Annotated in this window: 49 protein-coding genes (2 of these 49 only partly in view); 28 read left to right on the forward strand and 21 right to left on the reverse strand. The window is 65.8% G+C overall.

From position 1 onward, the window contains the following. Positions 1-1,372, reverse strand: partial view of a flagellar basal-body MS-ring/collar protein FliF gene (fliF, locus tag ASC89_RS16870; protein ID WP_056000043.1) — the 5' portion only. 314 nt of this gene lie to the left of the window's left edge; the window shows 1,372 of its 1,686 coding nt (coding positions 1-1,372); the start codon lies at positions 1,370-1,372; its stop codon lies beyond the left edge, outside the window. Positions 1,373-1,525: 153 nt separating this feature from the next. Here fliF and ASC89_RS16875 point away from each other — a divergent pair, with 153 nt between their 5' ends. Continuing rightward, the gene (locus tag ASC89_RS16875) at positions 1,526-2,152 is read left to right on the forward strand and encodes a glutathione S-transferase family protein (RefSeq protein WP_055999831.1); all 627 of its coding nucleotides are present in this window, start codon (positions 1,526-1,528) and stop codon (positions 2,150-2,152) included. After that, positions 2,152-2,775, forward strand: coding sequence for a glutathione S-transferase family protein (locus tag ASC89_RS16880; RefSeq protein WP_055999834.1), 624 nt, complete (start codon positions 2,152-2,154; stop codon positions 2,773-2,775). The genes ASC89_RS16875 and ASC89_RS16880 overlap by 1 nt, the downstream gene beginning before the upstream one ends. A 263-nt stretch (positions 2,776-3,038) precedes the next feature. Here ASC89_RS16880 and ASC89_RS16885 read toward each other — a convergent pair whose 3' ends face one another. Next, positions 3,039-3,317 (reverse strand): DUF1153 domain-containing protein, encoded by a 279-nt coding sequence (locus tag ASC89_RS16885; protein WP_055877479.1) that lies wholly within the window; start codon positions 3,315-3,317, stop codon positions 3,039-3,041. A gap of 227 nt (positions 3,318-3,544) precedes the next feature. Between ASC89_RS16885 and ASC89_RS16890 the strand changes: the two genes are divergently transcribed. Continuing rightward, positions 3,545-4,096 carry a pyridoxamine 5'-phosphate oxidase family protein gene (locus ASC89_RS16890; protein WP_055999837.1) on the forward strand — a complete coding sequence of 184 codons (552 nt, stop codon included), beginning with the start codon at positions 3,545-3,547 and terminating at the stop codon, positions 4,094-4,096. Positions 4,097-4,306: 210 nt separating this feature from the next. Here ASC89_RS16890 and ASC89_RS16895 read toward each other — a convergent pair whose 3' ends face one another. After that, entirely contained in the window at positions 4,307-4,999 is a 693-nt protein-coding gene (locus tag ASC89_RS16895) for a flagellar hook assembly protein FlgD (RefSeq protein ID WP_055999840.1), read from the reverse strand. 66 nt (positions 5,000-5,065) lie between these two features. After that, positions 5,066-6,847 carry a flagellar hook-length control protein FliK gene (locus ASC89_RS16900; protein ID WP_156384656.1) on the reverse strand — a complete coding sequence of 594 codons (1,782 nt, stop codon included), beginning with the start codon at positions 6,845-6,847 and terminating at the stop codon, positions 5,066-5,068. A 313-nt stretch (positions 6,848-7,160) separates the two neighbouring features. Between ASC89_RS16900 and mnmA the strand changes: the two genes are divergently transcribed. Continuing rightward, the gene (mnmA, locus tag ASC89_RS16905; protein ID WP_055999846.1) at positions 7,161-8,312 is read left to right on the forward strand and encodes a tRNA 2-thiouridine(34) synthase MnmA; all 1,152 of its coding nucleotides are present in this window, start codon (positions 7,161-7,163) and stop codon (positions 8,310-8,312) included. A 102-nt stretch (positions 8,313-8,414) separates the two neighbouring features. On the opposite strand, the gene ASC89_RS16910 is transcribed toward mnmA, so the two are convergent. Continuing rightward, positions 8,415-8,609, reverse strand: coding sequence for a hypothetical protein (locus ASC89_RS16910; protein WP_055999849.1), 195 nt, complete (start codon positions 8,607-8,609; stop codon positions 8,415-8,417). A gap of 330 nt (positions 8,610-8,939) precedes the next feature. Between ASC89_RS16910 and ASC89_RS16915 the strand changes: the two genes are divergently transcribed. Then, complete coding sequence (locus ASC89_RS16915) at positions 8,940-9,497, forward strand: RNA polymerase sigma factor (protein WP_055999852.1); 558 nt, start codon at positions 8,940-8,942, stop codon at positions 9,495-9,497. Next, on the forward strand, positions 9,494-11,719 hold the full coding sequence (locus tag ASC89_RS16920) for a VWA domain-containing protein (RefSeq protein WP_055999855.1): 2,226 nt from the start codon (positions 9,494-9,496) through the stop codon (positions 11,717-11,719). Before ASC89_RS16915 ends, ASC89_RS16920 begins: the two co-directional genes overlap by 4 nt. A gap of 95 nt (positions 11,720-11,814) precedes the next feature. Here the strand turns inward: ASC89_RS16920 and ASC89_RS16925 are convergent, their stop codons facing one another. From ASC89_RS16925 to ASC89_RS16940, 4 genes are all read right to left on the reverse strand, one after another. Further along, a complete protein-coding gene (locus tag ASC89_RS16925) occupies positions 11,815-12,417 on the reverse strand; it encodes a hypothetical protein (protein ID WP_055999858.1) in 603 nt (200 codons plus the stop codon). After that, positions 12,417-13,589 (reverse strand): hypothetical protein, encoded by a 1,173-nt coding sequence (locus tag ASC89_RS16930; RefSeq protein ID WP_055999861.1) that lies wholly within the window; start codon positions 13,587-13,589, stop codon positions 12,417-12,419. Before ASC89_RS16930 ends, ASC89_RS16925 begins: the two co-directional genes overlap by 1 nt. 39 nt (positions 13,590-13,628) lie before the next feature. After that, on the reverse strand, positions 13,629-13,964 hold the full coding sequence (locus ASC89_RS16935; RefSeq protein ID WP_055999864.1) for a hypothetical protein: 336 nt from the start codon (positions 13,962-13,964) through the stop codon (positions 13,629-13,631). A gap of 124 nt (positions 13,965-14,088) precedes the next feature. Next, positions 14,089-15,042, reverse strand: a complete 954-nt coding sequence (locus tag ASC89_RS16940) for a ring-cleaving dioxygenase (RefSeq protein ID WP_055999867.1) — start codon at positions 15,040-15,042, stop codon at positions 14,089-14,091. A gap of 201 nt (positions 15,043-15,243) precedes the next feature. Between ASC89_RS16940 and ASC89_RS16945 the strand changes: the two genes are divergently transcribed. After that, entirely contained in the window at positions 15,244-16,485 is a 1,242-nt protein-coding gene (locus tag ASC89_RS16945) for a putative DNA modification/repair radical SAM protein (RefSeq protein WP_055999870.1), read from the forward strand. After that, positions 16,485-17,924 carry a UdgX family uracil-DNA binding protein gene (locus ASC89_RS16950; protein WP_055999873.1) on the forward strand — a complete coding sequence of 480 codons (1,440 nt, stop codon included), beginning with the start codon at positions 16,485-16,487 and terminating at the stop codon, positions 17,922-17,924. The genes ASC89_RS16945 and ASC89_RS16950 overlap by 1 nt, the downstream gene beginning before the upstream one ends. A gap of 118 nt (positions 17,925-18,042) precedes the next feature. Here the strand turns inward: ASC89_RS16950 and efp are convergent, their stop codons facing one another. After that, the gene (gene efp, locus ASC89_RS16955) at positions 18,043-18,615 is read right to left on the reverse strand and encodes an elongation factor P (RefSeq protein ID WP_055999876.1); all 573 of its coding nucleotides are present in this window, start codon (positions 18,613-18,615) and stop codon (positions 18,043-18,045) included. Between the two features lie 192 nt (positions 18,616-18,807). On the opposite strand from efp, the gene epmA reads away from it, so the two are divergent. After that, the gene (gene epmA, locus ASC89_RS16960; protein ID WP_244488483.1) at positions 18,808-19,827 is read left to right on the forward strand and encodes an EF-P lysine aminoacylase EpmA; all 1,020 of its coding nucleotides are present in this window, start codon (positions 18,808-18,810) and stop codon (positions 19,825-19,827) included. Continuing rightward, a complete protein-coding gene (locus ASC89_RS16965; RefSeq protein ID WP_055999881.1) occupies positions 19,824-20,882 on the forward strand; it encodes a lysine-2,3-aminomutase-like protein in 1,059 nt (352 codons plus the stop codon). Before epmA ends, ASC89_RS16965 begins: the two co-directional genes overlap by 4 nt. Here the strand turns inward: ASC89_RS16965 and ASC89_RS16970 are convergent. Continuing rightward, positions 20,879-21,772: a LysR family transcriptional regulator gene (locus tag ASC89_RS16970; RefSeq protein WP_055999884.1), complete on the reverse strand. Its 894-nt coding sequence runs from the start codon at positions 21,770-21,772 to the stop codon at positions 20,879-20,881. The genes ASC89_RS16965 and ASC89_RS16970 overlap by 4 nt on opposite strands. Before the next feature lie 100 nt (positions 21,773-21,872). On the opposite strand from ASC89_RS16970, the gene ASC89_RS16975 reads away from it, so the two are divergent. Next, entirely contained in the window at positions 21,873-22,757 is an 885-nt protein-coding gene (locus ASC89_RS16975) for an aldo/keto reductase (RefSeq protein WP_055999887.1), read from the forward strand. A gap of 65 nt (positions 22,758-22,822) precedes the next feature. Next, positions 22,823-23,659: a carbohydrate-binding family 9-like protein gene (locus ASC89_RS16980; protein WP_055999889.1), complete on the forward strand. Its 837-nt coding sequence runs from the start codon at positions 22,823-22,825 to the stop codon at positions 23,657-23,659. A gap of 174 nt (positions 23,660-23,833) precedes the next feature. Here the strand turns inward: ASC89_RS16980 and nudC are convergent, their stop codons facing one another. The 5 genes from nudC to ASC89_RS17005 all read right to left on the reverse strand — a co-directional run bounded on the left by nudC (position 23,834) and on the right by ASC89_RS17005 (position 27,245). Continuing rightward, positions 23,834-24,793: an NAD(+) diphosphatase gene (nudC, locus tag ASC89_RS16985; protein ID WP_055999891.1), complete on the reverse strand. Its 960-nt coding sequence runs from the start codon at positions 24,791-24,793 to the stop codon at positions 23,834-23,836. Between the two features lie 205 nt (positions 24,794-24,998). Then, positions 24,999-25,238 carry a YdeI/OmpD-associated family protein gene (locus ASC89_RS16990; RefSeq protein ID WP_055876851.1) on the reverse strand — a complete coding sequence of 80 codons (240 nt, stop codon included), beginning with the start codon at positions 25,236-25,238 and terminating at the stop codon, positions 24,999-25,001. After that, a complete protein-coding gene (locus ASC89_RS16995; RefSeq protein ID WP_055876854.1) occupies positions 25,235-25,633 on the reverse strand; it encodes a RidA family protein in 399 nt (132 codons plus the stop codon). Before ASC89_RS16995 ends, ASC89_RS16990 begins: the two co-directional genes overlap by 4 nt. Before the next feature lie 138 nt (positions 25,634-25,771). Beyond that, positions 25,772-26,509, reverse strand: coding sequence for a sugar isomerase domain-containing protein (locus ASC89_RS17000; protein ID WP_055876856.1), 738 nt, complete (start codon positions 26,507-26,509; stop codon positions 25,772-25,774). 1 nt (position 26,510) lies between these two features. Then, positions 26,511-27,245, reverse strand: a complete 735-nt coding sequence (locus ASC89_RS17005; protein ID WP_156384657.1) for a GntR family transcriptional regulator — start codon at positions 27,243-27,245, stop codon at positions 26,511-26,513. A gap of 213 nt (positions 27,246-27,458) precedes the next feature. On the opposite strand from ASC89_RS17005, the gene ASC89_RS17010 reads away from it, so the two are divergent. The 5 genes from ASC89_RS17010 to ASC89_RS17030 all read left to right on the forward strand — a co-directional run bounded on the left by ASC89_RS17010 (position 27,459) and on the right by ASC89_RS17030 (position 32,587). Next, entirely contained in the window at positions 27,459-28,748 is a 1,290-nt protein-coding gene (locus ASC89_RS17010) for an ABC transporter substrate-binding protein (RefSeq protein WP_055876860.1), read from the forward strand. 76 nt (positions 28,749-28,824) lie between these two features. After that, positions 28,825-29,655 carry a carbohydrate ABC transporter permease gene (locus tag ASC89_RS17015; RefSeq protein WP_156384658.1) on the forward strand — a complete coding sequence of 277 codons (831 nt, stop codon included), beginning with the start codon at positions 28,825-28,827 and terminating at the stop codon, positions 29,653-29,655. Then, positions 29,639-30,478, forward strand: a complete 840-nt coding sequence (locus tag ASC89_RS17020) for a carbohydrate ABC transporter permease (protein WP_055876865.1) — start codon at positions 29,639-29,641, stop codon at positions 30,476-30,478. The genes ASC89_RS17015 and ASC89_RS17020 overlap by 17 nt, the downstream gene beginning before the upstream one ends. Positions 30,479-30,483: 5 nt before the next feature. Further along, entirely contained in the window at positions 30,484-31,965 is a 1,482-nt protein-coding gene (locus tag ASC89_RS17025; protein ID WP_055876868.1) for a beta-N-acetylglucosaminidase domain-containing protein, read from the forward strand. Then, on the forward strand, positions 31,955-32,587 hold the full coding sequence (locus ASC89_RS17030) for an N-acetyltransferase (protein WP_055999894.1): 633 nt from the start codon (positions 31,955-31,957) through the stop codon (positions 32,585-32,587). Before ASC89_RS17025 ends, ASC89_RS17030 begins: the two co-directional genes overlap by 11 nt. 165 nt (positions 32,588-32,752) lie before the next feature. Here the strand turns inward: ASC89_RS17030 and ASC89_RS17035 are convergent, their stop codons facing one another. The 5 genes from ASC89_RS17035 to ASC89_RS17055 all read right to left on the reverse strand — a co-directional run bounded on the left by ASC89_RS17035 (position 32,753) and on the right by ASC89_RS17055 (position 37,725). After that, entirely contained in the window at positions 32,753-33,529 is a 777-nt protein-coding gene (locus ASC89_RS17035) for an SDR family oxidoreductase (RefSeq protein ID WP_055999896.1), read from the reverse strand. After that, positions 33,526-34,521: an ABC transporter permease gene (locus ASC89_RS17040; RefSeq protein WP_055876876.1), complete on the reverse strand. Its 996-nt coding sequence runs from the start codon at positions 34,519-34,521 to the stop codon at positions 33,526-33,528. Before ASC89_RS17040 ends, ASC89_RS17035 begins: the two co-directional genes overlap by 4 nt. Positions 34,522-34,728: 207 nt before the next feature. Further along, a complete protein-coding gene (locus ASC89_RS17045) occupies positions 34,729-35,769 on the reverse strand; it encodes a sugar ABC transporter substrate-binding protein (RefSeq protein WP_055876879.1) in 1,041 nt (346 codons plus the stop codon). Positions 35,770-35,809: 40 nt separating this feature from the next. Then, complete coding sequence (locus ASC89_RS17050; protein WP_055876882.1) at positions 35,810-36,580, reverse strand: ATP-binding cassette domain-containing protein; 771 nt, start codon at positions 36,578-36,580, stop codon at positions 35,810-35,812. Then, positions 36,577-37,725 carry an ROK family transcriptional regulator gene (locus ASC89_RS17055; protein ID WP_055876885.1) on the reverse strand — a complete coding sequence of 383 codons (1,149 nt, stop codon included), beginning with the start codon at positions 37,723-37,725 and terminating at the stop codon, positions 36,577-36,579. The genes ASC89_RS17050 and ASC89_RS17055 overlap by 4 nt, the downstream gene beginning before the upstream one ends. 141 nt (positions 37,726-37,866) lie before the next feature. Here ASC89_RS17055 and ASC89_RS17060 point away from each other — a divergent pair, with 141 nt between their 5' ends. The 11 genes from ASC89_RS17060 to pbpC all read left to right on the forward strand — a co-directional run. Further along, complete coding sequence (locus tag ASC89_RS17060; protein ID WP_055876888.1) at positions 37,867-38,463, forward strand: ANTAR domain-containing response regulator; 597 nt, start codon at positions 37,867-37,869, stop codon at positions 38,461-38,463. 2 nt (positions 38,464-38,465) lie between these two features. Continuing rightward, on the forward strand, positions 38,466-39,677 hold the full coding sequence (locus ASC89_RS17065) for a CmpA/NrtA family ABC transporter substrate-binding protein (RefSeq protein WP_055999899.1): 1,212 nt from the start codon (positions 38,466-38,468) through the stop codon (positions 39,675-39,677). 546 nt (positions 39,678-40,223) lie between these two features. Further along, complete coding sequence (locus ASC89_RS17070; protein WP_055876893.1) at positions 40,224-41,528, forward strand: CmpA/NrtA family ABC transporter substrate-binding protein; 1,305 nt, start codon at positions 40,224-40,226, stop codon at positions 41,526-41,528. A gap of 76 nt (positions 41,529-41,604) precedes the next feature. Continuing rightward, positions 41,605-42,489, forward strand: a complete 885-nt coding sequence (gene ntrB, locus ASC89_RS17075; RefSeq protein ID WP_055876896.1) for a nitrate ABC transporter permease — start codon at positions 41,605-41,607, stop codon at positions 42,487-42,489. A gap of 11 nt (positions 42,490-42,500) precedes the next feature. Continuing rightward, positions 42,501-43,295: an ABC transporter ATP-binding protein gene (locus tag ASC89_RS17080; protein WP_055876899.1), complete on the forward strand. Its 795-nt coding sequence runs from the start codon at positions 42,501-42,503 to the stop codon at positions 43,293-43,295. Between the two features lie 609 nt (positions 43,296-43,904). After that, complete coding sequence (locus ASC89_RS17085; RefSeq protein ID WP_055876902.1) at positions 43,905-45,188, forward strand: nitrate/nitrite transporter; 1,284 nt, start codon at positions 43,905-43,907, stop codon at positions 45,186-45,188. After that, the gene (nirB, locus tag ASC89_RS17090) at positions 45,185-47,635 is read left to right on the forward strand and encodes a nitrite reductase large subunit NirB (RefSeq protein WP_055876905.1); all 2,451 of its coding nucleotides are present in this window, start codon (positions 45,185-45,187) and stop codon (positions 47,633-47,635) included. The genes ASC89_RS17085 and nirB overlap by 4 nt, the downstream gene beginning before the upstream one ends. Then, positions 47,635-47,973, forward strand: a complete 339-nt coding sequence (gene nirD, locus ASC89_RS17095; RefSeq protein WP_055876908.1) for a nitrite reductase small subunit NirD — start codon at positions 47,635-47,637, stop codon at positions 47,971-47,973. The genes nirB and nirD overlap by 1 nt, the downstream gene beginning before the upstream one ends. Before the next feature lie 193 nt (positions 47,974-48,166). Further along, positions 48,167-50,800, forward strand: a complete 2,634-nt coding sequence (locus ASC89_RS17100; protein ID WP_055999902.1) for a nitrate reductase — start codon at positions 48,167-48,169, stop codon at positions 50,798-50,800. Positions 50,801-50,985: 185 nt separating this feature from the next. Further along, a complete protein-coding gene (locus tag ASC89_RS17105) occupies positions 50,986-56,469 on the forward strand; it encodes an alpha-2-macroglobulin family protein (protein ID WP_055999905.1) in 5,484 nt (1,827 codons plus the stop codon). Further along, on the forward strand, positions 56,466-57,671 hold the 5' portion of the coding sequence (gene pbpC, locus ASC89_RS17110) for a penicillin-binding protein 1C (RefSeq protein ID WP_082533423.1). 921 nt of this gene lie beyond the right edge of the window; only the first 1,206 of its 2,127 coding nucleotides appear in the window; it begins with the start codon at positions 56,466-56,468; the stop codon falls past the right edge of the window. The genes ASC89_RS17105 and pbpC overlap by 4 nt, the downstream gene beginning before the upstream one ends.

Genomic DNA, 57,671 nt, shown 5'->3' on the forward strand with positions numbered 1-57,671 from the left:
TCAGCAGCGGGCGGAGCACGAAGAACACCAGCGCCAGGGCGATCAACAGGGTCACCGCCATCTCGGCGCCGTTCATCAGGTCGTCGCGGGTGAAGTCGAGCAAGCCCGGCTCGCTGGTGCCGGCGGCGGCGAGTTCAGGGCGATCGGCAAACTGCAGGTTGGCGACCTGCACCTGATCGCCGCGGGCGTCGGAGAAGCCGATGGCGGATTTCACCAGCGAGGTGATCTGGTCGATCTCGGCCTGGGCGCGCGGGGTATAGACCGAGTTGCCGGTGGCGTCGGCGACATAGGTGCCATCGACCACCACGGCGATCGACAACCGCTTGATGCCGCCGGCTTCGGTGAGCGCCGTCTCGGTGACCTTGGAGATCTCGAAATTGGTGGTCTCTTCGGTGGTCGAGCCCTGCTCCATGGTCGAGCTGCCGCTGCCGGAATTGGCCGACGCGCCGGGCAGTTCGTTGGAGACGCTGACCTGGCCGCTATCGCCGTTCTGGGCGGTGTTGGAGAGATCGCGGGTCTGGGTGGAGCGGATCACCTGGCCGTTCGGGTCGAACGTCTCAGAGGTCTTGCTCAGCCGGTTGAGGTCGAGCTCGGCCGAAACCTGCACCCGGGCGCGGCCGGAGCCGACGATATTGGCGAGCAGGTCTTCGACGCGGCTGCGCAGGCGATTCTCGACATTGAGGGTACGCTCCTCGGTCTCGCCAGCGATGACATCCTCGGGGCCGTTGCCGGCACCGGAGGCGAGCAGGCGCCCGGTATCGTCGACCACCGAGACGCGCGCCGGGGTCAGGCCCTCGATGGCGGAGGCGGCGAGATGCTGGATGGCGCGGATTTCACCGGCCGAGAGTTCGCCGCGCACCGCGAGGACGATCGAGGCGGTGGGGTCCTTCTGCTCGCGGCTGAACAGGGCGCGTTCGGGCAAGACGAGATGGACGCGGGCGCTCTTGATGCGGGCCAGCGACGAGATGGTGCGGGCGAGTTCGCCTTCGAGCGCCCGGACGTTGTTGATGTTCTGGACGAAGCTGGTGGCGCCCAGCGTCGACTGCTGGTCGAAGATCTCGTAGCCGACCTGGCCCTTGTTGGGCAGGCCGTTCTGCGCCAGCGACATGCGAATCTGGGTGATCTGGTCGCGCGGCACCAATATGGTGTCGCCTTCGCCCCGGATTTCGTAGTTGACGTTCTGGGTCTGGAGTTCGGAGACGATGGCCGCCGAATCCTCGAAGGAGAGCCCGGAATAGAGCGGCGCCAGAGGCGGCGTCGAGGCGCGCATGATGAGGAAGGCAAAGAACCCCAGCATCAGCACGGCGATAACGGCCATGGCGGCGACGCGCGCCAAACCGAGGCGGTTGAAGAACTGCAGCAACCCGTCCACGCGGACCGTACCCTTGTTATTCTTGGGTGCGCGCAAACGCACCGAGCCCATAGGCAAAAATTACCCAGTGGATGGTAAACAAGTGATTAACCGGCGGTTGCAGAATGCAAAAAGGCGGCAAGCTTTGCCGGGTGAGGTTAAGGAGACGTGAGTATGGGAACGCTGAGCATCCTGGGTCGGGTGACCTCGATCAATGTGCGCAAGGTCATGTGGACCTGCGACCTGATCGGCATCGGCTACGAGGTCGAGATCTGGGGGATGCCGCATCGCGACCCCAGGGCGCCGGAATTCCTCAAGCTCAACCCCAATGCGCAGGTGCCGGTGATCATCGATGACGGGTTCGTCTTGTGGGAGAGCAACGCCATCATGCGCTACCTGTCGGAATCGCGCCGCAGCGGATTGTGGCCGGTGGCGGTGAAGGAGCGCGGGCTGGTCGACCAGTGGCTGACCTGGCAGGTGGCCGAGCTCAACGCGCAATGGGGTTATGCGGTCTATGCGCTGATGCGCAAGAACCCGGCCTATACCGACGAGACCCGCATCGCCGATTCGATCCGCAACTGGACGGCGAGGATGCAGATCCTCGAGGCGCAGCTTGCGGCGGGCGGAGGCTTTGCCGCCAATGGTCGGCTATCCATCGCCGATATAGGGCTCGCCGTCTCGACCCACCGCTGGTTCTCGACCCCGTTCGACAAGCCTGAGCTGCCGGCCGTGACCGAGCATTACGAGCGGCTGAAGGCGACGGCGGAAGGGCAGAAGTATATGAGCGCCGACACGCCGTGATGCGGCTCAAGGTCCTCGGTCGGGTGAGCTCGAGCAATGTCCGCAAGGTGCTGTGGACGGCCGACCTCTGCGGCATCGACTACGAGCACGAGATCTGGGGTATGCCGCATCGCGACCCCAGGGTGCCGGAGTTCCTTGCGCTCAATCCTAATGCCACGGTGCCGGTGATCATCGACGATGGGTTCGTCATGTGGGAGAGCAGCGCCATCATGCGTTATCTCGCGCAGAAATCCGGCAGCGACCTGTGGCCCGAGGAGGTGCGGCAGCGGGCGCTGGTCGACCAGTGGCTCACCTGGCAGGCGACGGAGCTCCTGCCTTCGTGGCTCTACGCAGTGACGGCGTTCCTCGCCAAAAACCCGGCCTTTGACGATCCGGAGCGGATCGCGCAGTCGGTGGACAAGTGGTCGGCCAACATGCGGATGGCAGAGGCGCGGCTCGCCGAGGGTGGCGGCTATGTCGCCAACGGGCGGCTCAGCCTGGCAGATCTGGCGCTGGCCCTCTCCTCGCACCGCTGGTTCTCGACCCCGTTCGACCGGCCGGAGCTGCCGGCGGTGACGGCGCACTACCAGCGGCTCAAGGCGACCGAGGCCGGGCAGAAGTATCTGGGCGAGGCGACGCCTTGACGAGGCACTCGTAGCGGCGGGGGATCGCCTTCTCCCCTTGTGGGAGAAGGTGGCCGAAGGCCGGATGAGGGGTATCTCTCCGCGCACCGTGTCGCTCGTCGCTTGCGCTCCGATCGCGCTGCACTTCGTTTCGCGAACCCCTCATCCGCCCTTCGGGCACCTTCTCCCACAAGGGGAGAAGGCACCGACTGATAGTGTGAAGCCACAAACGACAAAACCCGCCTCGGCTGCCCGGGCGGGTTGGTCGTCAGCTCCGGAAGGGCTCAGCCTTCGCGGTAGTGCTGGATCCAGGTCGTGCGCAGACCAGCAAGGCCATGCTTGTCGATGGCGGCCTGCCAGTTCAGGAATTCGTCGACGGAAAGCGTGTAACGCTGACAGGCTTCCTCGAGGCTCAACAATCCACCGCGAACGGCGGCGACAACCTCAGCCTTGCGGCGGATAACCCAGCGACGGGTGTCCCTGGGAGGCAGATCCGCAATCGTCAACGGACTTCCATCCGGGCCGATCACGTACTTTACACGCGGACGCATTTGTACGGTCATTGTACTCACTTACTCAACCTGACCACATCCCGAACCGTAGCCCATCGCACTTAAAATTCGGCTAAGGCATTACTTAAAATGCGTTAAAAGCCGGGGCTCTCAGGATGTCTCGGCATTAACAATTGCAGGAGCTAAGCGCGACCGATTCCAGCGACAAGGCTTGGTCGCAAGTTGCATGGAATGCGTCTCTATTTGTCGGTATCGGCTGCCATGAAAGGGGGCTCGCCATGGCCAAGGATTTCCCCGCGCTATCAGCGCATCACCGTGACTTCATCAGCCGGCAGCACTTGTTTTTCACCGCCTCGGCAGCGGTGGGAACACGCATCAACATCTCGCCGCGCTCGACCGACATGTTCCGGGTGATGGGCGACAATGCTGCCTGCTACCTCGACCGCACCGGCAGCGGCAACGAAACCGCCGCGCACCTCAAGGCCGACGGGCGGATGACCATCATGTTCTGCGCCGTCGAAGGGCCGCCGCTGATCCTCAGGCTTTATGGCCGCGGCCGCACAATCGGGCGCGGCGGCGACGAGTACGCCCGGCTGCTGCACGAGCAGTTCGCCGACACCGAGCCGCTCGGCGCCCGGCAGATCACCTGGCTGGATTTCGACCTGGTCAAGACCTCATGCGGCTACGGCGTGCCGCTGATGAGCTATGAAGGCGAGCGCGACACCATGGACCGCTGGGCCGAAGCCAAGGGGCAGGACGGGCTCGAGGCCTACTGGCAGGAAAAGAACATGCTCAGCATGGATGGGTTGCCGACCGGGTTTGGGGAGTAGGGGGAGCGACCCTCACCTGTCTCGGCCCCAGGCTCGCCGGTGGCCCACTGGCAGCACCTCCAACCCGGTGTCATCCCAGCGAAAGCTGGGACCCATCTCGCCCCCGCGCCAGCCGATAGTTGGGTCCCAGCTTTCGCTGGGATGACAGCCGGTGGTTGGGGCAGCTCGGTGCCTAACTCCTGATCCATCTCGTCTTGCAGCCCGATGGCCTTACGCCGCGGTCTCCTCGTCCTTCGGTTCGTCCGCCGCCGTCTTGGCGCGGACCGAGAGGATGGCGGAGAGGTTGACGCGGGCGCCGCCGACAATGAGCACCGGCTCGGAGCCGGAGAAGTCGATGCCGGTGACTTCGCCGGTCATTTCGGTGGCGACGCCGACCAGCTTGCCGGTGGCGGTGTCGCGGGCTTCGATGCTGACCGAGTAGGTACCCTCAGGCTTTTTCTGGCCATCGTTACCGATGCCGTCCCAGGTGAAGACGCTCTCGCCCTTATCGACCGTGCCGGCCTTGGTGTAGACGACGTTGCCCTTCGCATCCTTCACCGTGGCGACGATGTCGGCTTTGCTGTCGACGGCGAAGTGCCACTTGGCCTCGCCCTTCAGCAGTTCCGTCTTGACGCCCGAGGCAGTGACGATCTTGCCGACATAGCTCACCGCCTGGGAATTGTTGGCGGTCTGCGTCGAGGTCATCATCGCCTCGAGGAATTCGTTGGTCTTCAGCTGCTGCTCGACGCCGGTGAACTGCACCAGCTGCTGGGTGAACTGGTTGGTGTCGAGCGGATCGAGCGGGTTCTGGTTCTTCAGCTGCGTGGTCAACAGTTGCAGGAAGGTATCGAAGTTCTGCGCGATGGTCTGGCGGGTGCCGGTCAGGGCACTGTTATTGTTCGAGCTGACACCGGTTACGGCCATCTGTGGCTCCCTAGAGGGGGCAGGCTCTCCTGACCCCAAGACAGAAAAGACTAGAGCGACACCGCCCTAGACGAAGAGATTGAGGCCACTGGCCGAAGCCGTGCCGCGATAGGTGGTGGTGGCGGTTTCCGCGCCAACGTCGTCGCCGCCGGCAAAGCTGTCGCCGCGGCCATTGAAGCTCTGGTGGTCGCCGCGGCCGTCGCCCATGCCGCCCTGCTGGGCGAAGGGGTTCTGGCGCAGCGAGAATTCGAGGTTGGTTTTCGACCCATCGAGCCCGGCCTGCTGCAGCGCCTGCTGCAGCGCGCGCTGATCGCGCTGCATCAGGTCGAGCGTTTCCGGGCGCTCGACGGTGAGCCGGGCATTGACGGCGCCGGACTTGTCCACGTCGAGCTTCACGTCGATACGGCCAAGCTCGGGCGGATCGAGGCGGATCTGGAAGCGGGTGTTGCCGGCCTCGAACTGGCGCACCACCTCGAAGGCCACCTGCGGCAGATTCACCTGCTGCAGCGGCGTCTGGTAGGCGGCGTGCACGGCGCGGGCGACGGGGACCGCGGCGGGCTGGGTGGCCGGTGTATTGGCGGCCGCGGCGTCGACAGGCGTCGATTGCGGCTGCGAGGCCTGCGCCGGGGCGGCCGCCGGCTTGCTGTCGCCCGCTTCCGGCTTTTCGGTTTTCGGGGTGGTCGCGGCGGTGACCGGCCGGGCGATCTCGGGTTCGCTGGCTTCGAGCTTTGGCGTGGGCGCCGGCTCAGGGGCCGCCGCGACGGTGGTCGCGGGTTCGGCCTGCTTGGTTGGCGCGGTGACGGCCTGTGGCAGCTCGAGCGTCGGTGCGGTGAAGGGCTTTGCTGCGACTGGCTTGGCGGCGTCGGGCTTGGGCGTCGCGAGCGCTTCGATGATGCGCTTCAATTCACGCTCGGTGACCGCCTGGTCGAGACCGAGCGCGGCCTTCAGGTCCTCGGGCAGTGTTCCGGATTTCAGCGTGGTGGCGAGGGCGTCGAGCTTCTTTGCCAGATCAGGATCCTGGGCCGCCAGTTTCTCGCTGAGCTTGCCGATATAGAGGCCGAGCTGGCGGAGAGCCGGCGGGGCTTGCTCGAGCGTCGTCGCGCCGCTGGAAGGGGTGGGCTCGGGAGTCGTGGCTTCGGGACCGGCGGTTTCGGGCGCAGCGGCATCCGGGGCGACGTCGGCCACCAGCTTGGCAAAGGTTTCGGGCAGTTCGGGAAGGTTTGCGTCAGGCGCCGGCTGGGTTGTGGGCGACGCCGGCTGGGTCGTGCCCGAAGTCGCGGCAGTCTCGGGGACATCAGTCGCGGGAGCCGCTGCCGCCGGAGGCGTCGCGGGGGCAGGGGCAGGGGCAGGGGCAGGGGCGGTGTCCACCACGCTCGGAATGACGCCGTCGCCGCTGGCAAGCGCAGTGATCCTGGGATCGATCTGCGGGGCGGGCGGCGCGAAGGTGCCGAGATAGGCGGCGACGGCATCGAGGGCGTCGCTGAGCTTGTTGTGGAGCGCCGGATCGATAGGCTTGCCGGCGTCGAGCGCGTCGTTGATGGCGATCAGGGCGTCGCTGAGTGTCTTCAGCAGCGATTTTCCCTGCTCGGTCTGCATCGGAGGCTGGTCGTTGATGGCGATCAGCGGCGTTACCGTGGCCGTCTCGGGCAGCACGGCCGCCTGGCGCGTGACGGCCGTCTCGGCAAGAGCAGTGGCTGGGGTTTCGCTTTCGGGCGTGGGTTGTGGGACGAGCAGCGCCAGTAGCGCCGCGAACAGGCCATCGGGCGCCGCTTCCTCCGGCGCAGCCGTGTCACCCCCGGTGATCAAACCGGGAGTTGCCGCCGCCGCAAATCCAGCCGTAACCGTCACAAACGCCTCGCGGGAAACAATGCTCCACTAAGGGTGATGCAAGGCGCGTGCCGGATGGTGAGGCAAGCAATCTCAATGGGTTGGCGGCGGTCACCACGGACGCATCGCGGCAGTTTGCGCCGCTTGCGGCAGAATTTGCCGGGTAATCGCCCGGCCGATGCGGGCTGACCCCCACCCCTGTCCCCCCTGTTTGAGGGGGAGGGGATAGGGGTGGGGGTCAACGCGCACCGGATCCGAGGCACGTGACACCGCCCGTGAGAACGACTATACCGCGCCCGATCCGTCGGACCTTGAACCCTTCTGGATGAGAGATATGGACCTGAATTCGCTTGATCTGCCCAAGCGTCCCGAGGACACGCGCGTCGTCGTCGCGATGTCGGGGGGCGTCGATAGTTCCGTCGTTGCCGGGCTCTTGGCCCGCCAGGGCTACGATGTGGTGGGGGTGACCCTGCAGCTTTACGACCATGGCGAAGCGACGCACCGCAAGGGCGCCTGCTGCGCCGGCCAGGATATCCACGATGCGCGGCGCGTGGCGCAGGCGCTGGGGATCCCGCATTACGTGCTCGACTATGAAGAGCGCTTCAAGAACTCGGTGATGGAGCCGTTCGCCAATGCCTATCGGCAGGGCGAGACGCCGGTGCCGTGCATCGCGTGCAACCAGAGCGTCAAGTTCGTCGACCTGATGGAAGTGGCCAGGGACCTCGGCGCCGACGTGCTGGCGACCGGGCACTACGTGCAATCGAAGCTCGTTGACGGCAAGCGCCGGCTGTTCCGGCCGGTCGATGACTCGCGCGACCAGAGCTATTTCCTGTTCGCCACTACCGAACAGCAGCTGGATTTCCTGCGCTTCCCGCTCGGCGGCATGACCAAGCCGGCGGTGCGCGAGCTGGCGCGTGAGTTCGGGCTGGAGATCGCCGAAAAGCACGACAGCCAGGACATCTGCTTCGTGCCGCAGGGCAAGTATGCCGACGTGATCCGCAAGATGCACCCGGAAGCGCTGGCCGAGGGGGAGATCGTCCATCTCGACGGGCGCGTGCTGGGCAAGCACGAGGGGATCGTCAACTACACCATCGGCCAGCGCAAGGGCCTCGGCGTCGCGGCAGGCGAGCCGCTCTATGTGGTCAAGCTCGAGCACCGTACCGGCCGGGTCATCGTCGGCCCGCGCGAAGCGCTGATGACCAAGACGGTGCGGCTGCGCGACGTGAACTGGCTGGGCGAGCGCCAACTCGCCTCGCTGGCGGCGGGCAATGGCATGCCGATCGAAGTGAAGGTGCGCTCGACCCGGCCGCCACAGTCGGGCGCCGTGCACATGGCCGATGGCGAGTTGTTCGTCACGCTGTTTGCCGGCGAATACGGCATCTCGCCGGGGCAGGCCTGCGTGTTCTATGCCGATGAGAGCGGGACCAGCGAAGTACTGGGCGGCGGCTTTATCGCCGAAGCGGTGCCGACGGCGCTGGTGGCCTGAACCTCGCGCCGCCGTCATTCCCGCGAAGGCGGGAACCTAGTTGCACTGATGGTGCGTGGGGCGCTGGGTCCCCGCCTTCGCGGGGATGACGCCGGTCGATTGTCAGGGCGACGGCGTGGTGCTGGTGGTTTCGCTAGCCGGCTGCGTCGCCGACTCCTTGAGCATCTGGTAGTTGCCGAGCCCACCGAGCATGGCCGAGATGATGTAGGTCAACAGCAGTGCGCCGAGCAGCAGCAACAGGATGCGGCTGCGGTTAAGGCGGAACGGGCTATCGGGCTTTTTCGGATCTTCGGACATGAGAATGGGTTAGCCCTCCGATGCCCTCGTCGCAAGTGCAGCAGGTGCGGCGTGTGGCTGCGGGTGGTAGCGCGTATGGCCACCCCCACCCTAGCTTCGCTACGGCTTCGCCAAGCTGCGCTACCGTCCCCACAAGGGGGAGGGAGGCGATAGCTGCACAGTCTCGGTTCAAGCTTCTCCCTCCCCCTTGTGGGGAGGGATTAAGGGTGGGGGTGGCCACACGCTCCGAACTTCGCAAGAAAAATCTTCACCACTACCCCAAGGATCAGTCGTCGTTCATCGTCTCAGTCCTAGAACACCGGCTGAAAGCTCACATAGGTGCTACGGTCCTTGACGCCTGAATTCAGCAATAGTGGGGTGCTCGACGCCCCAACGGCCGATGAAACGCTGATCGCGCGGGCGGTCGGTGGCGATCGGCGTGCGTTTGGCGAGCTGGTCGAACGGCACTACGATTTCATCTTCCGCACGGCGTGCAAATGGTGCGGCAAGGTGTCGGATGCCGAGGATGTGGCGCAGGATGTGTGCATCAAGCTCGCCTCGATCCTCAAGAGTTTCGACGGGCGCTCCGCATTCACCAGCTGGCTCTATCGCGTTACCCTCAATGCGGTGCGCGACATGCAGCGGGCGCGCAGCCGGCGCGGGCGCAATGCCGACCGCTATGCCGAGGTGACGCCGGATGAATACCTGCCCGAGCAGGAAGACGCAGCGACCAGTAAGGAGCTGTGGACCGCAGTACGCAGACTTCCCGAACAGCAACGGGATGCAGTGCTGCTGATTTACGCGGAGGGGATGAGCCACGCCGAAGCCGGCGTGATCATGGGGTGCAAGGAGGCAACCGTCTCCTGGCACATCCACGAAGCCAAAAAGACCCTGAGGGGGCTCCTATGAGCAACCACGACGACGACAAGCTCAACGCGCTGCAGCAGGCGCAACCCCCGGCCCCTTCCGAGGCGGCGCGCCGCCGCGCGCTCGATGCCGCCATGCTGGCTTTCGATGCCGAACAGGCGAACGCGAAAAAAGCTACCCAAGGAAATCCGATCACCCAGCGTCTCAGGTCCATCTTCGCCAATGCGAAAGGGACCTGGATCATGGATAACCGTCTCACTTACGGCCTCGGCACCGCAGCTGTCGCACTGCTGCTGCTGCCGCTCGGCTACCAGCTTTACAACAGCACCGCGATCACCCCGATCGGCGTGCCGCCAGTTGCGGTCAGCAGCAAAGATGCAGACCAGCCGATGGCGATGGTCGAACCAGAGCCGGTGGCGCAGCCCGAACCGGCGCCGATGGAACTCGGCCGCGCCGACGAACTGAAGCAGCAAGCGGCCGGCAATGCCGCAGCCACGACCACGGCGCAGGAGGCTCCGGCGACGGTCGGGGCAGATGCCAGCACCTCGAACCTCGCGGCCGCTGCGCCGGACGGCGAGGCCGACGTGATGCGTCAGGATAGCCTGATGCTGGGTGACGAAGTCGCCCCGCAGAACAGCATGGCGGTGGATGCGGTCCCACCGGTGATGCCGGTGGCGCCGACGGTCGAGATGCGGATGGCAGCGCCCAAGCAGATGGCCGCCCCTGGCGTGGCTCAAACGGAAGCTTTTATGGCTGCGCCGGCGCCTGCCGATGCGACGATGGCAAAGCCGACTGAGCCGAGCGGCGACGAGTTCTCTAAGTTCACCGAATCGCCGCTCAAGGTGGTGAAGATCGATCCGGTCTCGACCTTCTCGATCGACGTCGATACGGCTTCCTATGCCTATGTGCGGCGCTCGCTGACCGAGGGCTGGGTGCCGGAGCCCGATGCGGTCAGGCTCGAAGAGCTGATCAACTACTTCAACTACAATTACCCGGCGCCATCAGACGCTTCGACGCCGTTCAAGCCGACGGTCTCGGTCTATCCGACGCCGTGGAACGGCAAGACGCAGATCGTCCAGATCGGTATCAAGGGTTATGTCCCCGCGGTGACCGAAGACAAGGCGTCGAACCTGGTGTTCCTGATCGACACTTCGGGGTCGATGGATGAGCCGGACAAGCTGCCGCTGCTGAAGCGGGCGTTTGCGCTGCTGGTCGATCAGCTCGGGGCCAACGACACCATCTCGATCGTTGCCTATGCCGGTTCGGCCGGCGTGGTACTGGAGCCGACCAAGGCGACCGACAAGGCCAAGATCATCGGCGCCTTGGAGAACCTCTCGGCCGGTGGCTCGACTGCCGGCGCCGAAGGCATCGAACTCGCCTATCGGCTGGCCGAGCAGAACAAGGTTGCCGATGGCGTCAACCGGGTGATCCTCGCCACCGACGGCGATTTCAATGTCGGGATCGACGATCCGGAAGACCTGAAGACCTACATCAAATCCAAGCGCGACGGCGGGGTGTTCCTGTCGGTGCTCGGCTTTGGCCAGGGGAACCTGGGCGACGATACGATGCAGGCGCTGGCGCAGAACGGCAACGGCAATGCCAGCTACATCGACAGCTTCAAGGAAGCCCAGAAGGTGCTGGTCGAGGATGCCGGCGGCACGCTCGAAACCATCGCCAAGGACGTGAAGATCCAGGTCGAGTTCAACCCGGCGGTGGTCAGCGAGTACCGGCTGATCGGCTACGAGACCCGGGCGCTGAACCGCGAGGACTTCAACAACGACAAGGTCGATGCCGGCGAGATCGGGGCGGGCACCACCGTCACCGCGCTCTACGAGATCACCCCGGTCGGTTCGGGCGCCGAACTGAACGACCCCTTGCGCTACAGCACCGACGCCACGGCCGAAACGGCCGGCAATGGCGAGATCGGTTTCCTCAAGATGCGCTACAAGCTGCCCGACGAGGAGACCAGCAAGCTGATCGAGCAGGCGATCGGCAAGGACCAGGCGGTTTCGAGCCTCGCCGAAGCCTCCGAGGACTCTCGCTTCGCCGCGGCGGTCGCCGCGTTCGGGCAGAAGCTGAGGGGTTCGAACTATGGCGAGATGAGCTGGGCCGATATCCGGTCGCTGGCCCAGGGCGCCCGCGGCACGGACGAAAACGGCTACCGCGCCGAGTTCATGCAGCTGATCGATATGGCTAGGTCGTTGGCGCCGGAGACGGAAGAACCGTTCTGCACGGCGCCGGAAGGCAACCGCAACTGCCGCTGAGGCGGTAAGCGATAGCGCCGCTGCCCCCCACGGCGCTTATGAGCGCGGCCCCGCTGCTGTCGGAGCCGCGCTCGACTGTTGGCGCTCTCGGAGCGTCAATCGACCGCCCCCATCAATGCGACGTCGAGGACGAACAGGGCGTAATATCGGGTGCCCGAGCCAGCAGCGGTGAGCGGCCGCGCATCGGGGTAGTTCAAGGTGATGTCGAGCCAGCCGGTGGTTCCGACGATGTCCGAGGGAACGCTGATGCGGTGAATGGCCGGGCTTTTCTCAACCAGCTCGAACGTTTCAAGCGGCGTGCCATTGGCCGTGACCTCGATGCGTTGCCTCGGAGTTTCGGCATCGAGATAGGGTTGGACGCTGAGTTGGAGCACGAGATCGGCGGGCGGCGGCGCGATGGCGAATCGCAGCATCGAGCGGTTGCCATCCGACCAGGAGCCGCGCGCCTCGGGGTCGCGCCAGCCACACCGGGCAAGGTCAACCCGCTTCCCCTCGGATGCTGCGCCAAACGACACCCGGTCACCCAGACGGTAGGCGCCGCTGACCGGCAACGGGTAGCAGTCGGTACTGCGATCGAGGTAGTAGGCACGATATTCGGGCGTGACCGAGGGGAAGAGCGCTGCAGCGAAGATGGCCGCCTCGATTAGCAGTAGCGCCGCGGAAAGTCCGTACATCCAATGGTTGCGCTTGCTCGGCATCACATCACGAACAGGGAGCTGTTGATCCAGCCGATGGTGAGCACGACATCGAGGACTATGGCGACGAGGAAGCCGAGAACCCAGGCGGGAGTCCAGCGTGCGAGCAGCGCCGACAATGCCCAGCCGAGCGGGGCGAGGCCGGCGACGAAGCGCACCAGCGAGGTCTGGCCGGCCGACAGCGACACCAGGATGCAGAGCGCACAAAAGATGGCCGCCGGCACGCGGCGCTGGAACAGCAACACGACACAGAGGACCAGACCGATGACGGCGGCGGCCGCCCAGCTCGCAACGACCATGCCGGCCGGCGTCATCGGCCATTGCAGTTCGGTCAGCAGGGCGAGGGAACTCAGTGGATTGACGAGTTCCCTTCCCCAAGCCCGCTGGATGTGGACGAAGGCCAGTCCGTCGCCGACCTGGAACTGCAGCCAGGCGATATAGGCGAACAGCCCTGCCGGGGCGAGTGCGAGGCCGAGGAGCAGCGGGGGATTGCCGATCAGGGCGAGCGGCAGGTCACGCCAGCGACCGCCCTGGGTAAGGTGATCCTCGACCGCCTTGGCCAGCATGGCGAACACCATCAGCACACCGGTGACCCGTGTGGCCGACAGCAGGGCCGTGGCCAATCCCGCAACCACAAAGCGCGAATTGCTGAGGGCGCGCAATGCCAGCGTCGTCATCAGAATGAACAGCGCTTCGGTATGGAGGCTCGAGAACAGGAAGGAGAAAGGGCCGACGAGGAGGCCGGTAGCGAACAGCCAATAGGCCCGGCCACTGTTGAACAGGGGCCGTGCCGCCAAAGCGGCGAGGATTGCCGCGGTGTTCGAAACGATGAAGCCGGCCCATTCGGCCGACAGCCCGGTAAGGCGACCGAGCAGAGCCGCAAGGGTTGGCGAGAGCGGGAAGAAGGCCCAGTTGGCGGCGCCGGGGCGGAGTCGAACCCCTGGCGCCAGGTCGTAGCCCCCCTCGGCAATGGTTCTGTACCAGCCGCAGTCCCAAACGCAGAGCGCGTGGACATAGCCGCTGACGTCCGTCCCACCATTGATGGCGGCAAAGACGGCGCCTCTCAACGCAATCCCGGCAAGCGCCAGTAGCACGAGCATCGCAAGGCGCCGGTACGGTACCGCCCCGCCATAGTGCGGCGGCGCCGCCGCGATCGGTTGCTCGATGGTCGTCACACGGACCTAGTTGATATCGCCGCCCTGGCCGTTCCCGTCCTAATTCACGGTGCCGGTGAATGTTGTCGTTGTGGTGGTGGTGGTGGTCGTCGTCGTGACGATCACGATGCCGCCACTACCGCTGCCGCTGCCCGATCCCAGCCACTCGTTCGTGAAGTTCCGTGCCGGCGAGCAGTTGGCCTGGTGCAACTCGGGGTCGGTGATCATCCAGCCGAAACACTCGACGAAATGGTCGATCTGCGCGACGACGTCGGGCGTGAAAAACGCCTGGCTGGTGACGGTACTGCCCAAGAACAAAAGCCCGGCAACGGGAATTGCCGCGAGCGCGAGGCGCCGGCGAGACTTCGGCTTGGCAGATTTTCTGGGGTCCTGCATAGAAGCTCCGTGACACTGTGCTATGACGAAGCAGTGTACAAGACCGCACACTGCTTCCCGGTCAGCGCTACAGGTAGCGAAAGGCTCGGGTGTCGGCAATCCTCCGCGAGCGCTCAGACAACTATTATGATAGCGGCTTCAACCCAGCTTCGATCTCCGCCCGACGTCCCTCGAGGAACGGCGGAAGCGCCAGGCGCCGGCCGAGGGTTTCGAGCGGTTCGTCGGCGGTGAAGCCGGGGCCGTCGGTGGCGATCTCGAACAGGATGCCGTTGGGCTCACGGAAGTAGAGCGACTTGAAGTAGAAGCGCTCGACCTCGCCCGAGGAGCGGACGCCGAACTCAGCCGTGCGCTTCACCCACTCGTCGAATTCTTCCTTGTTGGGGGTGCGGAAGGCGACATGGTGCACGCCGCCGGCGCCCTGGCGGGCCTGCGGCAGATCGGGGTTCACCTCGACATGCAGTTCGGCCGCAGCACCGCCTTCCCCCATCTCGAAGACGTGGATTTCGCCGTTCTTCTCGCGGGCCGGGTAGGAGCGGACTTCGCGCAGGTTCATCACCTTGCTCAGTACCGGTTCGGAGCGGCGGAGGTCGGGGACGGCGAGGGTGATTGGCCCGAGGCCGATGATCTGGTGCTCGGCCGGGATCGGGCTCTCGGCCCAGGGATGGGCCGGGGCGGATTTGGGATCGGCGATCAGCCGGAAGCGCTGGCCCTCGAAGTCCTCGAAGTCGAGCGAGAGGTGCCCGGCACGCTCCTTGATGTTGCCTGAGGCGATGTCCTTTTCCTTGAGGTGTTCCTTCCACCAGCTGAGATCGGCTTCCGAATGGACGCGCAGCCCGGTGCGGGAGACTTCGTGGTTGCCGCGCTTGTTCGGGGCGGCCGGCCAATCGAAGAAGGTCAGGTCGGCGCCGGGCGAGGCGATCGCGTCGCCGTAGAACAGGTGATAGGCGCTGACATCGTCCTGGTTGACGGTCTTCTTGATCAGCCGCAGTCCGAGCGTGCGGGTGTAGAATTCGACGTTACGCTGCGCCGCCGCGGTAATGGCGGTGAGGTGGTGAATGCCTTTGAGTTCGAGGGTCATGTGGACCTCCTGATGAAAGCTCGTGACCACCAGATAGGCGGTCTCGGACCGGCGAGATAGCTGCCCCACGCCGACGCATTGTCCAGCAATCCTGAACGATGCTGCGCGTGGCGTTTCCGCGATCACTTCCGAACATGTCTTTTTGAGTTGCTCCACAGCAGGCCTCGGAGGCAAGCTCCGTTGCGAACATAAAGTGAACAGATGACCCAGCTGACCCTGCAGCGAAAGCTGTCGATCCTCTCGGATGCGGCGAAATACGACGCGTCCTGCGCCTCGAGCGGCTCGGTGAAACGCTCGAGCCTTGCGACCGGCGGCATCGGCTCGACCGAGGGCAGTGGCATCTGCCACTCCTATGCGCCGGACGGGCGCTGCATCTCGCTGCTGAAAGTGCTGCTGACCAATTTCTGCGTCTATGACTGCGTCTATTGCGTCAACCGCTCGTCCTCCAACGTGCAGCGGGCCCGCTTCTCGGTCGAGGAAGTGGTCGGGCTGACGCTCGATTTCTACAAGCGCAATTACATCGAGGGGTTGTTCCTCTCGTCCGGCATCATCCGCTCACCCGACTACACCATGGAGGAGATGGTGCGGGTGGCGCGCACGCTGCGCGAGACCCACAGGTTCGGCGGCTACATCCATTTGAAGGTGATCCCCAATGCCGCGCCGGAGCTGCTGGCGGAGGCCGGGCTGCATGCCGATCGGCTCTCGACCAATATCGAGCTGCCGACCGATATCAGCCTCGAGACGCTGGCGCCGGAGAAGAAGCCGAGCGCCATCCGCACGGCGATGGCGCATATCCAAGCAAAGCGCGAGGAAAGTCGGCCGGACGGCAAGCTCGAAGGCAAGCGCAAGCCCACGAGGCTCGCGCCGGCCGGACAATCGACCCAGCTGATCGTCGGCGCCGACCAGGCGACGGATGCCACCATACTCGGGCGCAGCGCGGCGCTCTATTCGGGCTATGGGCTGAAGCGGGTCTACTACTCGGCGTTTTCGCCGATCCCCGATGCGAGCTCGAAACTGCCGCTGGCGCCGCCGCCGCTGATGCGCGAGCACCGGCTGTACCAGGCGGATTGGCTGATCCGGTTCTATGGCTTCGACGTCGACGAGATCGTTTCGGGCGGCGAAGACGGGCTGCTCGATCTGAAGCTCGACCCAAAACTCGCCTGGGCGCTGGGTAACCGCGGGCAGTTTCCGGTCGATGTGAACCGGGCGGCGCGGGAGACCCTGCTGCGGGTGCCGGGGCTCGGCGTAAGGGTGGTCGACCGCATCCTCAGCTCGCGGCGGCATCACCGGTTGACGCTGGCCGACCTGGCGCGGATGGCCGGATCGATCGACAAGCTGCGGCCGTTCGTCGAAGCGGACGATTGGTCCCCGGGCGGGCTGACCGATGACGCCAAACTCAGGGGGAAGCTGACCCCGGCCCCAAAGCAGCTGGAGTTGTTCTGATGCGCTCGGTGCGGCTCGAAGCGCTCAACGATTTCGACCAGTGGCGGGCGGCAGCGCGACGGCTGTTGCTCGACGCGGTGCCACCGGACGAGGTGGTGTGGCTCGATCCCTCGACGCCGCAGGATCTGTTCGTCACCGAGAACGCGCCGGCAGAGGTGACCGAGCGCAAGGTCGGGGTGGTGCCGCAGCGCTTCATCGACTGGGCCGAGGCGGGGATCTGCCACAGCGATCCCGAACGTTTCGCGCTGCTCTATCGGCTGCTGTGGCGGCTGCAGAAGGACAAGGCGTTGATGGAGGCGCGCTCGGACCCCGATGTTGGCCGGCTCGACCGGCGGGTGTCTGCAGTGCGGCGCGATGCGCACAAGCTCAAGGCCTTCGTGCGGTTCAAGTCCATCGCCGACGATTCCGGGCTCGAGCGGTTCGTCGCCTGGTTCGAGCCGGAACATTACGTGCTGGAGCGGGTGGCGCCGTTCTTTGTCAGGCGCTTCACCGGCATGATGTGGGCGATCGTCACGCCCTACCGTTCGGTATTCTGGGATGGCGAGAGCCTCGAGTTCGGGTCGGGTGGGCACAAGGCCGATGTGCCTGCCGAGGATGCCATGGAGGGGGTGTGGAAGAGTTACTTCGCCTCGATCTTCAACCCGGCGCGGCTCAAGGTGCGGATGATGAAGTCGGAAATGCCGGTGAAATACTGGCGCAACCTGCCGGAGGCCGAACTCATTCCTTCCCTGATACGCGGCGCCAAGGCAGCGGAGGCGGAAATGATCGAGCGGCAGGCCAGCATCCCATCATCGAAACACCTGCGGCGGACCGAGCGGCAGGTCGAGGACGAGGTGCCCGAGGTCGAGATCACCTCGCTCGGCGCGGCCCGCCAAGCGATCGACCAGTGCCGGCGCTGCCCGCTCTACGAGATGGCGACGCAGCCGGTGTTCGGCGAGGGGCCTGATAATGCCGAGGTGATGTTCGTCGGCGAGCAGCCGGGCGATCAGGAGGACCTTGCGGGCAAACCCTTCGTCGGGCCGGCCGGCAAGGTGTTCGATGCGGCGATGACGGAGGCCGGCATCGACCGGGAGCGGGCTTACGTCACCAATGCGGTCAAGCACTTCAAGTTTGTGCCGCGCGGCAAGAAGCGGCTGCACCAGCGGCCCAATATGGGGGAGGTGAAGGCCTGCAAATTCTGGCTCGATCTGGAGCGGGAATTCGTCAAGCCGAAGCTGATCGTGGCGCTGGGCGCGACGGCGGTCGCCAGTCTTGCCGGCAGCAGTACGACGCTGGGCTCGGTGCGCGGCCGGGTCACCGAGTTGGCCGACGGAACGCGGATGCTCGCGACAGTGCACCCGTCCTACCTGCTGCGGATGCCGGATCGGGCGGAGGCAGAGCGGGAGCGCGAGCGGTTCGTCGCCGACCTCAGGGAGGTGCGCAAAGCAATGGGGCACTGAGTGCCCATTGCTTTGTATTAGTGCATAGTCAGCATCCCAGCCCTGCAAGCGTAGCTCTTCGGGCCTGACCTCCTAAAATCGTTCCACTGGAGCGATTTTGCCGCTTTGCGGCCGAAGGTCAGTCCTTGGCGCGCTCGACGTAGCTGCCGTCGGCGGTCATGACGACCACCTTGGTGCCGACGCCGATATGGGGCGGGACCATGGTCTTGACGCCGTTGTTGAGGGTCGCCGGCTTGAACGAGGAGGAGGCGGTCTGGCCCTTCACCACCGGCTCGGTCTCGACGATCTCGAGGCTGACGCGCTGCGGCAGTTCGATCGACAGCGCCACGCCGTCGAAGGTGCGGATGTAAACTTCCATGCCGTCGGTGAGGTAGGCGGCCTGATCGCCGACCACGTCTTCCGAGACGGCGATCTGCTCGTAGGTGGTGGGCTCCATGAAGTGGAAGCCCTCGGCATCGTTATAGAGGAACTGGTAGGCGCGCTCGTCGACGTCGGCCTTCTCGACCATTTCGACGGTGCGCCAGCTGGCGGCAACCTTCACGCCGTCCGAGATGCGGCGCATGTCGACCTTGGTCACCGAGTTGCCCTTGCCGGGATGGATGTTCTCGGCGACCAGCACGATGTAAAGCTTGCCGTCGTCGTGCTCGACGACGTTGCCCTTGCGCAGCGACGAGGCGATGACCTTGACCATTAGTTCTTCCTTGTTCAACGGTTGGCGAGGGCCTAGAGAGCGGCAGCAAAAGGCCGGGCCGAACGCGCTAATCTGATGTATCGGTGCCGCCGATACCCTAATTCCGCGAAAACCGCCAGTCCCGAGCCGAAAGACGTAGCCTTGCCCGCCCCCTCACCAGTCCCGCCGGTTTCCCCATGGTGGACGGCCTCGGTGCACGCCGACCGGCGTCCGGCGCTCTTGGCGCGCAACCGCATCGAGCTGGCGGTGCGCAAGTATCTCGCCGATCGGGATTTTCTGATGGTTGACCCGCCGGGGCTGCAGCGCAGCCCGGGCAACGAGACGCATCTGCATGCCTTTGCCACCACGGCGATCGGCAATGACGGGGTGGGGGAGACGCTCTATCTCCACACCTCGCCGGAATTCTCGATGAAAAAGCTCCTCGCGGCGGGAGAGCGGCGCATCGCCAGCCTCGGACACGTGTGGCGGAATCGCGAACGGAGCGCTTTGCACCACCCCGAGTTCACCATGCTCGAGTGGTATCGGGCGGGGGAGCCATATGACGCGGTGATCGCTGATTGCGTCAACCTGCTGCGGATTGCGGCCGAGACGACGGGCGTGACGGCGCTGAAGTTCCGTGACCGCGCGTGCGACCCGTTCGCGGAGCCCGAGCGACTGGGCGTGGTCGAGGCGTTTGAGCGCTATGCCGGGGTTGACCTGTTCGCGACCATGAATGCGGCGGGCGAGACGGATGCAGCGGCGCTGGCTGCCGAGATGCGGCGCGTCGGGCTCGATGTGCCGAGGGAATACACCTGGTCGTACCTGTTCAGCCGCGTGCTGGTGGAAAAGGTCGAGCCGAACCTGGGATTGGGGCGGGTGACAGTGCTCGACCGTTACCCGGCGGCGGAAGCGGCACTGGCGCGGCGGACCGGAGACGATCGGCGGCTGGCGGAGCGGTTCGAGCTCTATGCCTGCGGCGTGGAACTGGCCAACGGCTTTGGTGAGCTCACCGATGCAGCAGAGCAGCGCCGTCGATTTGCCGCCGAGATGGAAGAAAAGCAACGGCTCTATGGCGAAACCTATCCGCTGGATGAAGACTTGCTGGCGGCGCTGCCGCTGATGGACGAAACCAGCGGCGTGGCGCTCGGCTTCGATCGGCTGGTGATGCTGGCCGTCGGCGCGCGGCGGATCGAGGATGTCCTGTGGGTGCCGGTGGTCGGAGGCGACAGATGAAACAGGATCGCGCGATCCGGACGGCGAAGGACCTGGTCTCGGCCGGCCTGCTCGGAGCAGACCGCCTCGGCGACGCCGAAGCGGTGGCGAAGCGCTATGCCCTTGCGGTGACGCCTGACATGGCGGGTCTGATCGACCGGGCGGACCCGAACGATCCAATTGCCCGGCAGTTCGTGCCAGACATCGCTGAACTCAGCACCACGCCGGAGGAACGGGCCGATCCGATCGGCGACCTGTCGCACTCGCCGGTCGAGGGGATTGTGCATCGCTATCCCGACCGGGTGCTGCTCAAGGCTGTGCATGTCTGTCCGGTCTATTGCCGGTTCTGCTTCCGCCGCGAAATGGTCGGGCCGGAAGGGCTCGGGACGCTGGCGCCCGAGGCGATGGATGCCGCCATCGGCTACATCACCAACCATCCCGAGATCTGGGAGGTGATCCTCACCGGCGGCGATCCGCTGGTGCTGTCGGCGCGGCGGCTCGAGGAGATGATGCTGCGGCTCAAGGACATCCCACACGTCAAGATCGTGCGCTTCCATAGCCGGGTGCCGGTGGTGGAACCGGAGCGGGTCGACGACAAGCTGATCGCGGCGCTCAAGGCCAGCGGCAAGACCACCTATGTGGCGCTGCATGCCAACCACCCGCGCGAACTGACCCCGGCGGCGCGGGCGGCGGCCGGGCGGCTGGTCGATGCGGGTGTGGTGATGCTCAGCCAGTCGGTGCTGCTGCGCGGCATCAACGACGACCCTGACGTGCTGGCCGAGCTGATGCGTGGCTTCGTCGAGATGCGGGTCAAACCCTATTACCTGCACCATCCGGATCTGGCGCCGGGCACGGCGCATTTCCGACTGTCGATCGCCGAGGGGCAGGCGTTGGTCAAAAGCCTGCGCGGCCGGGTGTCAGGGCTCTGCCAGCCGACCTATGTGCTCGATATCCCCGGCGGCTACGGCAAGGCGCCGATCGCGGCGAGCAATGTCGAGGCGACGGGCGAAGACACTTACGCGGTATCGGACTGGCAGGGCGGGGTGCACCAGTATCCGCCGGCGGGCAACTACTAGCTCCGGTAGCGCAGCGCCTCGACGATGATCTGGAACGCCGGCGATTGCTGGCGCCGGCTCGGGTAGTAGAGGTGAAAGCCCGAGACCGGCGGGCACCACCCGTCGAGCACCACCGCGAGATCGCCGCGCGCCACAGCCTCGCGCACCGCCTCCTCGGGAACGAAGGCGATGCCGTATCCGCTGAGCGCGGCATCGACCGAGAGGTCGATGGAGCTGAAGGTCAGCTGTCCCTCGACGCGGACCCGCAGCGGCCGTCCATCGTGCTCGAATTCCCAGGCGTAGATCACGCCACTGCCGATGAGGCGCAGGTTGATGCAGCGGTGCCGTACCAGTTCCTGCGGCGTCGCAGGCGCCGGGTGGCGCGCGAAATAGGCGGGGGAGGCGACCGGCAGCAGGCGGCTGTCGGGGGCGATGCGCACCGCCACCATGTCCTTTTCGACGCTTTCGCCCAGCCGCACGCCGGCATCGTAGCCTTGCGCGGCGATATCGACGAAGCCGTTATCGCTGACCAGCTCGAGCCGGATGTCGGGATAGTCGCCCAGGACAGCCTGCAGCTTCGGCCAGACCAGGGTGTCGGCGGCGTATTGGCTCGCAGTGATGCGAACGGTACCGGCCGGCTTGTCTCGCAACTCGCCCAGCGCCAGCAGCTCGGTGTCGATCTCGGCGAGGCGCGGGGCGACGGTGGCGAGGAGGCGCTCGCCGGCCTCGGTGGGTGAGACGCTGCGGGTGGTGCGGGTGAGCAGGCGATAGCCGAGACGCTCCTCGAGGGCGCGGACGGTCTGGCTCAGCGCCGAGGGCGAGAGGCCGAGCTCCGCCGCTGCCCGGGTGAAGCTTCGGACCCGCGCCACCACGGCGAAGGCGGCGAGGTCGTTATAGCTGGTCCGTACCATTATGAAGCTCTGCTTACAGGTAGATGCAGATTACAGGGCATTATCGGTTGAGAGAAGCCGGCCTATCTCTCCCTCGAAACTGCAATCGAGGAGGATGACGATGTCGATCCCGACCATCACTCTGAACAATGGCGTCACCTTGCCGGCCCTGGGGTTCGGCGTTTTCCAGACGCCACCCGACGAGACCGAGGTCGCCGCCGCCGAGGCGCTGCGGGTCGGCTATCGCCACATCGATACGGCTGCGGGCTATGGCAACGAGCGCGGCGTCGGCGCAGCGATCAGGGCATCAGGGCTGGATCGCGGCGAGGTGTTCATCGAGACCAAGATCTGGATCAGCGATTACGGCTACGAAGAGACCCTGCACAGCTTCAGCAAAAGCGCCGGCAAGCTGGGGGTCGAGCAGATCGACCTGCTGTTGCTGCACCAGCCGCTGCCCTCGGCCTTCGATCGGACACTCGGCGCCTATCGGGCGCTCGAGACGCTGCTGGCGGACGGCAAGGCGCGGGCGATCGGCATCAGCAACTTCATGCCGCAGCACCTCGAACGCCTGCTTCCTGAAGTCAAGGTGATGCCGGCGGTGAACCAGATCGAGGTCCACCCCTACTTTCAGCAACGCGAGTTGCAGGCGCTCAACGCCCGGCATGGTATCCTGACCCAGGCATGGGCGCCGATCGGCGGCATCACCTTCTATCGACCAGGGTTTCCGAAGAGCACGCTGGCCGAGCCCGTCATCCTCGAGATCGGCGCGGCACACGGTAAATCAGCGGCCCAGGTGATGCTGCGCTGGGGGCTGCAGCAGGGCCGTTCGGTGATCCCCAAATCGGTGAAGCCCGAGCGCATTGCGGAGAATTTTGCGGTGTTCGATTTCGAGCTGACATCAGCACAGCTCTCGGCGATCGATGGGCTCGACGGCGCGCAGCGCGGCGGACCCGACCCGGACAGCATCACGCTCGAGAGCTTCAAGCGCGAGATCCCCGAGGCATAGTCGAGGGGGTGGCGCTGCGTGGGACGGGACCATAGTCTCGCCCCGCTGCATCGACAGGTACCCCTATGACCAGGACTTCGACATCGCCGTTCCCGTGGCCTGAGGAGCGGATCGCGCATTACACCGCCTATCGGGTGTCCGACCCACCAGCGATCGATGGCCGGCTCGATGCAGCGGCCTGGGCGTTGGCGCCGCGCTCACCCAGGTTTGTCGACCTGATCAGTGGCAAGCCGACGGTGCACGATACGCGCGCCACGGTGCTGTGGGACGACACGCATCTCTATGTCGGGTTCTGGGTAGAAGAGCCGTTCGTCGAGGCGAAACTCACCGAGCGCGACGCGCTGATCTGGAGCGAGAACGACGTCGAACTGTTCGTCGCCGGCGCCGACGCGTATTACGAGCTCGAACTTAACGCGCTGGGGACGATCTACGAGGCGTTCTTTGTCTGGGACGATGCCTATGAGCGGGCTGGCTTCAGCAAGGCGGCAGAGTTTTCACGCAGCGCACCGGGCGCCAAACCGTGGAACGGAGTGGGGTTCGACAAGCATCCCAGGGGAACGCGGCTAGGCCTGTTCAGCTGGGACATGCCGGGGCTGAGGGCCGCCGCGTCGATCGACGGGACGCTCAACGACAATGCCGACCGGGATCGCGGCTGGACGGCGGAGATCGCTATTCCGTGGGCCAGCATGGGCTGGCTCGCCACCGACGGCCGCGCTTTGCCGCCGCGCGATGGCGACACCTGGCGGATGGATTTCTCGCGCTTCAACAGCTATCGCGCGGCGAAGCCAGCTGAGGATTCGGGCGGCTGGGCCTGGAGCGCGCATGGGGTGTGGGATTCGCACGTACCGGAGCTGTTCCCGTATGTGCATTTTTCGACGAAGGCGGTGGGGAGCGAGGGGTAGCGAGTCATGGCTGGGCCCGGTGCGGGCTGACCCCCACCCCTGTCCCCTCCCCCTAAGAATGGGGAGGGAGACCCACACACCAGCATCGAGACTGACGTCTCCCTCCCCCCTGCGGGGAGGGGACAGGGGTGGGGGTCAGCCCGCGCCGGCGGTAGGGGCAGGCATGCGAACTCCTCAATTCCCCCAATAATCCGGGTCGAGCAGCTTCCCGTGGGCCCAGGCTTCGATCAGGGCGCCGGCGATGGCGCCGGGACGGGGGCGGTTGATTTCCGGGTGGGTGCCAGCGAGGATTTCGAGCACCTCTGTCCGGCTGACCCAGCGGGCGTCGGAGAGTTCGACCGGATCGATGGTGATCGCCTCGCTCAGTGCGTCGCCCTGGCAGCCGAACATCAGCGACATCGGGAACGGCCAGGGTTGCGAGGAGACGTAGCGGACCGGACCAACCTTGATGGCGCTTTCTTCCAGCGTTTCGCGCCGTACCGCCGCTTCGATGGTTTCGCCCGGTTCGACGAAGCCGGCGAGCAGCGAATACATGCGCTCGGGCCAGCTCGGGCTGCGGCCGAGCAGCAACAGGTCGCCGCGGGTGATGGCCATGATCACCACCGGATCGGTGCGTGGGAAATGCTGCGTGCCGCATTGCGGGCATTTGCGGACCCAGCCGCTGCTTTCGACGCCGCTTGGCGCGCCGCAATTGGCGCAGAAGCGGTGGCTCGAGTGCCAGCTGATCAACGCGCGCCCGGTGGCAACGGTCTCGCCTTCGAGCCGGGTGAGGGTCGGCATCAGCCCGCGGATTTCCACGAACTTCATCTCGGGGAAGCCGGGGTGGACCTGCTGGGTCTGGTCGATGAACTGGCCGATGGTGGTGGCGTCCTCGGGCGGCGACCAGAGCGGCAGGTCGGCGGCAAAGCGCGGGCCCTCGGGCGTCAGCCCAACGAAGAGCGGCGCCTCCCGGCTGTCCGAAAGGGCAGGGTGATCGAGCGGCACCGCAGCGGGGCGGCCTTCGGCATCGGCGAGCAGCTTGCCGCGCCAGAATACCAGCGTCCTGGTGCGTGGATCGCTGCGGGTCTCGTCGGTGGTGCGCAGGTGCGCGACGCGGTCGAGCTCACCCGGCTTGAATGCAAACGCGTAGTCCACTGCTGCCCCCTCCAGTTTAGTCCGGAGGGTGTAGGGGGATGCGGCGCGGGCTGCAAGCGGGAGGCGAGCGCTATCATATAGGAGATCGGTGAGTGCGCCGCCCGAAATTGTCCACGGCCTCGCCCTACCCACCGGGTGTCATCCCTGCGAAAGTTCGCAGGGATGATATCGAGTGTGAGGGGCGAACCGGGCACCGCCTACCCGCTCAGCCGTTCCACTTCATCCCCATATAGACCCCGCCGACCTCCAGTTCCTCGAGCATCTGGGCGAGATGCTTGTACTTGGTGGACTCGCGCTTCACCTTGTTGATCCACAGCAGGTAATCGTTGCGCTGGTAGGGTGGGCGGGCGTCGTAAGCGGCGCGGAGGCCAGAGCGGTCCAGCGCGTCGCGGACGAAATCCGGCATTTCCTCGCGCTTGCGCAATGGCCGCAGCGCCGGGCTCATGCGAGCACCGCCTGGGCCTCGATCTCGATCAGGTAGTCGGGGTTGGCGAGACCGGCGACGCGCAGCACCGTGACGGTGGGCGGGTTGGTGCGGGCGCCCCAGAAGTTCATCCAGGCGCCGAAGGCAGCGCGGAGATCGGCCTGCTGGTCGATGACGACGGTGACTTTCACGAGATCCTCGAGTTGGGCTCCGGCGGCGTCGAGCACCGCCTTGAGGTTGCCGAGCGCCTGTGCCGACTGGGCAGCGACGTCGCCCTTGCCGACCACCTGGCCGTGCCGGTCGACGGCATTCTGGCCGCCGATCAGCAGGGTGCGCGCGCCTGACGGCACCAGGATAGCCTGGGTGAACACCGGATTGGAATGCAGCGTCTCGGGGTTGAGGTGCTGGACGGGCATGGGACGTCTCCTTGGTTGACGCCCAAACCTGCCGCCGGGCTGCTGACAGCTGAGGTCAGCAGAGTTCGCGGTATTCTATTACCGCGCCACGCCCCGGCTAGACCGGTCGAGGCTGTAGAGTCGCCTGCCCGGACGACCCTACAGCCCCCTGATCCGCGATTGCCACCGGCGGATCATTTCCTCTGCAGCGGCTTCCGCGCCCTGCATGTTTGCACTCTGATAAACATCAACCTCGACACCGTTATGCGACAGCTGGTCGACGGCTTCTGCCAGCACGGCGTTGAGAATGAACACCCCTGCGATGGTCGAGGTCGGTCCCATGCGGATGTCGTTACCGACACTGAGAGCGGCATCGCCGTATTCGCCGCCATTGTCGAGGACGAGATCGGTCACCTGATAGAGGAGTTTGCCCGAGTCGTGGCGCGAGGTGATGGCGCGCGCGTGGCGCAGCGAGGTGAGCGCGATGGTGGTGGCGCCACGGGCCTTGCAGGCGAGCGCCATTTCGATCGGATAGGCGTTGCGCCCGGAATTGGATGCGATGAACACCACGTCGCCCGCCTCGACCGGATAGTCGGCGAGGACCCGTTCGGCCCGGCCGGTTTCGCGCTCGAGCAGGGTGGAGCGCTCGGCGCCGAGGTGCAGCATCAGGTCGGGATCGAGAATGGCCTGCGCCGCGGCAATGCCGCCGGCGCGGTAAAAAGCCTCCTCGGCGATGAGATGCGAGTGGCCGGAGCCGGCGACATAGACCAGGTGGTCGGTGCCGAGCGCCGTGGCGACGGCGTCACGGGCCGCGTCGAGGGCAGCGGACTGCTCGCCGAGGATGCGGTCGAAGATGATGGCGAGCTGGTCGCGATAGCGCTGGCGCGGGGTGGTCATTCTAGCCTCTGATCTCGCCGACATACTTGTACCGATCGCCGCGATACCAGGTCATTGCATCCTCGACGACGGTGCCGGACAGGCCGTAGCCGAGCTGTGAAACTTCGAGCACCGCGGCGCCCGGCCGGATGCCGAGCTGGGCGGCAAGCGTCTCGTCGGCTTCGGTGGCCGAGAGGCTCTGCAGCACGCGGTGCGGACGGGCGTGGCGCGCGTCCATGCGTTCGTAAAGTGAGCCCGAGCCATCGTAATCGGCGCCCACGGCTTCGACCGGCACCACGGCGCGCTCGAGCGCTATGGCCTCGCCGCCGGCAAGGCGCAGGCGGACCAGCGTGAGAATGGGCGAGCCGAGCGGCAGGCCGGTGCGAAAGGCGGCATCGGCGCCGACCCGGCCGATCGAACATTCGAGCACGCGCGAGGTCGGCTCGAGCCCGCGCTGGCGCATGTCTTCGGTGAAGCCCGAGAGCTGCGACAGCGCCTTGGGAATGCGGCCGACCACTACGGTGCCGGCGCCCGGCCGGGTGGCGATGATGCCCTGCTGCGCCAGTTCCTTCAGCCCCTGGCGCAGGGTCGAGCGGGAGACGGCGAGCGCCTCGGCCATTTCGCGTTCGGAAGGCAGCGACTCGCCCGGGGCGATGGCGCCAGAATCGAGCACGGCGGTCAGCGCGTTGCGCAGGCGCTCGCCCAAGGGGCCATGCCGGGCCTCCATCCGTTCGCGTACCGCCGCGTAAAAGTCCAAGCGTCCTCCGACCAGTGAGCCGTGGTTGTTCTCGCGCAACTGGTATGATTTTGGACTGGCGTTTGCAAGCGGCTTGCGCGGAAACTTGCAAGCGCCTTAGCGTGGAACTTCGCCGGAAGTTTGAGCGCTGGACAAACTGGTTTAAACCAATAACATACCAGTTGGCAGGGAGATAACTGCCAAGAGATTTGGGGCGAAAACAGGGTGTTACCGATGATGGCCAAAAGATTGGCGCTGACGACCAAAAGGTTGGCGCTGACTACAGCGACCGCATTGCTGCTGCTGAGCACGGCCGCGATGGCGCAGACCGAAGTGCGCTTCACGCACTCCATCACCGGCGGGGCGAGCCGCGAGGCGCTCGATTCGATCATTGCCGATTTCCAGGCGGCCAATCCCGACATCAAGATCAAGGAGATCGTCTTCGACGACGATCAGTATTCCAACCAGGGGCTGATCACCCAGCTGAAGAGCAACGAGGTTCCAGACATCTTCTTCGAGTGGGCGGGCTTCCCGGTGCAGCGCGACGTCGCCGCCGGCTATGCCTATGACCTCACTGAAGCGATGGCGGCGGATGGCTGGAAGGATAGCTTCTCGCCGGCCGTGTGGACCGATGGCGCCGGCACCATGGTCGACGGCAAGCCGTACCTGGTGCCGCTGTCGCTCGATCTGACCAACACCATCTGGTACAACAAGAAGATCTTCGCCGAGCACAACCTGACGCCGCCCAAGAGCTGGGACGAGTTCGTGGCGCTCAACAAGACGCTGGCCGAGGCGGGCGAGACGCCGATCGTCGAGGGCAATAACGAGTTCTGGCCGCTCGGCAACTGGGCCGGCCACATCGCCGCCATGGTGGTGCCGCCGGACGCCTATATCGCCGCCTTCAAGCAGGAAGCGCCGTTCAACACGCCTGAGTTCGAGAAGGCGCTGAACCTCCTGGTCGGTCTCCACGATGTCGGGGCCTTCAACAAGGACATGCAGGCGCTGGGCGCTGACCCGGCGATGGCGACGTTCTTCCAGGAAGGTGCAGTGATGCACCCGATCGGTTCGTGGCTGGTGTCGGAGACCGCCAACCTCGCCGACGAGGGCTTCGAATACGGCCAGTTCAACACGCCAGTGATCGATCCGGGGCACCCGCTGGCCAACAGCGTGATCGGCACCATCACCGGCCTTGTCGTCCACAAGAACGCGCCGCATCCGGCCGAAGCGATCAAGTTCCTCAAGTTCCTGACCTCTGAGGCAAGCCAGATCAAGTGGGCCGAGAGCGGGCAGATGAGCCCGGTGCAGGGGGTCAGCGACAAGGCCAAGCTCGACGAGCAGACCCAGGCGATGCTGGCGCTGATGAGCGGTGCCTCGGGCATCGTGCCGCCACCGGACAACAAGTATCCGGTACCGGTCGCCGAGGCCTTCTACCAGGCTGCCGCCTTTGCCGCCTCGGGTGAGAAGAGCGCCAAGGACGCGCTGGTCTGGCTCGACGAGACGCTCGCCGCCATGGGCAAGCAGTAACCGGCGCCATATTTTGCAAGACCGCTCGGCCCCTATCAGCACCGGCGCCGCGAACCTGTTGTTCGCGGCGCCTGCGATGCTGTTATTCGCGACCTTCGTGCTGCTGCCTTTGGGCGCGTCGGTCTATTATGCCTTCACCTTCTGGGATGGGTTCAGCGCGCCGCGCTGGGCCGGGTTCGCCAACTTCGCCCGGGCGCTGACCGACCCGACATTCCTGATGTCGTTCGTGCATGTCGTCCTTTACATCGCCGCGACGCTCGTCTTCGAGGTGACGTTCGGGCTGGTGATGGCGGTGCTGCTCAACTCCGATCGGCGCGGCTTCTCGCTGATGCGCGGCATGTTCTTTGCGCCGGTGGTGCTGTCGATGTCGGCGGCGGGCGTCCTGTGGAAGTTCGTGCTCGACTACCGCACCGGGCTGCTCAACTCGACGCTGCGCTCGGTGGGGCTCGGCGACTGGGCGCAGCCCTGGCTGGCGCAGCCGGAGACGGCGCTCTTATTCATCTGCATCGTCTCGGGCTGGAAATATGCCGGCTTCTACATGGTGATCTTTTTTGCGGCGCTCAGGCGCATTCCGCGCAACCTCTACGAGGCGGCGCGGCTCGACGGCGCCAATGGCGTGCAGCAGTTCACTGCCATCACCCTGCCGATGCTGAAGCAGAACGTCATCGTCTGCATCCTCCTCGCGGTGACCGGCGGCTTTGCCGGGTTCGACCTGTTCTTCACCATGACCAACGGGCAGCCGTTCGGAGCGACGGAAGTGCCGGCGACCTGGATCATCAAGCAGGCCTTCGACCAGAACCAGATCGGCTATGGCGTGGCGCTCACCGTGGTGTTGACGCTGGTCGTCTCGCTGATCTCGATCGCCTATCTCAAGATTTCGGAGCGCGGCAATGTCACGCGCTACTGAACGGCGTCGCAGCACGGCCGAATGGCTGCAGTTCGGCGTGGCCGGCGCGATCGTCCTCGTCATGTTCTATCCGGCGATCTGGATGGTCTACTCGTCGTTCAAATCGAACCGCGAGATCTTCCGCGCGCCCTTCGCGCTGCCGGCGCAGTGGCGCTGGGAGAACCTCATCGAGGCCTGGCAGGTCGGCGGGCTTGGGACGCTCTATCTCAACTCGGTGTTCGTGACGCTGGTCGCGGTGAGCATGTGCGTGCTGTTCGCCACGGCGGCCGCCTTCGCCTTTACCCGGCTGGAGTTTCCGGGCCGGAAGCTGATGTACCGGATCCTGTTGATCGGGTTGCTGCTGCCCCCGCCTTCGGTCGCCATTGCGCTGTTCACGCAGCTGCGCGACATGCATCTGCTCAATACCCCCTGGGCGCTGATCCTGCCGGGGGCCGCCTGGCAACTGGCCTTCACGGTGTTCCTGATGCGGGCCTATTTCATCTCGATCCGGCCCGACATGGAAGAAGCGGCGCGGCTCGATGGCGCCAATACCTGGGAAATTTTCTGGCATGTGTCGGTGCCGATGGTGTGGCCGGCGATGCTGACCATGGTGGTGCTCAACACCATCAGCGTGTGGAATGAGCTGCTCTTCGCGCTGCTGTTCATCACCGACGATGCGCAGCGCACCCTGCCGGTCGGGCTGGTGCGGTTCTCGGGCTACCACAGCACCGACTATTCGCTGGTGTTCGCGGCCCTGACCATCACCACCGTGCCGATCCTGATCCTCTACTTCATCCTGCAACGGCATGTGATCGCCGGGCTCACCGCAACAGCGATGGACTGAACCAGATGGGAACTGTTCACGACTTTCCTGATGTCACCGCATCGCCGCCGGGGCTTTCCGGCTGGTCGCTGGATGTGCTGCTGGATCAGCCGGATCGACAAGGGGCCGGGCGCGCCAGGGTGCCAACCACGTTCCTCTCCGGCGTCATCGAAGGCTTTTACGGCCGGGCGTGGACGCATCCGCAGCGGATCGAGATGCTCGACTGGATCGCCAATGCCGGGATGAACAGCTTCGTCTACGGACCCAAGGATGACATCAAGATCCGCGCCCGCTGGCGCGAACTCTACAACGCGGCGGAAGCCGTAGCCCTCCAGGAGCTGGTCGACGCGGCACGGGCGCGGCAGCTCATTTTCATGGTGGCGATCGCCCCGTGTCTCGATGTCGTCTACTCGGACGCAAGCGACCTCGAGGCGCTGAAGCGCCGGCTCGACCAGCTCCTGGACCTCGGCGTGACGCATTTCGCGCTGCTGTTCGACGATATCCCGCGCACCATGATGCCGGCCGACGAGCGGGCCTTCCCCTCCTTCGCGGCGGCGCAGAGCTACTTCGCCAACGAGGCGTTCAAGCACGTCAAGGCGCGGGTTCCCGGAGCAGCCGTGCTGTTCTGCCCGACCGAATATTGCGCAGCGTTCGCCGGGCATGACGTGCCGGGCTCAGCCTATCTCAACAGCATCGGAGCGGAGCTCCACCCGGAGATCGGGGTGTTCTGGACCGGGCCGGATATTGTTTCGAAGACCATCAGCGCCGAGAGCCTCATCGAAGTCGGCCGGGTGCTGCGGCGCAAGCCGGTGATCTGGGAGAATTTCCACGCCAACGACTACGATATCCGCCGCGTCTATGCCGGGCCGCTGGGCGGCCGGCACGCCGATATCCTGCCGCTGATCGACGGGATCATCACCAACCCCAATAACGAGTTCGAGGCGAACTTCGTGCCGGTGCACGCGACCGGCGCCTTTGCCGCCGGCTCCGACGACGAGGCCTCGGCCTTCGCGCTGGCGCTGAAGGCCTGGCAGCCGCGCTTCCGGCTGGCCTTTACCGGGCAGACCGAGACGCTGACGGTGGAAGAGATCCGGCTGCTGGGTGAGTTGTTCTACCAGCCGTTCCGCTGCGGGCCGCAGGTCGAGGGCCTGTTGCAATCGGCGCGGCGGCTGATGAGCGAGAAGCGGCCGGACGTGCGCAACGAGAGCTGGCAGGATGGGCATGAGGCGCTGGTGCAGTTCCGCGACCGCATCATCGCCCTGTTCCACCGGATGACCGAGCTCGAGAACCGCGACCTGTTCTACGCCTTCCACCCTTATCTGTGGGAAGCGCGCGAGGAGATGACGCATCTCGTCACCTATCTCGACTGGCTGGCGGGCGACCCGCCGCGCGGCGCCGAGTTCCCCGACAAGGACAGGATCTACAATTTCTACCGGCAGGGCTTCACCGTGGCGGTGCAGGAGCTGCTGCCGCGCGACGGCAGCGGGCGCTACCGGCATGGTGCTTGATTTCGGTGGCGGCTACCGGCTCCGCGGGGCACTGGCCGAGGACCATGCGGCGCTCAACATGGTGTGCCTACGCACGGGCGACAGCGGCAAGGACGCGACCGCGCGCGAGGACGATCCGGACCTGCTCGGGCTGATCTACGCCGTGCCCTACCAGGTGTACGAGCCGGATTTCGCCTTCGTGGTTGATGGGCCGAACGGGGTCTGCGGCTATATCTTCGGGGCGCCGGATACGCCGGGAATTTACAAGAGAATGGCGGCGGAGTGGTTTCCGCCGCTGGCGGCACGGCTCGCCGATCCGGGGCCGGACGAGAGCCGGTGGCAGGGGAGCGACTGGGCGCGATACGCAATCCGTCATCCCGAATTCGTCTACCCCGAGGTGTTGCACCGCTATCCGGCACATGGCCATATCGACCTGCTCGAGGAGGCGCGCGGCAGGGGGATCGGCCGGCGCGGCATGGAGCATGTGATGGCAAAGCTGAAGCGGGCGGGAGCCAAAGGCATGCACCTGCAGGTGAGCCCGGTGAACCGCGGGGCGCAGACGTTCTATCGCAAGCTCGGGTTCGAAGTGCTGAAGGACCCGGTGCTGCCGCGGCACACGACGTTTATGGTGACGGGGCTTTAGCCACTCCACCCGGTGGTTGACTGACCCCCACCCTTGATCCCTCCCCCTAAGGATGGGGAGGGAGACGCTTACTCAAAAGCCGGTGTTTTGGTCTCCCTCCCCATGTTTAGGGGGAGGGGACAGCGGTGGGGGTCAGTCAACCACCGGGTGCCCGGTTAGTCGCCCCTAATCCCGATCCGGCATGATCCTGAAGTCGTTCCCCTCCGGCAGCAGCTGGCCGCCATCGACGATGATGGTTGTGCCGGTGATGTAGCTGGCTTCGTCCGAGGCAAGGAACAGGAACGCGTTGGCGACGTCGCGGGTGCTGCCGAGGCGGCCGAGGGGGATGGCGTCTTCCATCGATTTGAGGAACTCGGGCGAGCGGTGCTGCTGCACCGCTTCGGTGAGGATGTTGCCGGGTTCGACCCCGTTGACGGTGATGCCGTAGCCGGAGAACTCGAGCGCGGCGGCGCGGATCAAGCCGTTGATGCCGGCCTTGGTGGCCGAGTAGTGGCCGTGGCCCGGGCTGGTGACATGCGGGCCGGTGATCGACGAGGTGAAGAGGATGCGGCCATAGCCCTGGGCCTTCATCGGGGTGAGCGCGGCTCGGGCGGCGATGAAGCTGCCGCGCAGGTTCACCCCCATCACTCGATCCCAGTCATCGACGGAAGTCTGTTCGAGCAGCTGCCAGGGGTAGATGCCGGCGTTCTGCACCAGGATATCGAGCCGGCCATAGGTCTCAAGCGCCAGCGCGACGGCGGCCTCGGCGTCGGCGAGCTTCGAGATATCGGTGAAGATGAAGGGCGCGCCGAGCTCAGCTGCGGTAGCCGCGCCGGCCTCGCGCTCGGTGTCGGCGACAATGAGGTTGGCGCCTTCTTCCGCGAAGCGGACGGCAATAGCTTTGCCGATGCCGCGCGCCGCTCCGATGACGAGCGCGGTCTTGCCTTGAAGTCGTTTGGTCATGCGAGTTTTTGCCTGATCGAGAGTTTCAGTGTGTCGAGGAGCACGGCGGCGAGCACCAGGAGGCCATGGATCACCTGGGTGGAGGTGGCGGGCAGGCCCATCAGGTTGATGGCGGTGTTGATGGCCGAGAGCAGCAGCACGCCGGCATAGACGCCGGGCAGGGCGCCGACGCCGCCCTTCAAACTGACGCCGCCGATCACCACCGCGGCGAAGGCGTTGAACAGCAGCCCCATGCCGAGATTGGCGGTGGCGCCAGAGGTGCGGATGGCGAGCAGCCAGCCGGCGAGCGCGGCGATGGCCCCGGCGAGCACGAACGAGGTGATGAGGATGCGGTCGACCTTGATGCCGGCGCGGAAGGCGGCGTTCTGGTTGCCGCCGATGATGATGAGGTGCCGGCCAAACCGGCTCTTGGCCATGATCAGCGAGAACACCACGAAGCAGAGGATAGCGATCCAGGCGGTGAGCGGCAGGCCGAGCAGGCGTTGCACGCCGAACCAGCGAATGGCGGGCGCCAGGTCCTGCGCCGAGCGGCCGCCGGAGAGCGCCAGCACCACGCCGCGCACCCAGATGTAGGAGGCGAGGGTGACGATGAAGGCGTTCATCTTCAGCTTGACGATCAGCAGGCCGTTGAAGGCGCCGATGGCGCTGCCGACGGCCAGCGCGATGATCAGCGAGACCGGAACGCCGAGCCAATCCGGCGTCAATTGCACGCCCATGCCGATGCCTGCCGAGCAGAAGACGATGCCGACCGCCATGGCGGAAAGCGCCGCGACGGATTCGACCGACAGATCCATGTGGCCGGCGATGATCACCAGCGCGAGGCCGATCGACATGACGCCGAGCACCGAGGACGCCTCGATGATGTTGGCGAAGATGCCGGGCTGGAAGTAGTTCGGCACGAAGATCGAGAACACCAGCAGCACGAACAGCAGCATGAACCAGACGAGGTTATCGAGGATGAACTCGAGGGCGCGGCGGGTGTTGGGGTTCATGCTGGGGTTCCGGTGACGGGTGCTTGCAGTCGGGTCTCCCTCCCCCTTGTGGGGAGGGATCAAGGGTGGGGGTGGCCACACGCTCAGAGCTCGGGGCCTCCCCCCACCCAGCTGCGCAACGGACTTGGGCTGCGCCCAAGCTCCTGCTTCGCTACCCTCCCCACAAGGGGGAGGGAGGGGCCGGTGTTTTGCCGCTCTGAGCTCTGCTTATTCCACCGACTTCACGGTATCCGTCGGGGGCTTCAGGTTGCCCCAGAAGGCCGGGTTGTCGATGTTCTCGGCCGTGATGGCGGCGCCGGGGATCTTGATGTTGGGGCCCCAGGCTTCGATCGTCACGGTGGAGGGGAGGCCCAGCACGTCGTAGGAGCCGGCCTTGATCTCCTCTTTGTTCACGATCTTGTCCATGAACATGGCGACGGCGGCGGCCTGGGCGTAGAGCGGCTGCTCGACTTCGGCCTGCATCCAGCCCTTGCGGATCAGGTCGAGGCCGACCGGTGCGCCGTTCGAGGAGAGCATCAGCACGTCGCCCGGCTTCTTGCCGGCAGCTTCCAGCGAAGCGGCAGCGGCGACCGAAAGGTGAGCGGCGTGGTTGAAGATCAGGTCGATATCGGGGTTGGCCAGCAGCTGGTCGTTGACGATGGTGCCCGCGGCATCGGCGGCCCAGCCGAGCGCCGGCAGTGAGATGATCTTGACGTCCGGGTAGGCCGCCATCTTCTCCTCGAAACCCTTCTGGATATCGAGGGTGTAGGGGTCGCCCGGATCGCCGAGCACCTGCAGCACCTTACCCTTCACGGCGCCGTTCTTCTTGGTGAGGAGACCCCCGACCACTTCGGCGGCGACATAGCCGATCTCGACGGTGCCGGCGACCGAGGTGAATGACGACGGCGTCGAGGTGATCTGGCGGTCGAACTCGACCACCGGGATGCCGGCGGCCATGGCCGCTTCGATCGAGGGCTTCAGCGCATTGAAATCGACGGCGGCGAGAATGATGGCCGCCGGCTTCAGCGCGATGACGTCGTTCATCTGGGATTGCTGGACGTCGGTCTTGTTGTCGGCATTGAGGGTCTGCATCTCATAGCCGACCTGCTTCAGGAACATTTCCAGCGCCGAGACCGAGCCGGTCTGGAACTCGTCGAGCAGGGTGGGCACGAGGTAATAGACCTTGCCTTTGGTCTGGGCGAAGGCCGGCGTCAGCAGGGCCAGAGCCACTGCCAGAACGCCGAAGACGGATAGAAGTATTCGCTTCATTTCGTTCGCTCCTTGGTGCCGGATTTCCCTGTTCTGCCCCTCAACCGGCCGCTCCGGCAGCGGCCAGGGTTTCCCCGGTGATCATGTTGACCACCGCATCGGGGCTCGTATCCTTGGTTGCAACATCGCCGGCCACGACGCCCTGGCGGATCACCACGATCCGGTCGGCGACCTGGAAGGCCTGCTGCATGATGTGGGTGATGATGACGACGCCGATCCCCTGGTTGGCGACGGCGCGGATCATCTCGAGGCCGCGGCGGGTCTGCTCGACGCCGAGTGCGGCGAAGGGTTCGTCGAGCAGCACGAGCTTGCCGCCCCAATGCACGAACCGATTGAGCTCGATGGCCTGGCGCTGGCCGCCCGAGAGGTGCTCGACCTTGGTGCGAAGCGACGGAATTTTCGTGCCGGCGCTGGCGAGCGCCTTGGCGACGACGGCCTCCATGGCCTTTTCGTCGAGCACCGACATGCCGAGCACCTTCCTGGTGAGCTCGCGGCCCATGAAGAAGTTGGCGACGACATCGACATTGGTGGCGAGCGACAGGTCCTGGTAGACCGTCTCGATGCCGGCGGCCTTGGCCTCCGAGGGAGACCTCGCGAGGAAGTCGCGGCCGTCGAAGGTCATCCGGCCGGAGGTGGGTTCGAGTCCGCCGGCGATGATCTTCACCAGGGTCGATTTGCCGGCGCCATTGTCGCCGAGCAGCGCCACCACTTCGCCCTTGCCGATGGTGAAGCTGATGCTCTTCAGCGCTTCGATGGCGCCATAATTCTTCCTGATGTCGTCGAGGACGAGCAGGGGGGCGAAGCTGGTCATGCAGCAAGTCCCTTGAGCTGGGTTTGGCCGGGAGCGAAGAGCTGGCCGAAGCGGGGCGAGAGCACGCCGGCCACCGCCAGCGCCGCTGCGCCGCGCAGCACGGTGTGCGGGCCGCCATCGGAGATGATCAGCCGTGGCGCCTTGCGGTCGTGGCGAGCCGAGACCGAATTGGGCAGGTTGGCGGCGACGCGGGCGAGCTCCGCGCTGAGGCTCGGTGGCGCCAGGCCGCCAAGAATCACCGTCTCGGGATCGAACAGGTTCTCGATGGTGATGAGGGCGGCGCGCAGTTGCGGGCCGATGGCGTCGGCATAGGCGGCCTCGCCGAGCCCCCGCCGGTTGAAGGCTTCGAGCGAAACGTAACGCTCGAGGCAGCCGCGATTGCCGCAGGGGCAAAGCTCGCCATCGGGAACGATCGGGATGTGGCTGATCTCGCCGGCATTGCCCCAGGCGCCGCGCTGTCCCACTCCCTCGTGCACCATGATGCCGCCGAGGCCGACGCCGATGAACAGGTAGTAGAAATCGGCGAACTCGGCGCCACGGCCATAGAGCCGCTCGCCCAACGCGGCGGCGGCCATATCGGATTCGATGAAGGCGGGCAGGCCCGTGACTTCGGCGAGCCGTTCGCGCAGCGCGACATTGCCCCAGCCGACCATGGTGGTGGGGCCGACAAAGCTCATCGACTCGACGCCGAACGGGCCGGGCAGCGACAGGCCGACGCCGAGCATCCGGGCGCCACCACGCAGGGCGCGCAGGTCGGTGACCATGCTGCCGATCAGAGTGAAGGCTTCGTCCGGGCTCGAACGAGCGGCATTGCTGTGGACCGAGCCGACGACGTCGCCGGCGAGGTTGATCAGTGCCGCGTCGAGCCCGAGCGGGGTGATGTAGACCCCGATGGCGTAGCCGCCCTCGGGGTTGATGCGCAGCGTCGTCGGCGGCAGGCCGCGGCCGCGCGGCTCCTCGCGGTTGGAGAGGATGTAACCCTGCTCTTCGAGCTCGCGGATGATGGTGGAGACGGTCTGTACGGTAAGGCCGACCTCCGCTGCGATGCGGCCACGGGTGGTCGGGCCAGTCGCGCGGATGGCTTCAAGGACGATGCGCCGGTTGTACGGCCGTCCGAATTCCTGGTTCGTCCCCCTCAGGCCCAAGGCGTCCCTCCTAGGCTGGCGGGGAGACTGTGACGGCGGATTTATTAAGTCAAATGGAATTCAGAAATCGCCGCTGAAATGATGAGCAGGGTTGCGAAAGCGGCGCTTGATTGTGCAGCTCGAACATGCCGATAACACCCCATGCCGGTACAGGACCTCGCCATTCTGGTGATCGACGAGAACCGCATCCGTGCCTCGATCATCGAGGACGGATTGCGCGAGGCCGGGCATGCCCGGGTCACCGTGGTCAACGAGATCAACGAGGTGGCGCGCGTCATCGAGCGCGACATGCCCGACGTGGTGGTGATCGACCTCGAGAACCCCAACCGCGACCGGCTGGAACATTTCTTCACGCTGAGCCGGGCGCTGAAAAAGCCGATCGCCATGTTTGTCGACCGCTCGGACGCTTCGGCGATCGAGGCGGCGGTGGAGGCGGGGGTTTCGGCCTATGTGGTCGACGGGCTGAAGAAGGAGCGGGTGAAGCCGATCCTCGATATGGCAGTGAGCCGCTTCAACGCCTTCGCCCGGCTGACGCGGGAGCTGGAGCAGGCGCGCAGCGAGCTCGAGGATCGCAAGGTCATCGACCAGGCCAAGGCAATCCTGTTGCGTACGCGCGGTCTCAGCGAGGCGGATGCCTATAAGTTGCTGCGCAAGACCGCGATGAACCAGAACCGCCGCATCGTCGATATTGCCCAGAGCCTGGTGACGGCCGACAGCCTGCTCGGCCCAGAGGAATAATCATGTCGCTCATTGCCCTCTCCGCCGGTTTCCTGCCCTTGCTCGATAGCGTGCTGCTGGTGCTGGCACGCGAGAAGGGGTTCGCGGCGGCCGAGGGGCTGGACCTGCATCTGGTCAAGGAGACCTCCTGGGCCAATATCCGCGACCGGGCGGCTTTGGGGCATTTCGATTTCGCCCAGATGCTGGCGCCGATGCCGATCGCCGCGACGCTGGGGCTCAACCCGCTATCGGTGCCGATGATCACCCCGATGATGCTGGGGCTGGGCAATAACGGGGTGACGGTGAGCGCCGCACTCTGGGCGCGGCTGGCCGATGCCGGGGCGCCGGCAACGCTGGCGGCCGGGCCGGTCGGCGCGGCGCTCAAGCAGGTGGTCGCGTCGTCGGAGCAGAAGCTGCGGTTCGGCGTGGTGCATCAGACCTCGTCGCATAATTACGAGCTGCGCTATTGGCTGATGGCGAGCGGCATTGTGCCGGAGCGCGATATCGAGATCGTGGTGCTGCCACCGCCGCTGCTGCCCGAGGCGCTCGGCTCGGGCGGCATCGATGGCTACTGCGTCGGCGAACCGTGGAACACCGTTGGGGTGAAGAATGCCGGGGCGCATATCGCCACGGTGAAGGCCGCCATCTGGCGCTCGAGCCCCGACAAGGTGATCGGCATGCGGGCGCACTGGGCCGAGGCCAATAGCGAGATCGTCGCCGGGCTGATCCGCGCGGTGCACCATGCGGCGGTGTGGTGCGGCGAGAGCACCAACCATCAAGAGATCGCCGCCATCATGGCGGCGCCGCATTATCTCGGGTTGCCGGCCGAGCAGATCCTGCCGGCGCTGAATGGGCAGCTCGATATCGGCGGTGGGGTGGCGGCAAGCGTGCCGGAGCACTTCGTCCCCTATGCCGGGGCGGCCAACTTCCCATGGACCAGCCACGCGGCGTGGTTCTACAGCCAGATGGTGCGCTGGGGCGAGGTCGAGCATACCGCCGACCGGGCCCGCGCTGCCGCAATGACCTTCCGGCCGGATGTCTACCGCTCGGCGCTGACGCCGCTCGGGGTGCCGATGCCGCTCGCCGACAGCAAGGTCGAGGGGCTGCTGGCGGCCCCGACCGAGGTGCCCTCGACATCGGGGACGCTGGTCATCGGGCCGGACGGGTTCTTCGACGGGGTGCAGTTCGATCCGGACGAGGTCGAGGCGTATATCGCGGCGCAGCGGGCGGCCTAAGCGCCGCGACTCGGTTGACCACTGAAGCAGACGGCCCCCTCCCATCCTCCCCATGATGGGGGAGGTGCCGCATCGAGTATTCGGCACAATCGAGATACAGCCTCGGCTCTTCACCTCCCCCTTCATGGGGGAGGCCGGGAGGGGGCCGTCTCTATCAGTCAGGTGGCCCCGGCACCGTCACCTCCGGCGTTGAGCAAACGATAGGCATACTTGAAAAGTGCCTATCTCGTGTGCAGACCATGAGTAAGTGGATTCTGATTGAGCAGTTTCCGCTCCTGCCCAATTTTCGGCCAACAGTCTAACCACCTGGAATCACACACCTAATAGCCTCAGGCCAGTTTGGCACGGCGCGTGCATTGTGTTCTCCGAACGCAAAATCGCGATCATTCGGCGTCCAACGGTGGGCGCCCCACGACAGGCAAAGCCGCCAACGGGAACGCCGACTGGTCTTCGGGCCAGCGTGCAAGACCTGTTGGCGGCTTTGTCGTTTTGGGGCCGAGGGGCACTTCGGGGCGCCGGCTTGATCGCATCACTCGGAGAGACTTGATGACCAAATCGACCACCACCTCCCTCCTCACCCGCCGGGCTTTCCTCGCGGGCACTACGGCCACCGCGGCAACGCTCGTGGCGGCCAAAACCCTGTTCCCCTCGGGCGCCTTTGCCCAAGGCGCGGGCCCTGAAGTCACCGGCGCCAAGCTCGGCTTCATCGCCCTGACCGACGCCTCGGCGCTGGTCATTGCCAAAGAGAAGGGGCTGTTTGCCAAGCATGGCGTGCCCGATGTCGAAGTGCTGAAGCAGGCCAGCTGGGGCGCGACGCGCGACAACCTGGTGCTGGGCGGCGCCGCCAACGGCATTGACGGGGCGCATATCCTGACGCCGATGCCCTACCTGATCTCGACCGGCAAGGTGACGCAGAACAACGTGCCGCTGCCGATGTCGATCGTGGCGCGGCTCAATCTCGACAGCCAGGCGATCTCGGTAGCGCAGGCCTACAAGGATGTCGGCGTCGGGCTCGACAGCTCGCCGCTGAAGGATGTGTTCGCCAAGCGCAAGGCCGAAGGCAAGGAAGTCACCGTGGCGATGACCTTCCCGGGCGGCACGCATGACCTTTGGATCCGCTACTGGCTCGCCGCCGGCGGCATCAACCCCAACACCGAAGTTTCCACCATCACCGTGCCGCCGCCGCAGATGGTGGCGAATATGAAGGTCGGCAACATGGACGCCTTCTGCGTCGGCGAGCCGTGGAACGAGCAACTGGTGAACCAGGGGATCGGCTTTACCGCGGCGTCGACGGGTGAACTGTGGAAGGGGCACCCGGAAAAGGCGCTGGGGCTCAGGACCGATTTCATCGAGAAGAACCCGATCGCCACCCGCGCCATCCTGATGGCGGTGATGGAGGCGGCGCAGTGGGCCGACGACATGGCCAATAAGGAAGAGCTGAGCCAGATCCTCGGCAAACGCGGCTGGTTCAACGTGCCGCCGGCCGATGTGCTGGGGCGGCTGAAGGGCGACATCAATTACGGCAATGGGCGGGTCGTCGCCGCCACCGGGCTCGAGATGAAGTTCTGGAAGGACCATGCGTCCTATCCGTTCAAGAGCCACGATGCGTGGTTCCTCACCGAAGATATCCGCTGGGGGTACCTGCCGGCCGAAACCGACGTGAAGGCGCTGGTCGACCAAGTGAACCGCGAGGACCTGTGGCGCGATGCGGCGAAGACACTCGGCGTCGCGGCAGCCGATATCCCGGCTTCAAGCTCGCGCGGGCCGGAGACCTTCTTCGACGGCAAGGTGTTCGATCCCGAAAACCCGTCTGCGTATCTCGAGAGCCTGGCGATCACCGCACTCGGCTGATGTCCCCTGACTGGCGCCGGGCCCAACCCCGGCTCGGCGCCACTTTTTCCCTCATTCAGTAACGGACCCCGCGAGCATGAGTGCAGAGGCCCAGTTCGAAACCGTCGTGCCGGCCAAGAAGGCGAAGGTGTTCGCCTTTCCGGCACAGCCCGCCAGCCGCAGGATCGACATGAAGAAGGTCGCTACCGGCGTCGCGCGCTCCATCGTGCCGCCGCTGATCGTAATCCTATTGATCCTGTTGATCTGGCAGATCGCCTGCTCGACGCCGGGCGCCTCGCTGCCGCCGCCATCGGTGGTGTGGGAGCAGGCGGGTGAGCTGATCTGGAACCCGTTCTTCGACTATGGCAATGGCGATATCGGGCTCGCCTGGCGGGTATTCGCCTCGCTGCAGCGGGTCGCTGTCGGCTTCGGCCTCGCCGCGCTGGTGGGCGTCGCGGTCGGGGCGTTTATCGGGCAATCGGTGTGGGCGATGCGCGGGCTCGACCCGATCTTCCAGATCCTTCGCACCGTGCCACCGCTGGCCTGGCTGCCGCTGTCGCTGGCGGCGTTCCGCGATAGCCACCCCTCGGCGATCTTCGTCATCTTCATCACCGCCGTGTGGCCGGTGATCATCAATACCGCGGTGGGCGTGCGGAACATCCCGAACGACTACCGGAACGTCGCGGCAATCCTGCGGCTCAACCCGATCGAGTTCTTCTTCAAGGTGATGGTGCCGGCCGCGGCGCCGTACATTTTCACCGGTTTGCGGATCGGCATCGGGCTGAGCTGGCTCGCCATCGTCGCGGCGGAAATGCTCACCGGCGGGGTCGGTATCGGCTTTTTCATCTGGGATGCGTGGAACTCGTCGCGCCTGCCCGACATCATCGTGGCGCTGGTCTATATCGGCGTGATCGGCTTCATGCTCGATCGCCTGGTTGCCGGCTTCGGCGCCTTCATCACCCGCGGCACGGCCGCGAACTGAGCGAGGCAAGCATGGCTGGCTATTTGAAAATCGAGCACGTCGACAAAAGCTTCGAGCGCAACGGGGTGACCTCGGAGGTGCTGAAGGACATTTCGCTGGAGATTTCCGAGGGCGAGGTGATCTCGATCATCGGGCATTCGGGTTGCGGCAAGTCCACGCTGCTCAACCTGATCGCCGGGCTGACCGAGGTGAGCTCGGGCGCGATCGTCCTTGGCTCGGAAGTGGTGAGCGGGCCGGGGCCGGAGCGGGCGGTGGTGTTCCAGAACCACTCGCTGCTGCCCTGGCTGACGGTCTACGAGAACGTCAACCTGGCGGTCGCCAAGGTGTTCGGCGGCAAGAAGTCGAAAGCCGAGCGGCATGAGTGGATCATGCACAATCTCGACCTGGTGCAGATGGGCCATGCCCGGGACAAGCGACCGGCGGAGATCTCAGGCGGCATGAAGCAGCGCGTCGGCATTGCCCGGGCGCTGGCGATGGAGCCGAAGATCCTCTTGCTCGACGAGCCGTTCGGGGCACTCGACGCGCTGACCCGGGCGCACCTGCAGGATGCGGTGATGGAGATCCACGAGCGGCTCCACAACACCATGATCATGATCACCCACGATGTCGACGAGGCGGTGCTGCTCTCGGACCGGATCGTGATGATGACCAACGGGCCGGCGGCGCGGATCGGCGAAGTGCTCGCTGTGCCGCTCGGCCGACCGCGCCGGCGGCTCGAGCTGGCCGGTGACCGGACCTATCTCAAGTGCCGCGAGGCGGTGCTGAAGTTTTTGTATGAACGGCATCGGTTTGTGGAGGCGGCTTGAGACCGCGACGGGGGTGGTCGCTCCCCTCCCCCTTGAGGGGAGGGGTTGGGGGTGGGGGTCCATCTGTGATCACCGCACCACCCCCACCCCCCGCCCCTCCCCTCAAGGGGGAGGGGAGCTGATGCGGCGGTTCAGGTGACCGCCGCAGCCTCAGCAAACTCGGTGTCATCCCAGCGAAAGCTGGGACCCATCTCGCCGCCCGCACCAGCCGATGGATGGGTCCCAGCTTTCGCTGGGATGACACCGGTGGGGGTGGGACGTTGGGTGGGTCCCTCGGCGCCTGCCCAAACTTTCACCACGCAGTACCGGTGGTCAAAATCTGTGCACCACTCCGCCCGCTCTGGACTCAAATTAGTCAGTGCTGCTGCCTGATCACTTTCGCGGCATCCGGCTAACCAACTGCCAAGACTAGCGTTTTCGCTTCCAACGCAGTTTGGCACGCTACGTGCATTACTGTTCTCATGAGACACGGTTTCCGTGCTTCTCATCCGGCGTCCAACGGTGGGCGCACCCCCAACAGGCAAAGTCGCCCTCAGAAGCACGGTCCGTAAGCGGACTGCGCCTCCTAGGAGTTTTTTGTTTTGGCTCTCATCCCAGCGGAGAGAATTCATGAGCGCCCCTGATGCTCAAATCGCCTCGCAGCGCCGTGCGCTGACGCTGTCGACCATCGCCTTCACCGTCTGCTTTGCCGTCTGGACGATCTTTTCGATCATCGGCGTGGCGCTGAAGGATCAGCTCGGCCTCACCGAGACGCAGTTCGGGCTGTTGATCGGCACCCCGGTGCTGACCGGCTCACTGGTGCGCATCGCGCTCGGCATCTGGACCGATCGTTATGGCGGGCGGCTGGTCTACACCATGACCATGCTGGCGGCGGCAGTCGCCACATCGCTGCTGGTCTTCGCGCAGACCTACGAGCAGTTCCTCATTGCGGCGCTCGGCGTCGGGCTTGCCGGTGGCTCGTTCGCAGTCGGCGTCGCCTATGTGTCGCGGTTCTATCCGCAAAAGCAGCAGGGCACGGCGCTCGGCATCTTCGGCGCCGGCAATGTCGGGGCGTCGGTGACCAAGTTCGTCGCGCCGTTCGTCATGGTGGCGTTCGGCTGGCAGGCGGTGGCGCTCAGCTGGGCCGCGGTGCTCGCGGTGATGGCAGTGGTGTTCTGGTTCACCACCGAGGACGATCCGGTGCTGGTGAAGCGGCGCCAGGAGGGCGCGCCGCAGCGCAGCCTCGCCGCCGAGTTCGCGCCGCTGAGGGATATCCGGGTCTGGCGTTTCGGGCTCTACTACTTCTTCGCCTTCGGGGCGTTCGTGGCGCTGACGCTGTGGCTGCCGCGCTACCTGATCGGGGTCTACGGCTTCGACATCAAGACCGCCGGCATGGTGGCCGCCGCCTACTCGATCCCGGCCAGCCTGTTCCGCGCCTATGGCGGCTCGCTCTCGGACAAGGTGGGCGCACGGACGGTGATGTACTGGACCTTCGGCGTTTCGGCCGTGGCGACGTTCATCCTCGCCCTGCCGCCCAGCGACATGCTGGTGCATGGCATCAATGGCAGCTTCACCGTCAACTTCGGCATCAGCCCGTGGGCCTTTATCGGGCTGGTGTTCGTCCTCGGCTTCTTCATGAGCCTCGGCAAAGCGGCGGTCTACAAGCACATCCCGGCCTATTACCCTGACAATGTCGGGGCGGTGGGCGGCCTCGTCGGCATGATCGGCGGGCTCGGCGGCTTCATCCTGCCGCTGCTGTTCGGCTGGCTCAACGATGCGACGGGGCTGTGGAGCAGCTGCTTCATGGCGCTGTTCGTGCTGGTCGCCGTGGCTTTCGCCTTCATGCACATCGCCGTGCGCCGCCAGACCCGCGCGCAGCCGGCCGCACACCTTCAACTGGAGACGGTTCAGTGAAAGAAAAACTCGTCATCATCGGCAACGGCATGGCGCCCGGGCGGGCGCTGGAAAAGCTGTTCGAGACCGACCCTGATCGTTACGATGTGGTGATCTTCAACGCCGAGCCGCGGGTCAACTACGACCGCATCATGCTCAGCCCCGTGCTGTCGGGTGAGAAGAGCTTCGACGACATCGTGATCCACGGCGACGCCTGGTACATCAAGCACGGCATCACGCTCTACAAGGGCTGCAAGGTCGAAACCATCGACCGGGTGAACAAGACGGTGACCTCGGCCAACGGCATCACCGAGAGCTACGACAAGCTGGTGATCGCCACCGGTTCAGTGCCGTTCATCATCCCGGTGCCGGGGGTGAACCTCGCGGGTGTGGTCACCTATCGCGACCTCGACGACGTGAACGTCATGATGCTGGCCGCCAAGGCCAAGGGCAGGGCGGTGGTGATCGGCGGTGGCCTGCTGGGCCTCGAAGCGGCAGCCGGGCTCAACGAGCAGGGCATGGACGTGACCGTAGTGCACGTGATGCCGACGCTGATGGAGCGCCAGCTCGATCCGGCGGCCGGGTACCTGCTCGGGGAATCGATGAAGGCGCGGGGCATCAAGGTGATGACCTCGGCCAATACCAAGCAGATCCTCGGCGACAAGCGGGTCACCGGCGTCGAGTTCGCCGATGGTTCGGTGATCCCGGCGGACCTGGTGGTGATGGCGGTCGGCATCCGGCCGAACGTCGCCCTCGCCAAGACCGCCGAGCTCGCCGCCAATCGCGGCATCGTGGTCGACGCGCAGATGCGCACCTCGGACCCCTCGATCTACGCGCTGGGTGAATGCGTCGAAGTGAACGGGGCGACCTTCGGGCTGGTGGCGCCGCTCTACGACATGGCGAACGTCCTCGCCGCGCAGCTCTGCGGCGACGAGAAGGCGACGTTTACCCCGGTCGCCACGGCGACCCGGCTCAAGGTCACCGGCGTCAATCTCTACTCGGCGGGCGATTTCGCCGAGGGCGACGACCGCGAGGAGATCGTGCTGCGCGATGCCAGTGCCGGCGTCTACAAGCGGCTGATCCTCAAGGACGACAGGATCATAGGCACGGTGCTCTACGGCGATACCGGCGACGGGCCGTGGTTCTACGATATGCTGAAGCGCAACGTCGATACGCGCGAAATGCGCGACACGCTGATCTTCGGCCAGAACTACCAGGGTGGTGCCCCGCTGGACCCTACGGCGGCCGTTGCAGCCTTGCCGGATGAGGCAGAGATCTGTGGTTGCAACGGCGTATGTAAGTCGAAGATCACCGGCACTATCACCGCCAAGGGCCTGACGTCGCTCGACGATGTCCGCGCCCATACCAAGGCCTCGGCGAGCTGCGGCTCGTGTACCGGGCTGGTTGAAAAGCTGCTGCTCCTGACGCTGGGCGACAGCTACAACCCCGCCGCCGTGCAGCCGATGTGCAAATGCACCGATCTCGGCCATGACGATGTACGCCGGCTGATCATCGCCAAGGAATTGCGCTCCATCCCGCAACTGATGCAGGAACTCGAGTGGAAGACCTCGTGCGGCTGCGCCAAGTGCCGGCCGGCATTGAACTACTACATGATCGCCACCTGGCCCGGCGAGTACGAGGATGACGGGCAGTCGCGCTTCATCAACGAGCGCGTGCACGCCAACATCCAGAAGGATGGCACCTATTCGGTGGTGCCGCGCATGTGGGGCGGCATGACCAGCCCGAACGAGCTGCGCGCCATCGCCGATGTCGCTGACAAGTTCAAGATTCCGGCGGTGAAGGTCACCGGCGGGCAGCGCATCGACCTGCTCGGAGTGAAGAAGGAAGACCTGCCTGGCGTCTGGGCCGACCTCAACGCCGCCGGCATGGTTTCGGGCGCTGCCTATGCCAAGGGCCTCAGGACGGTGAAGACCTGCGTCGGTTCGGACTGGTGCCGGTTCGGCACCCAGGATTCGACCGGGCTCGGCATCAAGCTCGAGAAGTTCATGTGGGGCAGCTGGACCCCGGCCAAGGTGAAGATGGCGGTCTCGGGCTGCCCGCGGAACTGCGCCGAGGCGACCTGCAAGGATGTGGGCGTGATCTGCGTCGACAGCGGTTACGACATCGTCTTTGCCGGCGCCGCCGGTCTCGACATCAAGGGCACCGAGCCGCTCTGCCACGTCGACACTGAGACGGACGCGATCGAGGTGATCGCCGCGCTGACCCAGCTCTATCGCGAGCAGGGCCGCTATCTCGAGCGCATGTACAAGTGGCTGAAGCGGGTGGGGATGGAGTCGATCCAGGCCTCGATCGTCCGCGACCTCACGAAGCGCCGCTTCTACTACGACCGGTTCGTGTTCAGCCAGAAATTCGCCCAGGTCGATCCGTGGGAAGAGCGGGTCAACGGCAAGGACGCGCACGAGTTCGCCGCACTGGCGGAATTCGGCGTGCCGCAGGCAGCGGAGTGATGGACATGAACGACTGGATCGAGATCGGTCGCCTCGAGCAGGTTCCGTTACGCGGCGCGCGTTGTGTCAACACGCCAGCCGGCAAGATCGCGGTGTTCCGCACTGCCGAGAACCAAGTCTACGCCATCGAGAACCGCTGCCCGCACAAAGGTGGGCCGCTCAGCGAAGGCATCGTGCATGGTGGCTCGGTGACCTGCCCGCTACACAACTGGGTGTTCGATCTCGCGACCGGCGAGGCGCAGGGCGCCGACGAGGGGCAGGTCAGGACGTTTGCGGTGAACGTGGTCGATGGCCGCATCTTCATGGCGGCAGAGGTCATGCTGATGGCGGCGGAGTAGGGGGGACCTATCTTGACTAAACTGCCCCTCATCCGTCTCGGCCTGCGGCCGAGCCACCTTCTCCCTCAAGGGGAGAAGGGAGGCCGACTGAGATATCGAGGCGATCGCCCTTCTCCCCTTGAGGTCAGCGGACGAGGGCGAATGCCCTCTCCGCGAGGTGCCCGAAGGGCGGATGACGGGCAGGGCACCTACGATGCCTGATACTATCCGCACCACCTGCCCCTATTGCGGCGTCGGCTGCGGGGTGCTGGCGACGCCGCAGCCGGATGGCTCGGTGACGATTGCCGGCGATCCCGAGCACCCGGCCAATTTCGGGCGGCTGTGCTCGAAAGGCTCGGCGCTGGGCGAGACGCTGTCGCTGGATGGGCGGCTGCTCTATCCCGAGATCGGCGGCGAGCGGGCCAGCTGGGATGCTGCACTGGGTCTCGTCGCGAAAACCTTCGCCGAGACCATTGCTCAGCACGGACCAGACTCGGTCGCCATCTATGGCTCGGGGCAGTTGCTCACCGAGGACTATTACGTCGCCAACAAGCTGATGAAGGGGTTCATCGGCTCGGGCAATATCGATACCAACTCGCGGCTCTGCATGGCCTCGTCGGTGGCCGGGCACAAGCGGGCCTTCGGTTCGGACACTGTGCCGGGGAATTATGAGGATCTCGAGCTCGCCGACCTGATGATCCTCGTCGGCTCCAACCTCAGCTGGTGCCACCCGGTGCTGTACCAGCGGATCATAAAGGCCAAGGCCGAGCGGCCGGGGATGCGGATCGTCCTCATCGACCCGCGGCGCACCACCACCGCCGAGCAGGCCGACCTGCACCTCGCGATCAAGCCGGATGGCGATACGGCTTTGTTCGTCGGGCTGTTGAAGTCACTGGCCGAGCGGAACGCCGTCGATGCCGAGTTCATTGCCGAAAGCACCAACGGGTTCGGCGCGGCGCTTGACGTGGCGCGCAGCTGGAACCTCGAGCGGGTGGCGGAAGCCACCGGGCTCAGCGTGCGCGACATCGCGGTATTCTACGACTGGTTCGCCGAGACGACGCGGACGGTGACGGTCTACTCGCAGGGGGTGAACCAGTCGGCGACCGGCACCGACAAGGTCAACGCGATCGTCAATGTGCACCTCGCAACCGGCCGAATCGGCATGCCCGGGATGGGGCCGTTCTCGGTGACCGGGCAGCCCAACGCGATGGGCGGACGCGAGGTCGGCGGGCTCGCCAACATGCTCGCGGCGCATATGGATTTCGAACCCGCCAATATCGACCGGGTGAAGCGGTTCTGGCGCTCGGAGCGGGTGGCTGAGAAGTCGGGGCTGAAGGCGGTCGAGCTGTTCGAAGCGATCGCCCAGGGCAAGGTGAAGGCACTCTGGATCATGGCGACCAACCCGGTGGATTCGATGCCCGAGGCCGACAAGGTGCGGGCGGCGATCCGGGCCTGCCCGTTCGTCGTGGTGTCGGACATGAACGCCGCGACCGATACGGCGGTGGAAGCGCATGTGCGGCTGCCGGCGGCAGGCTGGGGCGAAAAGAACGGCACGGTGACCAATTCCGAGCGCCGGATTTCGCGGCAGCGGCCGTTCCTCGCCGCGCCGGGGGAGGCGAAGCCGGACTGGTGGATCGTCACTCAGGTGGCGCGCCGGATGGGGCATGCCGAGGCTTTCGCCTATGAGCGGCCGGCCGAGATCTTCGCCGAACACGCGGCGCTGTCGGGGTTCGAGAACGAGGGCAGCCGCGACTTCGACCTCTCGGGTCTGCTGCACGCAGAATATGACGGGCTGCAGCCGGTGCAGTGGCCGGTGCGGACGGTGCGCAGCACGGCGCGGATGTTCACCGATGGACGGTTCTTTACGCCCGATAGCCGGGCCCGCTTCGTCGCGGTGGCGCCGCCGCCGCCGCTGACGCCGCCACCCGGCATGCTGGTGCTCAATACCGGCCGGGTGCGCGACCACTGGCACACCATGACGCGCACCGGCAAGGCGGCGCGGCTATCGGCCCACATGGCCGAGCCGTTCGCCGAGCTGCACCCCGACGACGCAATCGAAAAAAGCATCCGGCACGCCAGCCTGGTGCGGCTCGAGAACCGCCACGGCAGCGTGCTGGTGCGGGCGCTGGTCACCGAGCGACAGCAAAAGGGCTCGGTATTCGTGCCGATGCACTGGACCGACCGGTTCTCGGCGCAGGGCCGCATCGATGCGCTGGTGGGCGGACAGACCGATCCGCAATCGGGGCAGCCGGCGCTCAAATCGGCAATGGTAGTGGCCGGGCCGGCTTTGGCCCGGCGCTATGGTTTTGCAGTGAGCCGGGTGCGGCCGCAATTCGCCGGCACCGACTACTGGGCGATCGCCGAAACGACCGGCGGCTGGCGGGCGGAGCTCGCCTTCATCACCGAGCCCGAGGATTGGGTTGGCTGGGCCCGGGCGGCATTCGGGGTGGGAGAGAAGGTCGAACTGCTCAGCATTGCCGACAAGGCGAGCGGCCGGCAAAGCCTGGCGCTGTTCGAGGGCGGCAAGCTGATCTTCGCGCTCTATCTGTCGCCCGACCCGGTGCTGGTGTCGCGGCAATGGGCGGTGTCGCTGCTGGCCGAGACGATCAAGCCGGCGCGGCGCGCCGATATCCTGGTGGGCCGGCCGGGCGCCGACCGCCCCGATCCGGGCCCGATCGTCTGCGCCTGCTTCGGGGTGGGCGCCAACCAGATCGCTGAAGCGGCGCGGGGCGGCTGTCACACGGTCGAGGCAATCGGGGCGGCGCTGAAGGCGGGGACGAATTGCGGCTCATGCCGGGCGGAGATTCGCGGGCTGATCGAGGTAAACCGGCTGGAGGCGGCAGAGTAAAGTCTGTCGCCTAGATTGCCCTCCGGTGCTGACCCAAAACTCACCTGTGTTGGTGGTCTCTCCGTGGCCAACCCACAAAGTGCTCAGCGGCAAATGTTGAGGATTGGACCCCCGTCATTCATTTGTCGTTCAGCCCCAGTCATCATAGGGTGAGGTAGAGGTATTCATACGATAGGGGTTTGGGAATGCAGCGGCTTTTTCGGTCGATCTGGTGGCTTGTCGTGGCCGGAACCCTTGCTCTCAGTCCCGCACATGCGGCTGACCGCAACATCACGCTGCTGCCCGGCACGGATCTCCCCGGTTTCGATTATTCGGTGCTGAAGGATGTCGATGTCGACGCCTGCTCGGCGGCCTGTACCGACGACAAGATCTGCCGCGCCTTCACCTATAACGAGAAGGCCAACTGGTGCTTCCTCAAGGGCGATGTGGGCCCCGAGACGGCGTTCAAGGGCGCCACGTCCGGCCGCGTCGATTTCACCCCGCCGCTGGCCGAGAACGTCGAGGCGCGGCTGAGCGAGCTGCCGTTCCCGGCTCAGGATCTGGTCGATTCCGCCCGCTATATGGCAGCCAACCTGCCGCAGACCGATCCGCCGCCGCCGGATGTCGCCTATGCCGACCTGGTGGCCGCCGGTGACGAAGCCTCGGCGCAGTCGAACCCCTCGGCCGCGATGGTGTCCTATCGCCAGGCGCTGGCGATCAACAAGAACGACCCCTCGGTCTGGCTGAAGCTTGCGGCGCAGGCCGAAGCCCGCGCGGTGATCGAAGCGGCCGCCGGCAACGGCGTCTACGATCTCGCGGTCAACTCGTCCTATGCGGCGATGAACGCACTGATGCTGGCCGAAACCGTCGCCGAACGCGCCGACGCACTGGGCGCGCTCGCCGTGTCGCTGTCGCGCCGCGAGATGTGGCGCGAGACCATTGCCACCTACCGCGCCAGCCTCAAGCTGGTCGATAACGCGACGCTCGAAGCGGCGCTGGAAAAGGCGGTTGCCGAGCATGGCTTCCGCGTCACCTCCAACCAGGTCGATGCCGAAGCCGCCAACCCGCGCATCTGCGCGGTGTTTTCGGATTCGCTGCCCTCGGGCGACACCGATCTCTCGAGCTACGTTGTCGTCGATAACGCGCCGACCGTGGCGGTCGAGACCGAGCAGAGCCAGATCTGCATCACCGGCGTCGAGCATGGCCGGCGCTACCACATCAAGCTGCGCGCCGGACTGCCCTCGGCCAATGGCGAAGAGCTGCGCGCCGATGTCGAGCTCGACCTGTTTGTGCCGGATCGCGCGCCGTTCGTCGGCTTTGCCAACAATGCCTATGTGATGCCCGCCGGGCTCGGCGGTGGCCTGCCGATCACTTCGGTGAACGCCAAGACCGCCGACGTGGTGATCTACCGGATCGGCGATCGATCGATCGCCACCGCGGTGCGCAACGGGGTGTTCCAGCGCACGCTCGATGGCTATTCGGCCGAAGACGTCGCCAATTCGACCGGCGAGAAGACCTGGGAAGGTCAGGTCGACCTGGCGCAGGGCGCGCCCAATGCCATGACGGTGACTGCCATTCCGGTCGCTGAGATCGTCAAGGAGTTGCAGCCGGGCGCCTATGTGGTGACCGCCAAGGTCAATGGCGTGCAGCAGGAGTATTGGCGCGAAGTCGCGACGCAGTGGTTCATCGTCACTGACCTGGGGCTGACCACAGTGACCGGCGACGATGGCGTCCATGCGTTCGTCCGCTCGCTGAGCAGTGCGCAGCCGGTGGCTAACGCCAAGGTGCGCCTCGTTGCCGTCAACAACGAGATTCTCGGCGAAGCGGTGACCGATGCCGATGGCCGGGCCGATTTCGCGCCGGGCCTGTCGCGCGGCGAAGGCGGCCGGGCGCCGCAGCTGATCACCACCGAGACCGATAGCGGGGATTATGCGTTCCTCGACGTCTCCAAGGCAGCGTTCGATCTCACCGATCGCGGCGTCGAGGGCCGGTCGTCGCCGGGGCCGCTCGACCTGTTCGCCACCACCGAGCGCGGCGTCTATCGCCCGGGCGAGACGGTGTTCCTCACCGCAATCCTGCGCGACGTGAAGGCCAAGGCGGTGACCGACCTGCCGCTGACGCTGGAAGTGCAGCGTCCGGATGGGGTGATCTCGAGCACCGAACTGGTGAATGACGCCGGCGCCGGCGGCTATTTCAGCGCCGTGACGCTCGACCCCGAAGCCATGCGCGGCTCGTGGACGATGCGGCTCTATGCCGACCCCAAGGCCGAAGCCCTGACCAATGTCGGGTTCCTGGTCGAGGATTTCGAGCCGGAACGGCTGGCCTTCGAAATCAGCGCCGCCGACGCACCGATCAAGACCGGCGAAGTGACGCCGGTCGAAGTGACCGCCAAGTATCTCTATGGCGCCACCGCGCCCGACCTCGCGGTCGAGGCCGATGCGGTGCTGCGGCCGGTAACGTCGCTGCCGGCTTACCCCGGCTATACGTTCGGCTGCCTCGACGACACGTTCGAGACTTCGCGTGAGCCGCTGGGCGTCGTCGGCACCACCGACGAAGCCGGTAATGTCACTGCCGAAGTCACCGTCAGCGCGCCGCAGGCGACGACGCGGCCGCTGGAAGCGCAACTGATCCTGCGCCTCGTCGACAGCAATGGCCGCGCCATCGAGCGCAGCCTCACCCGGCCGGTGCTGGCCGATGGCAACCGCATCGGGCTGAAGCCGCAGTTTGCCGATGCCAGCGGGCTGGCCGAGGGCAGCAACGCCACCTTCGACGTGATCGCGGTGGCGCCCGATGGCGCAACCGTCGACCAGGCCGGCCTCGAATGGTCGCTGTCGCGGGTCGAGACCACCTACCAGTGGTACCGCAACAGCGGCACCTGGAAGTGGGAAGCCATCACCACGACGCGCGAAGTTGCCAATGGCACCGTCGATGCGCTCGCCTCCGGCCCGGTCGCCATCGGCGCAGCCGTGAGCTGGGGTCAGTACCGGCTCGAAGTGTCGAGCACCGGTGAAGGCGCCACCTCATCGAGTTACGAGTTCTATGCCGGCTACTACTATCCGGAAGCGGGCTCCGACACGCCGGATACGCTGTCCGTGGCGCTCGACAAGCCGGCCTACCGGAAGGGCGAGACGGCCAACCTGAAGCTCGATCCGCAGTTTGCCGGCACCGCGCTGGTGATGGTGGTCGATGATCGCATCATCGCCATGCAGGCGGTCGAAGTGCCGGAAGGTGGCACCACCGTGCCGCTCGAAGTCACCGATGACTGGGGCCCCGGCGCTTATGTGACGGCGATGCTCTATCGTCCGGCCAGCGCGGAAGCCAAGCGGATGCCGGCGCGCGCGCTCGGCCTCGCTTTCGCCGATGTCGAACCGGGCGACCTGAAGCTCGACCTGAGCCTCGATGCACCCAAGGAGGCGCTGCCGCGCCAGGCCTTCACCACCACGGTGAAGCTTGCCAATGTCAAAGCGGGTGACAAGGCCTATGTCGCGGTTGCGGCAGTGGACCTCGGCATCCTCAACCTCACCAAGTTCCAGGTGCCGGATCCGGATGGCTGGTTCTTCGGCCAGCGCCAGCTCGGTGTCGAGGTGCGTGATCTCTATGGCCAGCTGATCGATCCGATGCAGGGCACGCCCGGCGCGTTCCGCACCGGTGGTGACGAGGGCGCCTCGCGCTTCGGCACGCCGCCGGCGACCACCGTGCTGGTGGCGCTGCACTCGGGCATCGTCGAAGTTGGGCCTGATGGTACCGCGACGATCAGCTTCGACATGCCGGATTTCAACGGCACGGTGCGACTGATGGCGATGGCGTGGAGCGCCGGCGCCGTGGGCCATGGCTCCGCCGACGTGATCGTGCGCGATCCGGTGGTGGTGAACCTGAGCCCGCCGCGGTTCCTGCGACTCGACGATACGTCGCGGCTTTTGGTCGAGGTCAACAACGTCGCCGGCCAGCCGGGCACCTACAAGGTGGCGCTGGAAACCGGTACCGGGCTCTCGACCGATGCTGCCGAAACCAATGTCGAGTTGCCGACGGGCGAGCGCACCGCGCTCAACCTCAGCCTCACCGGCACTGAGATCGGCGACCAGACGCTCAAGGTGATTGTCACTGCGCCGGATGGAACAACGCAGACCAAGGAGCTGACGCTCGGGGTCCGCGCCGCCAGCGCTCCGGTGACCACCAGCCAGCTGATTCCGCTGGAAGTGGGCGCGGCGACGACGCTCGATAAGAGCTTCTTCGCCGACATGGTGCCGCATACCGGGGAACTGACGCTCGCAGTCGGGCCGATTGCCCGCCTCGATGTGCCGGGCCTCCTGATGCAGCTCGATCGCTATCCCTATGGCTGTGCCGAGCAGACCTCGAGCCGGGCCCTGCCGCTGCTCTATCTCAACGAAGTCGCCTCGATGATTGGTCTGGGCGATGACGAAGCGATTACCCAGCGGGTCAAGGACGCGATCAAGAACCTGCTCGCCAAGCAGACCTCCAGCGGCGGTTTCGGCCTCTGGGGACCGTATGATGGCACCGACCTGTGGCTCGACTCCTACGTCACCGAGTTCCTGCTCCGTGCCAAGGCGGAAGGCTACGCGGTGCCGGACCTGGCGATGACCCGGGCGCTCGATAACCTGGGTAACCAGGTGTCCTACGCCACCGACTTCACCGTCGGCGGAGAGGACGTGGCCTTCGCGCTCTACGATCTGGCGCGCGCCGGCCGGGCCGCCATCGGCGACCTGCGCTACTATCTCGAGGCGCGCCTCAGCGCCTTCGGCTCGCCGTTGGCCAAGGCCCAGCTCGGCGCCGCGCTCGCCCTCTATGGCGACCGGACCCGTGCGGCGACTGCCTTCCAGGCGGCCGTCGAGGACCTTAGGGCACGTGAGGATCGGGCGAAGTACCGCAACGACTATGGCAGCCAGCTGCGGGATACGGCCGGAGTGCTTGCACTCGCCGCCGAGTTCACGCCGTCGGGTGTCGATATCGCGGCACTGACGAGCAAGCTCGCGACGCTGCGCGACCAGGCCCGCTGGACCTCCACCCAGGAGGATGCATGGACCCTGGTGGCCGCCGCGGCGCTGGCTCGCGAGGCGGGCGATGGTTCGGTGACGATCAATGGCGATCCGCTCACCGGCACCGTCTATCGCCGCTACGACCAGGAGGCGTTCGACAGCGAGGCGGTCGAGATCGTCAACAACGGCAACCGGCCGACCGAGATGAAGGTGACCGTCACCGCCATCCCGGCGACCCCGCCGGCGGCGAGCTCGAGCGGTTTCACCATCCAGCGGGATTACTACCTGCCGAATGGCGAGCCGGCCGACCTCAGCAACGTCCACCAGAACGATCGCTTCGTGGTGGTGCTGACGACGCAGCCGACCCAGCTCGGTTCGGGCCAGTATGTGGTGGCCGATCCGCTGCCGGCCGGGTTCGAGATCGAGAACCCCGACCTGCTGCAGGGCTCGGGCGTCGCCGACCTCAGCTGGCTCACCGTCGATACGCCGGCGCATGTTGAATCGCGGACCGACCAGTTCGTCGCCGCATTCAGGTTCACGTCGGCCGCGAGTAGTGTGACCACCGCCTACATGGTGCGTGCCGTCTCTCCGGGCAGCTTCGTGATGCCGGGCGCTACGGTCGAGGACATGTACCGGCCGGAGCTGCGCGGCAATACCGACGCGGGCCAGATCGAGGTCAGCGCGACCGGGCCATGAGCACCGCCGCGCACAAACAGCAGCCCCGGCGCTTCCGCGCGCCGGGGCTCTTTACTGCGACGCTGATCGTCTTGGCGGGCGTGGCGCTGGTCGGCAGCCAGTATGGGCTCGCCGTGCTGCGCGATATTCGCGCCACGCTGCCGCCCACTCCGGTGGTGTCGGCGGTGCCGGTTTCGACCGCGGTGGTCGACAATGCCGGGCTGCTGCTCCGGCCGTTCACCACGGCCAATGGGCGCTGGCGCCTGCCGGTGACGATCGAAGAGGTCGACCGGCGGTTCATCGACATGCTGCTGGCCTATGAGGACCAGCATTTCAACGAGCATCACGGCATCGACTGGCCCTCGATGCTGCGGGCCGCGGTGCAATATGCCGGGGCAGGGCGGATCGTCTCCGGCGGCTCGACCCTCACCATGCAGGTGGCACGGCTGATCGGCGGCGAGCCGACGCGCAACATTGCCGGGAAGCTCCGCCAGATGGTGCATGCCGATGCGCTGGAGCAGAGCCTCAGCAAAGACGAAATCCTGACGCTCTACCTGACCCTTGCCCCCTATGGCGGCAATATCGAGGGCATCCGCGCCGCGAGTCTTGCCTATTTCGGCAAGGAGCCGGGCCGGCTGACCACGGCGGAATGTGCGCTGCTGGTGGCATTGCCGCAATCGCCCGAGGCGCGGCGGCCGGACCGCGACATCGAAGTGGCGCGGGCGGCGCGCAACCTGGTGCTCGACCGCATGGTGGGGGCCAAGGTGATCAGCGCCGAGGAGGCGGAAGCGGCCAAGCTCGAGCCGATGCCCAAGGCGCGGCGGGATTTCCCGATGTATGCGGCGCATCTCGCCGAGGCGGCGGTGAAGGCGCATCCGAACGCCCGCAAGATCGAACTCACCATCGAGCGGAAGCTGCAGGCCAAGCTCGAGCGGCTCGGTGCCGATCGCGCGGCGCAGCTCGGCTCGAAACTCTCGGTGGCGATCGTCGTCGCCGACCAGCAGACCGGCAATATTCTCGCCTCGGTCGGTTCGGCCGGGCTCTTCAACGCCGACAGCGACGGCTATGTCGATATGACCGAGGCGGTACGCTCGCCCGGCTCGGCCTTGAAGCCGTTGATCTACGGGCTGGCGTTCGAACTGGGGATGGCACATCCCGAGAGCCTGATCGAGGACCGGCCGACGGCCTTCAACGGCTATGTACCGGTCAATTTCGACGGCTTC

The organism is Devosia sp. Root413D1, assembly GCF_001425235.1.
Classification (GTDB): domain Bacteria; phylum Pseudomonadota; class Alphaproteobacteria; order Rhizobiales; family Devosiaceae; genus Devosia_A.

What these genes read in the sequence shown, in the direction of transcription:
- ASC89_RS16875 (WP_055999831.1), top strand. Translation starts at nt 1,526, where the DNA reads ATGGGAACGCTGAGCATCCTGGGTCGGGTGACCTCGATCAATGTGCGC.
- ASC89_RS16880 (WP_055999834.1), top strand. Translation starts at nt 2,152, where the DNA reads ATGCGGCTCAAGGTCCTCGGTCGGGTGAGCTCGAGCAATGTCCGCAAG.
- ASC89_RS16885 (WP_055877479.1), bottom strand. Translation starts at nt 3,317, where the DNA reads ATGACCGTACAAATGCGTCCGCGTGTAAAGTACGTGATCGGCCCGGAT.
- ASC89_RS16890 (WP_055999837.1), top strand. Translation starts at nt 3,545, where the DNA reads ATGGCCAAGGATTTCCCCGCGCTATCAGCGCATCACCGTGACTTCATC.
- ASC89_RS16895 (WP_055999840.1), bottom strand. Translation starts at nt 4,999, where the DNA reads ATGGCCGTAACCGGTGTCAGCTCGAACAATAACAGTGCCCTGACCGGC.
- mnmA (WP_055999846.1), top strand. Translation starts at nt 7,161, where the DNA reads ATGGACCTGAATTCGCTTGATCTGCCCAAGCGTCCCGAGGACACGCGC.
- ASC89_RS16910 (WP_055999849.1), bottom strand. Translation starts at nt 8,609, where the DNA reads ATGTCCGAAGATCCGAAAAAGCCCGATAGCCCGTTCCGCCTTAACCGC.
- ASC89_RS16920 (WP_055999855.1), top strand. Translation starts at nt 9,494, where the DNA reads ATGAGCAACCACGACGACGACAAGCTCAACGCGCTGCAGCAGGCGCAA.
- ASC89_RS16925 (WP_055999858.1), bottom strand. Translation starts at nt 12,417, where the DNA reads ATGCCGAGCAAGCGCAACCATTGGATGTACGGACTTTCCGCGGCGCTA.
- ASC89_RS16935 (WP_055999864.1), bottom strand. Translation starts at nt 13,964, where the DNA reads ATGCAGGACCCCAGAAAATCTGCCAAGCCGAAGTCTCGCCGGCGCCTC.
- ASC89_RS16940 (WP_055999867.1), bottom strand. Translation starts at nt 15,042, where the DNA reads ATGACCCTCGAACTCAAAGGCATTCACCACCTCACCGCCATTACCGCG.
- ASC89_RS16945 (WP_055999870.1), top strand. Translation starts at nt 15,244, where the DNA reads ATGACCCAGCTGACCCTGCAGCGAAAGCTGTCGATCCTCTCGGATGCG.
- ASC89_RS16950 (WP_055999873.1), top strand. Translation starts at nt 16,485, where the DNA reads ATGCGCTCGGTGCGGCTCGAAGCGCTCAACGATTTCGACCAGTGGCGG.
- efp (WP_055999876.1), bottom strand. Translation starts at nt 18,615, where the DNA reads ATGGTCAAGGTCATCGCCTCGTCGCTGCGCAAGGGCAACGTCGTCGAG.
- ASC89_RS16965 (WP_055999881.1), top strand. Translation starts at nt 19,824, where the DNA reads ATGAAACAGGATCGCGCGATCCGGACGGCGAAGGACCTGGTCTCGGCC.
- ASC89_RS16970 (WP_055999884.1), bottom strand. Translation starts at nt 21,772, where the DNA reads ATGGTACGGACCAGCTATAACGACCTCGCCGCCTTCGCCGTGGTGGCG.
- ASC89_RS16975 (WP_055999887.1), top strand. Translation starts at nt 21,873, where the DNA reads ATGTCGATCCCGACCATCACTCTGAACAATGGCGTCACCTTGCCGGCC.
- ASC89_RS16980 (WP_055999889.1), top strand. Translation starts at nt 22,823, where the DNA reads ATGACCAGGACTTCGACATCGCCGTTCCCGTGGCCTGAGGAGCGGATC.
- ASC89_RS16990 (WP_055876851.1), bottom strand. Translation starts at nt 25,238, where the DNA reads ATGAGCCCGGCGCTGCGGCCATTGCGCAAGCGCGAGGAAATGCCGGAT.
- ASC89_RS16995 (WP_055876854.1), bottom strand. Translation starts at nt 25,633, where the DNA reads ATGCCCGTCCAGCACCTCAACCCCGAGACGCTGCATTCCAATCCGGTG.
- ASC89_RS17000 (WP_055876856.1), bottom strand. Translation starts at nt 26,509, where the DNA reads ATGACCACCCCGCGCCAGCGCTATCGCGACCAGCTCGCCATCATCTTC.
- ASC89_RS17010 (WP_055876860.1), top strand. Translation starts at nt 27,459, where the DNA reads ATGATGGCCAAAAGATTGGCGCTGACGACCAAAAGGTTGGCGCTGACT.
- ASC89_RS17015 (WP_156384658.1), top strand. Translation starts at nt 28,825, where the DNA reads ATGCTGTTATTCGCGACCTTCGTGCTGCTGCCTTTGGGCGCGTCGGTC.
- ASC89_RS17020 (WP_055876865.1), top strand. Translation starts at nt 29,639, where the DNA reads ATGTCACGCGCTACTGAACGGCGTCGCAGCACGGCCGAATGGCTGCAG.
- ASC89_RS17025 (WP_055876868.1), top strand. Translation starts at nt 30,484, where the DNA reads ATGGGAACTGTTCACGACTTTCCTGATGTCACCGCATCGCCGCCGGGG.
- ASC89_RS17030 (WP_055999894.1), top strand. Translation starts at nt 31,955, where the DNA reads ATGGTGCTTGATTTCGGTGGCGGCTACCGGCTCCGCGGGGCACTGGCC.
- ASC89_RS17035 (WP_055999896.1), bottom strand. Translation starts at nt 33,529, where the DNA reads ATGACCAAACGACTTCAAGGCAAGACCGCGCTCGTCATCGGAGCGGCG.
- ASC89_RS17040 (WP_055876876.1), bottom strand. Translation starts at nt 34,521, where the DNA reads ATGAACCCCAACACCCGCCGCGCCCTCGAGTTCATCCTCGATAACCTC.
- ASC89_RS17045 (WP_055876879.1), bottom strand. Translation starts at nt 35,769, where the DNA reads ATGAAGCGAATACTTCTATCCGTCTTCGGCGTTCTGGCAGTGGCTCTG.
- ASC89_RS17050 (WP_055876882.1), bottom strand. Translation starts at nt 36,580, where the DNA reads ATGACCAGCTTCGCCCCCCTGCTCGTCCTCGACGACATCAGGAAGAAT.
- ASC89_RS17060 (WP_055876888.1), top strand. Translation starts at nt 37,867, where the DNA reads ATGCCGGTACAGGACCTCGCCATTCTGGTGATCGACGAGAACCGCATC.
- ASC89_RS17065 (WP_055999899.1), top strand. Translation starts at nt 38,466, where the DNA reads ATGTCGCTCATTGCCCTCTCCGCCGGTTTCCTGCCCTTGCTCGATAGC.
- ASC89_RS17070 (WP_055876893.1), top strand. Translation starts at nt 40,224, where the DNA reads ATGACCAAATCGACCACCACCTCCCTCCTCACCCGCCGGGCTTTCCTC.
- ntrB (WP_055876896.1), top strand. Translation starts at nt 41,605, where the DNA reads ATGAGTGCAGAGGCCCAGTTCGAAACCGTCGTGCCGGCCAAGAAGGCG.
- ASC89_RS17080 (WP_055876899.1), top strand. Translation starts at nt 42,501, where the DNA reads ATGGCTGGCTATTTGAAAATCGAGCACGTCGACAAAAGCTTCGAGCGC.
- ASC89_RS17085 (WP_055876902.1), top strand. Translation starts at nt 43,905, where the DNA reads ATGAGCGCCCCTGATGCTCAAATCGCCTCGCAGCGCCGTGCGCTGACG.
- nirD (WP_055876908.1), top strand. Translation starts at nt 47,635, where the DNA reads ATGGACATGAACGACTGGATCGAGATCGGTCGCCTCGAGCAGGTTCCG.
- ASC89_RS17100 (WP_055999902.1), top strand. Translation starts at nt 48,167, where the DNA reads ATGCCTGATACTATCCGCACCACCTGCCCCTATTGCGGCGTCGGCTGC.
- ASC89_RS17105 (WP_055999905.1), top strand. Translation starts at nt 50,986, where the DNA reads ATGCAGCGGCTTTTTCGGTCGATCTGGTGGCTTGTCGTGGCCGGAACC.